The sequence below is a fragment of the Rothia nasimurium genome, from assembly GCF_928381415.1.
In the GTDB taxonomy this organism is placed as follows: domain Bacteria; phylum Actinomycetota; class Actinomycetes; order Actinomycetales; family Micrococcaceae; genus Rothia; species Rothia nasimurium_H.
Map to the genome: position 1 here is coordinate 115,344 of NZ_CAKMSF010000007.1, position 57,671 is coordinate 173,014.

Annotated in this window: 46 protein-coding genes and 5 tRNA genes (2 of these 51 cut by a window edge); 33 read left to right on the forward strand and 18 right to left on the reverse strand. The window is 61.7% G+C overall.

Annotated features, from left to right (window positions below; translation table 11 throughout):
- Nucleotides 1–636: the 5' portion of an ADP-ribosylglycohydrolase family protein gene (locus tag L7A20_RS09370; protein WP_237223213.1), read on the reverse strand. 510 nt of this gene lie to the left of the window's left edge; 636 of the gene's 1,146 nt are visible here — the first part of the coding sequence; it begins with the start codon at nucleotides 634–636; the stop codon falls past the left edge of the window.
- A 48-nt stretch (nucleotides 637–684) separates the two neighbouring features.
- Here L7A20_RS09370 and L7A20_RS09375 point away from each other — a divergent pair, with 48 nt between their 5' ends.
- From L7A20_RS09375 to L7A20_RS09385, 3 genes are read left to right on the forward strand one after another with little or no spacing between them, the layout of a single operon-like run.
- Nucleotides 685–1,830, forward strand: a complete 1,146-nt coding sequence (locus L7A20_RS09375) for an exonuclease SbcCD subunit D (RefSeq protein ID WP_237223215.1) — start codon at nucleotides 685–687, stop codon at nucleotides 1,828–1,830.
- Nucleotides 1,831–4,974, forward strand: a complete 3,144-nt coding sequence (locus L7A20_RS09380; protein WP_237223217.1) for an AAA family ATPase — start codon at nucleotides 1,831–1,833, stop codon at nucleotides 4,972–4,974.
- Entirely contained in the window at nucleotides 4,971–6,359 is a 1,389-nt protein-coding gene (locus L7A20_RS09385) for an MFS transporter (RefSeq protein WP_237223218.1), read from the forward strand. The genes L7A20_RS09380 and L7A20_RS09385 overlap by 4 nt, the downstream gene beginning before the upstream one ends.
- Before the next feature lie 93 nt (nucleotides 6,360–6,452).
- Here the strand turns inward: L7A20_RS09385 and L7A20_RS09390 are convergent, their stop codons facing one another.
- The 8 genes from L7A20_RS09390 to bcp form a co-directional block, all read right to left on the reverse strand.
- On the reverse strand, nucleotides 6,453–7,100 hold the full coding sequence (locus L7A20_RS09390) for an MBL fold metallo-hydrolase (RefSeq protein ID WP_237223220.1): 648 nt from the start codon (nucleotides 7,098–7,100) through the stop codon (nucleotides 6,453–6,455).
- Between the two features lie 11 nt (nucleotides 7,101–7,111).
- Nucleotides 7,112–8,203, reverse strand: coding sequence for an S-(hydroxymethyl)mycothiol dehydrogenase (locus L7A20_RS09395; RefSeq protein WP_237223222.1), 1,092 nt, complete (start codon nucleotides 8,201–8,203; stop codon nucleotides 7,112–7,114).
- A 61-nt stretch (nucleotides 8,204–8,264) separates the two neighbouring features.
- The gene (locus L7A20_RS09400) at nucleotides 8,265–9,098 is read right to left on the reverse strand and encodes an alpha/beta fold hydrolase (protein ID WP_237223223.1); all 834 of its coding nucleotides are present in this window, start codon (nucleotides 9,096–9,098) and stop codon (nucleotides 8,265–8,267) included.
- A 5-nt stretch (nucleotides 9,099–9,103) separates the two neighbouring features.
- Nucleotides 9,104–10,210, reverse strand: a complete 1,107-nt coding sequence (locus tag L7A20_RS09405; RefSeq protein ID WP_237223225.1) for a YihY/virulence factor BrkB family protein — start codon at nucleotides 10,208–10,210, stop codon at nucleotides 9,104–9,106.
- Nucleotides 10,211–10,387: 177 nt separating this feature from the next.
- A complete protein-coding gene (locus L7A20_RS09410; RefSeq protein WP_272879224.1) occupies nucleotides 10,388–11,866 on the reverse strand; it encodes a malate:quinone oxidoreductase in 1,479 nt (492 codons plus the stop codon).
- A 162-nt stretch (nucleotides 11,867–12,028) separates the two neighbouring features.
- Nucleotides 12,029–13,756, reverse strand: coding sequence for an ABC transporter substrate-binding protein (locus tag L7A20_RS09415; RefSeq protein ID WP_237223228.1), 1,728 nt, complete (start codon nucleotides 13,754–13,756; stop codon nucleotides 12,029–12,031).
- Between the two features lie 115 nt (nucleotides 13,757–13,871).
- A tRNA-Leu gene (locus L7A20_RS09420) sits at nucleotides 13,872–13,953 on the reverse strand.
- Between the two features lie 70 nt (nucleotides 13,954–14,023).
- Entirely contained in the window at nucleotides 14,024–14,494 is a 471-nt protein-coding gene (bcp, locus tag L7A20_RS09425; protein WP_237206371.1) for a thioredoxin-dependent thiol peroxidase, read from the reverse strand.
- Between the two features lie 199 nt (nucleotides 14,495–14,693).
- Here bcp and L7A20_RS09430 point away from each other — a divergent pair, with 199 nt between their 5' ends.
- Complete coding sequence (locus L7A20_RS09430; RefSeq protein WP_237198552.1) at nucleotides 14,694–15,308, forward strand: MarR family winged helix-turn-helix transcriptional regulator; 615 nt, start codon at nucleotides 14,694–14,696, stop codon at nucleotides 15,306–15,308.
- Between the two features lie 168 nt (nucleotides 15,309–15,476).
- A tRNA-Lys gene (locus L7A20_RS09435) sits at nucleotides 15,477–15,549 on the forward strand.
- 122 nt (nucleotides 15,550–15,671) lie between these two features.
- Here the strand turns inward: L7A20_RS09435 and L7A20_RS09440 are convergent.
- On the reverse strand, nucleotides 15,672–16,124 hold the full coding sequence (locus tag L7A20_RS09440; RefSeq protein WP_237185900.1) for a hypothetical protein: 453 nt from the start codon (nucleotides 16,122–16,124) through the stop codon (nucleotides 15,672–15,674).
- Nucleotides 16,125–16,553: 429 nt separating this feature from the next.
- Here L7A20_RS09440 and L7A20_RS09445 point away from each other — a divergent pair, with 429 nt between their 5' ends.
- The 5 genes from L7A20_RS09445 to metG all read left to right on the forward strand — a co-directional run bounded on the left by L7A20_RS09445 (nucleotide 16,554) and on the right by metG (nucleotide 23,543).
- A complete protein-coding gene (locus L7A20_RS09445; RefSeq protein WP_272879225.1) occupies nucleotides 16,554–18,392 on the forward strand; it encodes an acetolactate synthase large subunit in 1,839 nt (612 codons plus the stop codon).
- Entirely contained in the window at nucleotides 18,389–18,898 is a 510-nt protein-coding gene (gene ilvN, locus L7A20_RS09450; protein WP_185174490.1) for an acetolactate synthase small subunit, read from the forward strand. Before L7A20_RS09445 ends, ilvN begins: the two co-directional genes overlap by 4 nt.
- Nucleotides 18,899–19,046: 148 nt before the next feature.
- Nucleotides 19,047–20,075, forward strand: coding sequence for a ketol-acid reductoisomerase (ilvC, locus tag L7A20_RS09455; RefSeq protein ID WP_185174491.1), 1,029 nt, complete (start codon nucleotides 19,047–19,049; stop codon nucleotides 20,073–20,075).
- A 254-nt stretch (nucleotides 20,076–20,329) separates the two neighbouring features.
- Nucleotides 20,330–21,925 (forward strand): phosphoglycerate dehydrogenase, encoded by a 1,596-nt coding sequence (gene serA, locus L7A20_RS09460; RefSeq protein WP_237223230.1) that lies wholly within the window; start codon nucleotides 20,330–20,332, stop codon nucleotides 21,923–21,925.
- A gap of 76 nt (nucleotides 21,926–22,001) precedes the next feature.
- Nucleotides 22,002–23,543, forward strand: a complete 1,542-nt coding sequence (metG, locus tag L7A20_RS09465) for a methionine--tRNA ligase (RefSeq protein WP_237223232.1) — start codon at nucleotides 22,002–22,004, stop codon at nucleotides 23,541–23,543.
- 95 nt (nucleotides 23,544–23,638) lie between these two features.
- On the opposite strand, the gene L7A20_RS09470 is transcribed toward metG, so the two are convergent.
- Nucleotides 23,639–24,706, reverse strand: coding sequence for a hypothetical protein (locus tag L7A20_RS09470; RefSeq protein WP_237206385.1), 1,068 nt, complete (start codon nucleotides 24,704–24,706; stop codon nucleotides 23,639–23,641).
- A gap of 153 nt (nucleotides 24,707–24,859) precedes the next feature.
- On the opposite strand from L7A20_RS09470, the gene L7A20_RS09475 reads away from it, so the two are divergent.
- The gene (locus tag L7A20_RS09475) at nucleotides 24,860–25,741 is read left to right on the forward strand and encodes a hypothetical protein (RefSeq protein ID WP_237223234.1); all 882 of its coding nucleotides are present in this window, start codon (nucleotides 24,860–24,862) and stop codon (nucleotides 25,739–25,741) included.
- 52 nt (nucleotides 25,742–25,793) lie between these two features.
- Here the strand turns inward: L7A20_RS09475 and L7A20_RS09480 are convergent, their stop codons facing one another.
- From L7A20_RS09480 to L7A20_RS09495, 4 genes are all read right to left on the reverse strand, one after another.
- Nucleotides 25,794–28,388, reverse strand: coding sequence for an ABC transporter permease (locus tag L7A20_RS09480; RefSeq protein ID WP_237223236.1), 2,595 nt, complete (start codon nucleotides 28,386–28,388; stop codon nucleotides 25,794–25,796).
- 1 nt (nucleotide 28,389) lies between these two features.
- Nucleotides 28,390–29,139, reverse strand: coding sequence for an ABC transporter ATP-binding protein (locus tag L7A20_RS09485; protein ID WP_237223238.1), 750 nt, complete (start codon nucleotides 29,137–29,139; stop codon nucleotides 28,390–28,392).
- 250 nt (nucleotides 29,140–29,389) lie between these two features.
- Entirely contained in the window at nucleotides 29,390–30,016 is a 627-nt protein-coding gene (locus L7A20_RS09490; protein WP_237206649.1) for a response regulator transcription factor, read from the reverse strand.
- A gap of 106 nt (nucleotides 30,017–30,122) precedes the next feature.
- On the reverse strand, nucleotides 30,123–31,370 hold the full coding sequence (locus tag L7A20_RS09495; RefSeq protein ID WP_237198560.1) for a sensor histidine kinase: 1,248 nt from the start codon (nucleotides 31,368–31,370) through the stop codon (nucleotides 30,123–30,125).
- A gap of 123 nt (nucleotides 31,371–31,493) precedes the next feature.
- On the opposite strand from L7A20_RS09495, the gene thrC reads away from it, so the two are divergent.
- From thrC to L7A20_RS09520, 5 genes are all read left to right on the forward strand, one after another.
- Entirely contained in the window at nucleotides 31,494–32,921 is a 1,428-nt protein-coding gene (thrC, locus tag L7A20_RS09500) for a threonine synthase (RefSeq protein ID WP_237223239.1), read from the forward strand.
- Between the two features lie 188 nt (nucleotides 32,922–33,109).
- Complete coding sequence (locus tag L7A20_RS09505) at nucleotides 33,110–33,370, forward strand: type II toxin-antitoxin system RelB/DinJ family antitoxin (RefSeq protein WP_237204488.1); 261 nt, start codon at nucleotides 33,110–33,112, stop codon at nucleotides 33,368–33,370.
- A gap of 133 nt (nucleotides 33,371–33,503) precedes the next feature.
- Nucleotides 33,504–33,854 (forward strand): hypothetical protein, encoded by a 351-nt coding sequence (locus L7A20_RS09510; RefSeq protein ID WP_237223240.1) that lies wholly within the window; start codon nucleotides 33,504–33,506, stop codon nucleotides 33,852–33,854.
- A gap of 65 nt (nucleotides 33,855–33,919) precedes the next feature.
- Entirely contained in the window at nucleotides 33,920–34,978 is a 1,059-nt protein-coding gene (locus L7A20_RS09515) for a 3-isopropylmalate dehydrogenase (RefSeq protein WP_237223242.1), read from the forward strand.
- Between the two features lie 111 nt (nucleotides 34,979–35,089).
- Entirely contained in the window at nucleotides 35,090–36,187 is a 1,098-nt protein-coding gene (locus L7A20_RS09520) for a branched-chain amino acid aminotransferase (RefSeq protein ID WP_237223243.1), read from the forward strand.
- Between the two features lie 77 nt (nucleotides 36,188–36,264).
- On the opposite strand, the gene L7A20_RS09525 is transcribed toward L7A20_RS09520, so the two are convergent.
- A complete protein-coding gene (locus L7A20_RS09525; protein WP_237223245.1) occupies nucleotides 36,265–37,956 on the reverse strand; it encodes an ABC-F family ATP-binding cassette domain-containing protein in 1,692 nt (563 codons plus the stop codon).
- 307 nt (nucleotides 37,957–38,263) lie between these two features.
- Here L7A20_RS09525 and L7A20_RS09530 point away from each other — a divergent pair, with 307 nt between their 5' ends.
- The 7 genes from L7A20_RS09530 to L7A20_RS09560 all read left to right on the forward strand — a co-directional run bounded on the left by L7A20_RS09530 (nucleotide 38,264) and on the right by L7A20_RS09560 (nucleotide 45,032).
- Nucleotides 38,264–39,040 (forward strand): fumarylacetoacetate hydrolase family protein, encoded by a 777-nt coding sequence (locus L7A20_RS09530; RefSeq protein WP_237223247.1) that lies wholly within the window; start codon nucleotides 38,264–38,266, stop codon nucleotides 39,038–39,040.
- A gap of 49 nt (nucleotides 39,041–39,089) precedes the next feature.
- A complete protein-coding gene (gene gltX, locus L7A20_RS09535) occupies nucleotides 39,090–40,604 on the forward strand; it encodes a glutamate--tRNA ligase (protein WP_237223249.1) in 1,515 nt (504 codons plus the stop codon).
- Between the two features lie 309 nt (nucleotides 40,605–40,913).
- Nucleotides 40,914–40,985: transfer RNA gene (locus L7A20_RS09540), tRNA-Gln, on the forward strand.
- Between the two features lie 25 nt (nucleotides 40,986–41,010).
- Nucleotides 41,011–41,083 (forward strand) — tRNA-Glu (locus L7A20_RS09545).
- A gap of 244 nt (nucleotides 41,084–41,327) precedes the next feature.
- Nucleotides 41,328–41,400 (forward strand) — tRNA-Glu (locus tag L7A20_RS09550).
- A 107-nt stretch (nucleotides 41,401–41,507) separates the two neighbouring features.
- Nucleotides 41,508–43,301, forward strand: coding sequence for a dynamin family protein (locus L7A20_RS09555; protein ID WP_237223251.1), 1,794 nt, complete (start codon nucleotides 41,508–41,510; stop codon nucleotides 43,299–43,301).
- A 15-nt stretch (nucleotides 43,302–43,316) separates the two neighbouring features.
- Nucleotides 43,317–45,032 carry a dynamin family protein gene (locus L7A20_RS09560; protein ID WP_237223253.1) on the forward strand — a complete coding sequence of 572 codons (1,716 nt, stop codon included), beginning with the start codon at nucleotides 43,317–43,319 and terminating at the stop codon, nucleotides 45,030–45,032.
- A gap of 67 nt (nucleotides 45,033–45,099) precedes the next feature.
- Here the strand turns inward: L7A20_RS09560 and L7A20_RS09565 are convergent, their stop codons facing one another.
- Entirely contained in the window at nucleotides 45,100–45,816 is a 717-nt protein-coding gene (locus tag L7A20_RS09565; protein WP_135013841.1) for an IclR family transcriptional regulator, read from the reverse strand.
- Nucleotides 45,817–46,035: 219 nt separating this feature from the next.
- Here L7A20_RS09565 and leuC point away from each other — a divergent pair, with 219 nt between their 5' ends.
- From leuC to L7A20_RS09595, 6 genes are all read left to right on the forward strand, one after another.
- Nucleotides 46,036–47,457, forward strand: coding sequence for a 3-isopropylmalate dehydratase large subunit (gene leuC, locus L7A20_RS09570; protein WP_237223255.1), 1,422 nt, complete (start codon nucleotides 46,036–46,038; stop codon nucleotides 47,455–47,457).
- A gap of 46 nt (nucleotides 47,458–47,503) precedes the next feature.
- Nucleotides 47,504–48,097, forward strand: coding sequence for a 3-isopropylmalate dehydratase small subunit (gene leuD, locus L7A20_RS09575; protein WP_237223257.1), 594 nt, complete (start codon nucleotides 47,504–47,506; stop codon nucleotides 48,095–48,097).
- A 219-nt stretch (nucleotides 48,098–48,316) separates the two neighbouring features.
- Nucleotides 48,317–49,639 carry a UDP-N-acetylglucosamine 1-carboxyvinyltransferase gene (murA, locus tag L7A20_RS09580; RefSeq protein ID WP_237223259.1) on the forward strand — a complete coding sequence of 441 codons (1,323 nt, stop codon included), beginning with the start codon at nucleotides 48,317–48,319 and terminating at the stop codon, nucleotides 49,637–49,639.
- A gap of 1 nt (nucleotide 49,640) precedes the next feature.
- Nucleotides 49,641–50,414 (forward strand): lysophospholipid acyltransferase family protein, encoded by a 774-nt coding sequence (locus tag L7A20_RS09585; RefSeq protein WP_237223261.1) that lies wholly within the window; start codon nucleotides 49,641–49,643, stop codon nucleotides 50,412–50,414.
- A gap of 22 nt (nucleotides 50,415–50,436) precedes the next feature.
- Nucleotides 50,437–51,528 carry an NAD(P)H-dependent glycerol-3-phosphate dehydrogenase gene (locus tag L7A20_RS09590; RefSeq protein WP_237223263.1) on the forward strand — a complete coding sequence of 364 codons (1,092 nt, stop codon included), beginning with the start codon at nucleotides 50,437–50,439 and terminating at the stop codon, nucleotides 51,526–51,528.
- A gap of 40 nt (nucleotides 51,529–51,568) precedes the next feature.
- On the forward strand, nucleotides 51,569–52,696 hold the full coding sequence (locus tag L7A20_RS09595) for a D-alanine--D-alanine ligase family protein (RefSeq protein WP_237223264.1): 1,128 nt from the start codon (nucleotides 51,569–51,571) through the stop codon (nucleotides 52,694–52,696).
- A 102-nt stretch (nucleotides 52,697–52,798) separates the two neighbouring features.
- Here the strand turns inward: L7A20_RS09595 and L7A20_RS09600 are convergent, their stop codons facing one another.
- Nucleotides 52,799–53,326 (reverse strand): DUF3515 family protein, encoded by a 528-nt coding sequence (locus tag L7A20_RS09600; RefSeq protein ID WP_237223266.1) that lies wholly within the window; start codon nucleotides 53,324–53,326, stop codon nucleotides 52,799–52,801.
- 149 nt (nucleotides 53,327–53,475) lie between these two features.
- Between L7A20_RS09600 and L7A20_RS09605 the strand changes: the two genes are divergently transcribed.
- The 4 genes in view from L7A20_RS09605 to L7A20_RS09620 are tightly spaced (at most 7 nt apart) and all read left to right on the forward strand, a layout consistent with a single transcriptional unit that may run on beyond the window.
- Nucleotides 53,476–54,477, forward strand: coding sequence for a hypothetical protein (locus tag L7A20_RS09605; RefSeq protein ID WP_237223267.1), 1,002 nt, complete (start codon nucleotides 53,476–53,478; stop codon nucleotides 54,475–54,477).
- Between the two features lie 7 nt (nucleotides 54,478–54,484).
- Nucleotides 54,485–55,525, forward strand: coding sequence for a thiamine-phosphate kinase (gene thiL, locus L7A20_RS09610; RefSeq protein WP_237223270.1), 1,041 nt, complete (start codon nucleotides 54,485–54,487; stop codon nucleotides 55,523–55,525).
- Nucleotides 55,506–56,465, forward strand: coding sequence for a DAK2 domain-containing protein (locus L7A20_RS09615; protein WP_237223272.1), 960 nt, complete (start codon nucleotides 55,506–55,508; stop codon nucleotides 56,463–56,465). The genes thiL and L7A20_RS09615 overlap by 20 nt, the downstream gene beginning before the upstream one ends.
- A protein-coding gene (locus L7A20_RS09620; protein ID WP_237223273.1) for an ATP-dependent DNA helicase RecG crosses the window boundary here: on the forward strand, nucleotides 56,465–57,671 show its 5' end (the start). It continues 1,358 nt past the right edge of the window; the window shows 1,207 of its 2,565 coding nt (coding positions 1–1,207); the start codon lies at nucleotides 56,465–56,467; its stop codon lies beyond the right edge, outside the window. The genes L7A20_RS09615 and L7A20_RS09620 overlap by 1 nt, the downstream gene beginning before the upstream one ends.

Sequence of the window (57,671 nt, forward strand, 5' to 3'; positions counted from 1 at the left end):
CAGGGCATAGGCGCTTGCCGAGATGATGGCCTCGGGGTGGCCGTGGGTGAGGGCCGCGGCATGGGCGGATAGCTTGATGACGGTAGCGTCATCGGCCACCGGCAGGTAACCGAAGGGGGCAGAGCGCATGAGCGCCCCGGTACCCAGGGCCTGCGGGTTGATGTTTTTAGAGATAAACTGCATTTCCCCCGTGGCAAGGGCTGCCAGGGTTGCCTTGCCCGGGCCCCGCTGCTGGCGCATTACCTGGAGCGCATCGAGGGGGCGGGGAAGAGAGTAGGGGGCGGTCTCGGGTGCCGGGTGGCCGGTGCCGGTGTACCAGCGCAGGTAGGCTAGCCAGATGCAGGCCAGCTCATCGGCTGCCTGGCCCTCGTTGTTCCATTCCAGCACCTCAGTGAGCCCGTCGAGGGTTGCCAGGGTGAGCTGGGTGTCGTCTGAAACGAGCAGGGGTTCCCGGGCGATAGCCGCGATAAGGTCAGTTCCTGTATGCCCACCCCAGTGCTCGGCAATCTGTTCTACGGTGCTGGTCTCTAGGGGGTAGCCCAGAGCATCCCCCAGGGCGGTACCCAGTAGGGAGCCGCGCAGGGCCGACCGGTAGGCGGGGGAGAGGGCATCGGGGGCAGGAAAAACAGAAGTCATGCTCCCTATTCTAAAGCGGGGTAAGAGCGGGACCACTAAACTGGTGGTATGCGTATCTTGCACACCTCAGACTGGCACCTGGGCCGCACCTTTCACGGTACCTCCCTGCACTCCTATGCCGAGCAGCTGCTCGATGAGCTGGTGAACCTGGTTCAGGAACAGGGTATTGACGTGGTGCTGATCAGCGGGGACGTCTATGATCAGGCCCAGCCCCGCACCGAGACCGTGCAACTTTTTGACCGTACCCTGACCCGCCTGGTGCAGGCCGGGGCGCAGGTGGTAGCAACTAGTGGTAATCATGACTCGGCTATTCGCCTGGGCTTTGGCTCTTCTTTGCTGAGTGTTGCGGGTGTGCACCTGGTGACCTCGCAAACCCAGGTGGGCCAGCCCGTCCTGCTGTCCGCCGGGGGCGTTGAGGTGGCCTTTTACGGCATACCCTACCTAGAGCCGCGCCCGATTGCTGCCCGCTGGGGCACCGAGGCCAGCCACGCGAGCGTGCTGGCTGAAGCTATGAGGAGGGTAGAAGAGGACGCCGCCACCCGCCAGGTTGCCGCCACGGTGGTTCTTGCCCACTGCTTTGCCACGGGTTCAGAGCCTTCAGAGTCAGAACGCGATATTTCGGTAGGCGGGGTACAGCAGGTGCCGGTGAGCACTTTTGCCGCTGCCAGCTATACAGCCCTGGGGCATCTGCACGGGCGGCAGAAGGTTGCCGATACCGTCAGGTATTCCGGCTCTCTGTTGGCCTATTCTTTCAGCGAGCAAAACCACCGTAAGGGGGCCTGGATCATCGATGTAGCCCCTGACGGCGCTATTGAGGTGAACGAACATACCTGGCAGACCCACCTTGTGCTCAAAACCCTCAAAGGTACTCTCGACGAGGTGCTTGCCGAAAGCACCGTGGCGGCCTACGGCCGGGCTTTTGTCAGTATTACCCTGACCGACGCTGAGCGCCCAGCCGCTGCCCTCGATAGGCTCAAAGCCCACTACGAGCACGTCCAGGAACTTTTCTTCGCCCCCGAAGGCGCCGAAAGTCGCCCAGAGCACAGCTACCGCCGCACCCGCGAGAGCCAGAGCGTTCAGGCTATCTGCGAGTCCTTCTACGAGCACGTGCGCGGTCGTGCCCTCAACGAGGCTGAAGCCACCTATCTCACCGACGTCCTAGACCAGGCCCGCACCAGGGGAGCGAGCGACTAAATGCGAATTCACCGACTAGAACTGACCGCCTACGGCCCCTTCCCGGGAACCGTCACCATCGACTTTGACGACCTCAACCGAGAGGGCATCTTCCTGCTCAACGGCCCTACCGGTTCGGGCAAGTCATCTATTCTCGATGCCATCTGCTACGCCCTTTACGGCTCCACCTCATCGGGGCGCACCGACCTGAAATCCCGTTTCGCTGACCCCCATGTGCAGCCCCGGGTGCTGCTGGACTGCACCATCGGCACCGACCGCTACCGGATCGACCGTAGCCCGGCCTATGAGCGCCCCAAGAAACGCGGTGAGGGCACTACCACCGAGCAGGCCAAAACCCTGATTGAGAAGTTTGATACCGCCACCGGCAGCTGGGAACCAGACCCGGCCATCACCCGCCACAAAGACGCCGGTGATTTCATGCTCTCTGTACTGGGCCTCAACGCCCAACAGTTTAACCAGGTCATGCTGCTGCCCCAGGGGCAGTTCCAGCGTTTCCTGGTCGCTACCTCCGGGGAGCGGGAGCAGCTGCTCAAGCAACTCTTTGGCACCGAGGACTTCGAGAAGGTACAGGATCTGCTCCACAGATACGCCAAGGACGCCGCCGCGGCAGCCGAGGCAGCCCAGCAGGATCTGCGGGTGCTAGAGCAGCGGGCAGAACGTGCCGAGCAGGCAGCCCGGGCCGACCAGGCCCAACGGGCCCTGGGGCAAGAGGTAAACGGAAGCACCGAAAGCTCTTCCGCTCCCGAAGACACCGGGCCTAGCTCCGTAGCGGACCTACCCGAACACCTGCGCCAGCTACTCAGCCAGCTAGCAGATCTCATTCAGAATCTAGAAGAGCGGCGGGACAAAACCGCCCACGAGCTCGAAACACTGGCAAACGAGCACACCGAAACCGCCCAGCTGCAAAAAGACTGGGCGACCTTCCTCAAGCTCACCCAGGAACAGGAAACCCTGGCAAATGAAGAGAGCCAGATAGCTACCAGTCGCACCCGCCTCGAAGAGCACCGGGTAGCTGCCGAGATTCTGCCTCGGGTAACAGCGGCCGAACAGGCAGCAACCGCCTATCAGCAGGCAGCAGAGCGGGCAGAAACCCACCTGGGCAGCACCCGCAGGCTCCTGGCGTCCGCCCGGGAAAACCTCACCGAAACCGCCCTCGAATACGACCTACTCACGCAAGCCCAGGCCGCACTCGAAACCACCCTCACCGACGCGGCCAGTCAGCAGCTGAGCGAACTCGCCAGCGCCCACATTGACCAGCTCACCCGCTACCAGCAGGCAGAAAAAGACATCGCCAACCTGGCCGCTCAGGCACAGGCCAGTACCAGCAACCTCAAGGGCCTGATCGTCCGCCGCACCCAGCTCACCCAGGCCCTGGCAGAAGCCCAGCAGAGCCTCACCCAGCAGCGCCAGGACTACGAGAAAACCGAGCAGGCTACCGCCCGCGAAGAAGCCGCCCGCGCCCTGCTGGCCCAGGCCCGCGACCGGGTCACCGCCGCCGACCGCATGACCCAGGCCCGCACCAGTCTAGAAGCCGCCCAGCGGGCCTCCCAAGTAGCCGAAGAAAGCCGACGAAAGTCGTCCGCCCAGGCCGAAACCCTGCAGCGCCAGCGCTTTGACGCCGCCGCCCAGATCCTGGCCGAAACCCTCACCGACGGCCAACCCTGTAGCGTCTGTGGCTCCACAGACCACCCCGCCCCCGCCAGCTACGACCAAAACACCCCACCCGTCACCGAAGAAGCCCTCACCCGCGCCAAGCACCAGCGTGACGCAGCAGAAGCAGAAGCCCAGCAGGCGCTCGCCGCCCTGAGCGCAGCCCAGAGCACCCTCGACCAGTTGGTAGAGCAGGGCACCCCCGAACCCGAAGAAGCCCGGGCAGCCCTGACCTCTGCCCAGGAGAACCTCAACCAGGCCCAGGCTGAGGTAGCCCACCGCAAGGCCCTGGCTCAGCGCATCGCAACCGCCGAAGAAACCCTTGAGACCAGCCGGGCAGACCTGGCCGAAGCCGAACGCCAGCACACGAGCGAAGAAGCCAAACTGCAGCAGCTCACCGGCCAGCGAGAAAGTCTTGAAGCCGAGCTGGCCCCCCACCGACAGGGCCCAGGCCTAGCTGACCGTATCGCCACCCTTAACCGGCTAGCCAGACAGCTGCCCACCTTGCTCGCCGCCTACGCCGATCGGGAGCGGCAGGCCCAAGCCCAGGCGTCCGCCCAGGAAGAACTGAGAATCGCCCTACAAGAAGCCCAGCTCAAGGACGCCCAGCAGGTAAAAGCCCAGCTACTCACCAAGGCCCAGGCCAGCCAGCTAGAGCAGCAGATCACCACCCACCGCGATCGCACCCTGGCAGTCACAGCCCAGCTCACTAGCCCCGCCCTGGCAGCTATCGCCCAGCTCCAGGCGAACGGCGGCCAACCCCCTGCCCCCGAACAACTAGCCCAGCTCAAGGCAGCAATCGCCCAGCTCAGCGCCCAGCGCGATAGCTACATTAGCCATGCCACCCGCCTGACCGGTGCCCGCGAGGAGCTGCACGAGGTGCTGAGCCTGCTCGAAGCGACCCTAGAAAAGAGCCGCCTGCTACTGGAGGACGCCCACCTCAAACATGAACTCGCAGCGACCGCCACAGCAGCCCCCGGCAGCGATAACCGCCTGCACATGACGCTGACGTCCTACGTGCTGGCCTACCAGCTCGCTGAGGTCGCCGAGGCAGCCAGCGAGCACCTCGAAAAAATGACCCACGGTCGCTACCGCCTGGAACATACAGACCGGGCAGAGGGGCGCAACAAGAAATCCGGCCTGGCCATCGACATCTTCGATGCCTGGCACAACGCCAGCCGCCGCCCGGAAAGCCTCTCGGGAGGCGAAACCTTCATGGCCTCCCTGGCCCTGGCACTGGGTCTTGCCGACGTCGTGCAGCAGGCCAACGGCGGTATCGACATCGACACCCTCTTCGTTGACGAAGGCTTTGGCTCTCTCGATGATGAGACCCTCGAAGAGGTTATGACCACCATCGACTCCCTGCGCGAGCGCGGGCGGGTCATCGGCCTTATCTCGCATGTGGCCGAGATGAAGAACCGCATTAACAAGCACATCGTCCTTACAAGCTCGCCCCAGGGCTCATCCCTGGTCGCAGATGCAGGAGCAGCGTGAGCCCCCACCGTAACCCCAAGAATCGTAGCTCTTCTCCCCGCACGGGGCTGGGCTACCGGCGCGACCGCCAGTGGCCCAGTGGCTCCGACCTGCGGAATAACCTGCGAGAGAGCGTCACTCGCCTGCGCATTTCAACCGAGTATGCCCGCACCCGTATTCGCGACCTGCTGCTGGCCCACGGCCGGCGCTTCCTCTTCTTCTCCCTGCTCATGCGCCTGCCCGCGGCTATGGTGATGCTGGCGGTGATGATGATGCTGGCCGTGCAGAATAATGAGGCCACCCTCGGCGGGTACGCCGCCGGTACGGTGGGACTGAGTGCGGCTCTCATGGTGCCGGTCTATCGGTCGATTTCTGAGCGCTGGGGCCAGCGAAGAATATTCTTTGCCGTTACAGTGCTCAATATTCTGGCCCTGATGTGGCTGATGCTGGAGTCCCTGCACTTTGCTGAGACCAGTAGCGGGTCTATTGGCCGGTTCCTCGCAGCCTGCGCGGTGACGGGAGTGACAACCGTGCCGCTGGGGGCAGTGATGCGAAGCTACTGGAGCGCCGAGTACCTCACCACCAAGGACCGCCGTAAGCTCAACGCGTCCATTTCGCTTGAAACCATGTTCGACGTCATCGCCCTACCGGCCGGTGCCGTTATTGCCGGTATGACCACGGTCTTTTTGACGGCCCAGTCGGCCCTCTTCGCGGTGATTGTGCTCGATGTGCTGGGCCTGCTCATGCTACTGTGGCGCCCGGAAAACCTGCCGGTTGAGACCCGAGATGTCAGCGGGGGCAACCGCCGCAAGCCCCTGCGGGGTGTAAGCCGCTCCCTGCTCTGGATACCCCAGCTAGGCACCATCTGCTTGGGCCTATCCCTGGGCGCTACCCAGGCAGCTATCGTGGCCTACGCCATTTCAACCGACCAGATAGGCGTCACCGGTTTCCTGATCGCCCTGCTGGGTCTGTGCGCGGTTATCTCTGCCCTGTTTGTGCTCTTTGAACGCCTGCCCATGTTCGGGTGGGGGGCCTGGCTGGTGAGCGGGGTGTGCCTGACCCTCACCGCCATGACCCTGTCTCTGCCCACCTCTGCTATGGGTATGGTGATTCCTCTGATCAGCGTGGGTCTTGCCTACGGCATTTGCCTGGTCACCATGGACTCGGTGGCCACCAGCCTCTCGGTGCGTAAAAACCTGGACCTGGCTCTTTCTACCCTGCAGGCCTGTTCCTTGGGCGGTATTGCGGTGGGGTTCGTATGGGCCGCCGATTTGAGCGGCTCCTACAGCTACCAGGTGGCCCTGATTATTCCTCTCATCGCCGCTGCGATCTACTTCTGCCTGGGACATCTCTACGGGTTCTTGTGGCGTCGCACCTACGAGGAGCGCCTAGCCCTGCTGCCCTAGCGCGTCCTCTCATCACTCCAAGCACAAGGGGCCCTACCGTCAGCTGACGGTAGGGCCCCTTGGTATAGGTTGAGGGAGCGGACGCCCGCGCGGCTAGTGGCCGCGCTTGATCCAGTTTTCGAGTTCGGGGGCTTCTAGGCCGATGCCGGTGGAGTCCCCGTGGCCGGTGAGCACAGCGGTGGATTCGGGCAGGGTCAAGAGCTTGGTTGAGATTGACTCGATGATGGTTTCGAAGCTGGAGAAGGAGCGGCCGGTGGCGCCGGGCCCTCCGTTGAAGAGGGTGTCGCCCGAGAAGAGCACGCCCTCTGAGTTCTCCCAGGAGAGGGTGGGGGCGTAGAAGCAGACGGAGCCGGGGGAGTGGCCCGGGGTTGCCAGGACGTTCAGCTCGGTGGAGCCGATGGTAATGGTATCGCCCTCTGCCAGGTCTTGGTCGAAGTCCCAGGAGGGGTAGACCATCTCCCAGAGCGGACGGTCTGCCGGGTTGAGGTAGACCGGGGCCTCGAAGCGGTCGGCGGCTTCCTTGGCTGAGCGGATGTGGTCGTCGTGGGCGTGGGTCAGCAGGATTTTCTCGACGGTGCGCCCTGCAACCTTGGCTGAAATCTTATCGACGTCGTGGGCGGGGTCGATGATGACCACGGAAGTGTCGTTGCCGATAATCCAGACATTGTTATCGACCTCCCAGGTTCCCCCGTCCAGGGAGAAGGTGCCGGAGGTGACAACTCGTTCAATGCGTTCTGTCATGGTGATAACTCCTAGAGCTCAACGACCGAGCGTAGAACCTTGCCGGTCTTCATGGTTTCGAAAGCCTCGTTGACCTGGTCAAGGCTGATGCGTTCTGAGACGAAGCCGTCCAGGTCGAGGTTGCCCAGCTGGTAGTGCTGCACGAACATGGGGAAGTCGCGGGAGGGCAGGGTATCGCCGTACCAGGCTGACTTGATGGAGCCGCCGCGCCCGAAGACCTCATCGAGGGGAGCCTGCCAGGTGGTGCCGGGGGCGGGCACGCCTACCAGGACGACGCGTCCGGCCAGGTCGCGGGCCTCGAAGGCCTGCTTGAAGGTGGCTTCAACGCCCACAGCGTCAATGACCAGGTCGGCACCGAAGCCGTCGGTGAGCTCCTTGATAGCGGCTACCGGGTCCTGGTTTTTAGAGTTGATGACGTGGGTGGCGCCGTGCTCCTTGGCTCGGGCCAGCTTTTCGTCGTCGATATCAACGGCGATGATGGTGGTTGCCCCGCCCAGCTTTGCGCCGGCAACAGCGGCGGTACCTACACCGCCACAGCCGATGACGGCAACGGACTCGCCGCGGGCTACTTCACCGGTGTTGAGCACAGCACCCAGACCGGCGGTGACGCCGCAGCCCAGCAGACCGATAGCGGCGTACTGGTCTTCGGTCAGCTCAGCATCAATCTTGGTGCACTGGCCGGCTGCTACCAGGGTCTTCTCGGCAAAGGAGCCGATACCAAGGGCGGGGGAGAGCTCGGTGCCATCTTCCAGGGTCATCTTCTGGGTGGCATTGTGGGTGGCGAAGCAGTACTGGGGCTTGCCCTTCTTACAGGCTCGGCACTCGCCGCAGACAGCTCGCCAGTTGAGAATGACCAGGTCGCCGGGGGCAACGTTGGTGACGCCCTCGCCTACCGCCTCGACGATGCCGGCTGACTCGTGGCCCAGCAGGTAGGGGTAGTCGTTGCCGACCCCGCCCTGGACGTAGTGGTGGTCGGTCTGGCAGACACCGCAGGTGAGCACCTTGACCAGGGCCTCGCCCTTGATGGGGTTGGGCACATCGATGGTAACAACTTCAACGGGCTGATCCTTGGCCAGAGAGACGACGGCCTTGACCTTGTGCATGGGGCTCCTTCGATAGCGGGAGGGGAAAAAATATCGGCAGGTAGCTACCTGCTACTACCCTCTACGCTACCGTGTGGTCCGGCTCGCTGCCAGCTCGTGAGACCGCATGACGGGCCATGAAGTCAGCGGACGCCCGGCGGGCTTGCCCGCTGGTCAGGGCACTAATATGGTCGCGGCCAGCTAGCTCCAGATGGGCGGACGCCGGGTGCGGCAGGGCCGCGGCAAGGGCAGGGAGCCCGGTGGCTAGGGTATCGTCGCTGCCGGCAAAGAGGAGGGTGGGGCAGATAGGTAGTTTGTTCGGTATGAAAGGCTCAACTGGCTGGGCTGTAAAAGCGGCCAGCGCAGCGCGGGGCAGGGGGCTGGCATCGAGGACGGCCTGGAGTCCCTCTGGTAGGGAGGTGCCGGGGGTGGAGGGAGACTCCGACAGATAAGACTGCACCTCGTCGAGGTGGGTTGCTAGGGGCAGGCCTCCGAGCGTCAGGCTCTGCACCAGGTGCGGGGAGCTGAGCGCTACCTGCCAGCAGATGCGGGCGCCCAGGGAATAGCCCAGCAGATGAACCGGTGTATCTACATCTGCCAGAGCCCGGGCAAGGGCTGTGCCCAGGGAGGCCATGAGCCCTTCTTGCTGCCAGGTGACGGCTATCTGCCCGCCAGACCTTTCTGCCCCTTCGTGCCCTGCTTCTTCGAGCCGGTGGTAGGGCAAGGTGACCAGATGGACATCTGCCCCTGCTCGCTGGAACTGCCGAACCCAACCGGTCCGTTCCCAGGTCACCTCGGGGGTGGCGGCAAAACCGTGCACCGCCACCACCTGCTGGCCCTCAAGAAGCCGGGGCGGAGCGTCCGCCCCAGCAACGGGGGCACAGTAAATCTCGACCGAAAGACAGGGCTCGCACATAGGGCCTACTCGGAGTCCTTCTTCTCCTGCTTCTCGGCCATCTGCTGGAAATCAACACCGTTATGGGCCAGGCGAATCTTGCGGCCCTCTTCGATGAGGTTTTCCTTCTTCTCCTGCTGTTTGATCGCCATGGTGTCATCGCGAGGGGGCAGCTGAAGCTCGTCCTCGGCCTTGATGCCTGCCTGCAGCTCGCGACCGCGCTGAATCTCAGCGTCAATCTGGGCGCCGAGCAGCAGCACATTGTTCATGATCCAGATGAACAGCAGCATCACGATAACGCCACCGATCAGGCCGTAAGTGGCATTGTAGGAGCCGAAGTTGGAGACGTAGAAGGTGAAGCCCAGAGCAGCAATAGCCATCACGACCAGGGCAATAGCGGCGCCGGGGGTGAGGAAGCGGAACTTGGGCTGCTTGACGTTGGGGGTGGCGAAGTAGAGCAGGCTAATGAGCACAACGGCCAGAACCAGCATGATGGGGTAGCGCAGCCACATCCATACGCCGATGAAGCCGCCGAGTTCGATAGCGGGCACGGCGTTCTGCAGGGTGGTCAGCACGTCCTCGGAGGACAGCAGTACCAGCATCATGGCAACAACAATCAGTACCATGGCAGCGGTGACCAGCAGGTTGAAGGGGCGCAGCTTCCAGATGGGGCGACCCTCTACTACACCGTAGATCTTGTTCATGGCACGGCCAAAGGCGCCGATATAGCCTGAGGCAGTCCAGAGGGCGCCGACCACACCGGTGACCAGGGCCAGACCTGCGGCGTTTGAGCTGGTGAGCTGGGTGATGGGCTCTTCCAGCAGGGTCAGCATTTCAGCCGGGGCGTAGTCTTCAAGGAAGTTGAGAATCGCGTTGGTGGTCTGCTGGCCCTGCCCAAAGACACCCAGCAGGGAGACCACAGCCAGTAGGCCTGGGAAGATAGAGAGCACCGTGAAGTAGGTCAGGGCGGCGGCCAGATCGGTGCAGCCGTCGTTGGTGAATTCGCTCAGGGCGCGCTTGAAGATGTACTTCCAGCTAGAGCCGCTCATATCTGAGAGCTTGGCGGGCTTGGGAGCCTCTTTGTGGGCCTCCTCTGTAACCGCCCGGCTAATGGTTTGTTCTTTGAGAGCCATAGTGTCGTCCTTTGGGCATGCGGTGATTTAATCAGTAAACATCTTATCAGTAGCATGATAAACCTTTGAGCTGGCTGAGCGTCTGCTTCGTGATAAAACAGTAGCTGCCCCGGCGCATGATGCCGGGGCAGCTATGAGACAGGGTAGCCCACACGGTAGTGGGCGGACGCCGGTGGGCTAGTTATCGATACCCAGCACCTTGGCGGTGTGGGCAAAGAGCTCGTCAGCCAGGTCGTGGTTGTCGTTGAGCTTGATGCCGTAGCCGGGTACCAGTTCCTTGATGCGAGGCTCCCACTGGTTCATCTTGGAGGGGAAGCAACGGGCCAGCAGGGTCAGCATAATGGGGGCGGCAGTTGAGGCGCCGGGGGAGGCGCCGAGCAGGGCCGCGATAGATCCGTCGCCCGAAGCGATGAGTTCGGTGCCGAACTGCAGCACGCCGCCCTTCTTGGCGTCCTTCTTAATAACCTGTACGCGCTGACCGGCGGTGATGAGCTCCCACTCATCCGCTACCGCGGTGGGGTAGTACTCACGCAGAGAAGCTACACGCTCGTCGCGGTTCTTGAGAAGTTCACCGATGAGGTATTTGGTGAGATCTACGTTGTCCAGGCCTGCGCGAATCATGGGGACCAGGTTGTCCGGACGCAGGGAGAGGGGCAGGTCGAGCAGGGAGCCCTGCTTGAGGAAGTTGGTCTTAAAGCCAGCGTAGGGGCCAAAGAGCAGGGAGCGTTTGCCGTTCACGTAGCGGGTGTCGAGGTGGGGCACAGACATGGGCGGGGCACCCACCGAAGCCTGACCGTAGACCTTGGCATTGTGCTTGAGAGCGGTTTCTTCGTTGGTGTTGCGGAAGAAGAGGCCCGAGACGGGGAAGCCGCCGAAGCCCTTGCCTTCCTTAATACCTGACTTCTGCAGCAGGTTGAGGGCACCGCCACCGGCACCCAGGAAGACAAACTTGGCACGAATGGTCTGGCTGTGCTCGGAGTTCAGGCGGTTCTTGACCTTGACCAGCCAGCTGCCGTCACTCTGCTGCTCGAGGTTGGTGACCTGCTGGCCGTACTGGACGGTGACGCCCTGCTCTACCAGGTAGTCCACCATCTGCTGGGTGAGGTTGCCGAAGTCTACGTCGGTGCCCTCGGGTGACCAGGTGGCGGCAATCTTCTGGTTGGGGTCGCGGCCCTCAACGGCCAGGGGAGCCCACTGGCGAATCTGGTCAAAATCGGTTGAGAACTTCATGCGCTCAAAGAGCTTCTGGTTCTCGAAGGCCTCAAAACGCTTGCCCAGGTAGCGCACATGGTCTTCACCGAAGACCAGGGACATGTGGGGTACGGGGTTGATGAAGCTGGCGTCCTTGATCTTGCCCTCTTCAACCAGGGAGGCCCAGAGCTGGCGGGAAACCTGGAACTGCTCGTTAATACCCAGTGCCTTAGCCGGGTCTACGGTGCCGTCGGGGCCTGCCGGGGCGTAGTTGAGTTCGCAGAGCGCTGAGTGGCCGGTACCAGCATTGTTCCAGGGGTTAGATGACTCCTGGGCTACCTGATCCAGACGCTCCAGCAGGGTGATATTCCAGGTGGGCTCTACTTCCTTGAGTAGGACGCCCAGGGTTGCGCTCATAATACCGCCGCCCACTAGGACGACATCGGTCTGTACTTCGTTTGCCACGTGATTGACACTCCGTCACTCTAAGACTGTGGTGCCCGACGCTGGACACCGGCTGGGGTGGAGCCGCTCGGCCCCGTTCTCATCTTTAGCGTAGTACAGATAGGGCGACCTACCTAACACGCGCAGTTCTTTGACGCTCTTTTGCGGGTACCAGGTAGGGGTTTAGTCGTCGATGTGCACGGTAGAGAAATCGTCGATGCAGGTGGCGCTCACCGTGTAGGTGCGCACCCGCTGGCCCTGGGTGACGCCCGAGACAGGGTAGGCCAGAGGGATGGCTGAAAGTAGGTTGGCTACCTGGTTATTGATGTCCTTGTAGGCTTCCCGCCATTCGGCGATATCGGTATGGGTATCGGCTTCGTCGATAGCCTGGCGGATACTGGCGTAGCTGGCAGTAGCCTTGGTCGGTTCGTTGGCTGCTGCCGTGGAGGTGGGGGAGGGGCTGGCGCTGGCACTGGCGCTCGGGCTGGCTTGGCTGATGGTGGTGGGGGCGGACGCCGCCGGGGTGAGCACATGCCCCAGAAAGGCGGTGGGGTCGCGGAAGGCCCCGATAAAGCCGGTCAGTTCGAGCCCGTAGTCGGGGTGGGCGGTAGGTACGTCCTCGGTGCCGGCGTCTGACCAGCGGTAGGGTTTGGGCACGATGTTGAAGCCTGCCTCAACCAGGTTTGCCGAAATCAGCGAGTAGATACCTTCGGGCGAGGGCAGGGAAGGCAGAGAGAGATTGACCGGGTAGTAGAAATCAATGGCCTGGTTGGCGTAGGTGCTGGCGCGCAGGAGTTCCTGGGCGCGGGTGAGGTTATAGGTATAGACCTGCGCCATGTCCTCTTTCTTCATCTGGAAGAGGGCGGGGACGAAGTCGGGCGCGGTATTGGTGCCCTGGGGGTAGTAGGCCTCGACGATAGCGGCCCTGTCGATGGCGCGGGCCAGGGCCTGGCGCACCCGGGCGTCGTCGAAGGCCGGGTGGGAGAGGTTAATACCGATATAGGCAATTGCGTAGGGGTCGCGGGACTGCACCGCATACCCGTCCAGGGCCAGGGGGACGTAGTCCTTGAGGGCCACCTGGTCGTAGGCATCGATGCTGCCTTCGAGCAGGTTGTAGTAGCGCTTTTCGGCATCGGGGATAGTGAGGAATTCGATGATGCCAAGGTCGGGGGCCTGGCCCCGGTAGGAGCTATTGCGGGTGAGGACGGCAGTGCTGCCATCCCAGGAACTCAGCGTAAAGGCACCGGTGCCTACGGGGGAGCCGGTGAGGTAGCCGTCCGCCCCGATAGTGCTGGGTAAGACCAGCCCGTAGGCCGGCTGGGTGAGTGCCTTGAGGAAGCTGCGGGAGGGACGGGTTAGCACAATGGTAATGCTTGTATCGCTGGGGGCTGACCAGCTGCTGACCAGGGAGCCTAGCTGGCTGCCATCGGTTGCCTGGGCTGTTCCAAAGAGCTGGTGGAAGGGCTGGGTCATTCGGGTCAGCGGAGCCTTCCCCAGGCGAGACCAGCGCTCGATGTTGGCAAGGACGCTATCCGCTGTCAGCTGGCTACCGTCGCTAAAGGTAGCGTTCTCAACCAGAGTGAAGGTGTAGGTGAGGCCATCCTCGCTAATCTCCCAGCTCTTGGCAAGAGAGGGGGCAGGCTCGCCGGTGTTGACGTCGGCCCGCACCAGGGGTTCTAGAATCTGGGCGCTGATGCGGTGGCTTTCTACCCGGTAGGTAGCTGCCGGGTCAAGGGTGAGTACCTGGGCGCCCTGGGCAAAACGGAAGGTGGGGCCTGCACTCTCGGTGGCGGACGCGGACGCTGCGGGGTCGGCTTCAGTCGGGCTCGAACAGGCTGAAAGGGCTAGCCCAGCGGTAAGTATGGAACCATAGTGAAGCAGAGTGCGGCGAGACAGGGCTGATACTGCCATAAGAGAATCCCCTTCGTTCTGAGGCACGTTGACCTAGACCTTACCGTCAGGTTTTAGCTATCAAAAAACCCGTCCAACCGTGGATAAACCGGGCTGAACGGGTGTTTCGTCAGTGTGCGCGAGGAGGGACTTGAACCCTCACGCCGTAAGGCACAGGAACCTAAATCCTGCGTGTCTGCCAATTTCACCACTCGCGCATGCGGTGCTGTCAGCACAACAGTGTCTATGCTACAACACCTTGAGAGGTTTTGCTAAATGCGGCCGCCCCTAGGAGTCGATACCTAGGTCTCGGCGGAGCTTGGCAACATGGCCCTTAGCGCGGACGTTGTACTGGGCGACCTCAATCATTCCCTTCTCGTCGATGACGAGGGTGGAACGGATCAGGCCCACATAGGTCTTGCCGTAGTTTTTCTTTTCGCCCCAGGCCCCGTAGGCTTCCGCAACCGCGTGGTCTTCATCGGAGAGCAGGGGGAAGGTAAGCTCCTGGTTCTCGGTGAAAGTATCGAGGGCCTTGACGCTGTCGGGCGAGATACCCAGGACGGCGTAGCCGTGCGAGGTAAGCGAGGCCAGGTTGTCTCTAAAATCGCAGGCCTGTGTGGTGCAGCCGGGGGTAGATGCCTTGGGGTAGAAGTAGACGATGACCTTCTGCCCTGCGTAGTCGGCCAGGGAGACGGTGCCACCTCCTGCAGCGGGCAGGGTGAACTGGGGTGCGGGGGTTCCCGGAGTAAGTCGTTCCACGGGCGTCCTTTCACATGGTGAACAGAAAAGGGGTGCAGCCTACCGGGCTGCGGCCTTGCTACCAGCTTATCAGGGGCAAGGAACCCTGATTTTTAGCGGAAAAACAGGGTTGTTCAACAATTACTCAGTGTACAGTTGGTTATGTCAAGCACCTGTCATGTCTAGGCATATAAGTGCTGAGTATGCTTATAATGGTGCTATGCCAGAAATTCGTAATTGGTCGATTAATCGACTCCTCTCAACTGCAGCGCGCATGCTGGAATACAGCTGGAATGATCAGCTGAAGTCACTTGGGCTTACCCATGCTGGCGTAACAGCTCTTGGCGTCATTGCCCGCGAAGGCATGATTTCACAGGTGAAAGTTGCCTCCCTTGTGGGTGTGCAGGCCCAGACCATGGGCAAGACCCTTGCGCGACTCGAAGCGCACGGGCATGTTTTCCGCACCCGTAACACTATTGACCGCCGCAGCTACCTTCTAGGTATCACCGAAGAGGGGCGGCGCGTGCTGGCCGAAGCAGAGAACATTGACCGCAAGCTTGGATCTGCCGGCGAGCTCTCAAACCCTGAATTTCGCGAAATGCTCATTCATATTATTGAAGGCCTGAGCGAGCACCATGCTGGTAGCGAGGTGCTCGATGATGTTGCCGGTGAGCACACCGCCCAGATTGGGGCTATCACTAAATCTTTAGCAGAGGCTCCGTCGGCAGAAGCCGACGTACCCGAGGCTAATGTCACGGAGCCTATCGTTGAGCGCGTCAATACCGCTGTTATGGACGTTATTACGCCAGAGATGATTGCTGAGTACCGTAAATAGTGCTTCTGGGCCTCCTGCTGATAGGGCGGGAGGCCTTCTGTATGGGCTGTACACATACGCTTTTTATGAAGGTGCTCACAAACACCCTTTTCAGCTTGCGCGCCTCAAAAAAGCTGCGTATAGTAGAACCCGTTGCTGAGACAGGTTCTCGGTCTGACAAGTAAATATGCGCCTCTAGCTCAATTGGCAGAGCAATTGACTCTTAATCAATGGGTTCTGGGTTCGAGTCCCAGGGGGCGCACAGCGTAAGAAGCCCGACCGGCTAGCCGGTCGGGCTTCTTTTTATTTATCCTGGTTTGTCTGTGTCTATTTTTCAGGCGATGCCCAGTCTTTTGTATGCGGGCTTCACCATGGGGAGAAAGGTTAGAGCTCCCAAGCCTCAATGATGACACGCTTGAAATCTTCGATATCAAGTGCCTGGTCGAGCACGCCGCTACCTTCTGAGGTCTGTACAGTCATCTGAGGCTCGAAGGTGAGGGAAAATGAGGTGCCGTTTGTGGACTCTAGGCCAAACGAAAACTCTGAAAGAGTGAAGGTACGTGCGGCGTTGGTGTTGTCGATCGAGGTGGGCGTGCCGGTACCGCGAACTTCGGGTAGAGAGAGCGGGGCAATGACGGCCTCTCGTGGGGTATCCCTGTAGCCAATGAGGAAATGGCTTTGACCCTCTTCCTGGCGGGATGCTACATCGGGGTTTCGGTAGATAGATGAACCTGTAGCAAAAACCAGGTTGTAGGCCCCATAGTTAATAATCTGACTATCGAAGACAGTATGCAGGGCCTTGGCGATTTCACTACTGGTGAGCTGGGGTTCAGTCATGTCATCAGTCTACGTGCTATAAGTGTTATCTTGCCCAGAAAAGTACTGCTGATTGCCTAAAAGTCTTTAAATGACAATGTGCAAGTTTGTGTCGACTCGCCGAGAGTGGGGCGCAGAGGCTTCCTTGTAGTGTCTTGATGTGTGAAAGTGTTGTGTCACATTCTAAGACCGGTTTGACCGGTGTGCCCTTGAGCACCAAGAATAAAGGGTATGACAACACGCCAGCAGTCACAGATTATTCTTGTGGTGCGACTCGTGAACGAGTGCGCAGCATAAGTCTTTGATGTGTCTTACGGCGTGCGCACCCTTCGCTCAACCAAGCGGAGGGTTTTTTTCTAGGTTTATCCGCAACCCGGCACTACCTACACCCAACGGGCGCACCCACCGCTCACACACAAGATCATCTTCAGACCATCGCGAGGATCACCAATGACAGCGGGAAATCCCATCAACCCTGCAGATCTAGCTAAAAACCTGGGCAACCGTAGCAGCTCAGAAACCTCACCGGTAGAGCGCATGACCGGCTCTCAAGCCATCGTCCGCTCCCTCGAAGAACTGGGTGTAACCGATATCTTCGGCCTGCCCGGCGGCGCGATTCTGCCCACCTACGACCCCCTCTTTGACTCTGAAAAGCTCAACCACATTCTGGTGCGCCACGAACAGGGGGCAGGGCACGCAGCAGAAGGCTACGCGATTGCCAGCGGTAAGGTCGGCGTAGCTATCGCCACCTCGGGCCCCGGCGCCACCAACCTGCTCACCGCCATCGCAGACGCCAATATGGATTCTGTGCCTCTGGTGTGCATCACCGGCCAGGTCTCTTCAAAGGTGATTGGCACCGACGCCTTCCAGGAAGCCGACATCGTGGGTATGACCATGCCCATCACCAAGCACTCCTTTATGGTGCGCGATGCCCAGGAGATTCCCCGCTGCATCGCCACCGCCTTCAAAATTGCCGCAACCGGTCGCCCCGGCCCCGTCCTCGTTGACATCACCAAGGACGCCCAGCAGGGCATGATGGACTTCTCCTGGCCGCCCGCTAACACCGACCCCCGCGGCTACAACCCCGTGACCCGCGGCCACTCCAAGCAGATTCGCGAAGCGGCCAAGCTTATTACCGAGTCCCGGCGCCCCGTCCTCTACGTGGGCGGCGGTGTCGTCCGCGCTGAAGCGTCCGACGAGCTGCTGAAGCTTGCTAAAACCACTGGTGCCCCCGTCGTCACCACCCTGACCGCCCGCGGCGCCTACCCCGACTCAGACCCCCAGAACCTGGGTATGCCGGGCATGCACGGCACGGTTCCTGCTGTAACCGCCATGCAGAAGTCCGACCTGCTCATTGCCCTGGGCGCCCGTTTTGACGACCGCGTCACCGGCGTCGTCTCAGAATTCGCTCCGCACGCTAAGGTCATCCATGTCGATGTAGACCCCGCAGAAATCTCAAAGATTCGTATTGCCGACGTACCCATCGTGGGCGACCTACGCTACGTGCTGCCCGAACTCAACGAGATTCTCGAAGGTGAGTTCGCCTCTGAACTTCCAGACCTTTCGGACTGGTGGACGCTGGTCAACCGCTTCAAGGAAACCTACCCCCTGGGCTACACCAAGACTGACGATGGCCTGGGCTCCCCCCAGTACGTCATCCAAAAGCTGAGCGAGCTCACCGGCCCCGATGCCTACTACGTCACCGGCGTGGGACAGCACCAGATGTGGTCGGCCCAGTTTATTCAGAGTGAAAACCCCCGCCACTTCATTAACTCAGCCGGTCTGGGTACCATGGGCTTCTCCGTCCCCGCCGCTATGGGCGTCAAGGTTGCCTTCCCCGACTCGGTTGTGTGGGCTATTGACGGTGACGGCTGCTTCCAGATGACCAACCAGGAACTGGCCACCTGCGTGCAGAACAACATCCCCATCAAGGTTGCCATTATCAACAACTCGTCCTTGGGTATGGTGCGCCAGTGGCAGAACCTCTTCTACGATGGCCGCTACTCCAACACCCACCTCAAGACCGGCATGGGTACCGAGCGCGTGCCTGACTTCGTCAAACTGGCTGAAGCCTACGGTTGCGCCGCCCTGCGCTGCGAGAGCGATGCAGACGTAGAAGAAACCATCAAGCAGGCCCTGGCGATCAACGACCGCCCCGTCGTCGTAGACTTCAACGTCAGCCCCGACGCCCTGGTCTGGCCCATGGTGCCCGCCGGTGTATCGAACGACCAGATTCAGATTGCTAAAGATATCTCACCCTCCTGGGGCGAAGATGAGGAGATGCTATGAGCCGCCACACCCTCTCGGTTCTTGTAGAAGATAAGCCCGGCGTGCTGGCCAGAGTCTCAGGTCTCTTTGCCCGCCGCATGTTCAACATTGATTCCCTAGCCGTTGGCCCCACCGAAGTTCCCGGTATCTCCCGCATCACCGTGGTGGTCGACGCCGAGGGCGTGCTGCTTGAGCAGGTCACCAAACAGCTCAACAAGCTGATCCACGTGCTCAAGATTGTGGAACTGCCCGACGAACAGTCGGCCCAGCGAGACCACATTCTCATCAAGGTCAAGGCGGACGCGGCAGCCCGCATCCAGGTCACCCAGGCCGCCGACCTCTTCCGCGCCAAGATTGTAGACGTCTCTACCGAGTCCGTCATTATCGAGGCCACCGGCTCGGCCAATAAGATTAACGCCCTGCTCGAAGTGTTAGAACCCTTCGGTGTGCGTGAGATTGTTCGTGCTGGCACTATCGGGCTCTCTCGTGGGCCTCGGTCAATGAGCGAGAAGGCCCTGCGCGGCTAGACCAAGGGCCACCACAAAACACCATTCCAAAATATGAAACCCGTGTCTCAAAAATAGCCGAAGCTATTAGGCTAGAGACTGACGGTTCATGACAACCAAGGTTTGGCAGCCACTGCTGCCCCACAAGCGATCAAGGAGATCGAACACCATGGCAAAGATCTACTACAACGACGACGCAGATCTGGCGAACATCGCAGAACGCTCCGTCGCCATCATCGGCTACGGTTCCCAGGGCCACGCCCACGCCCTCAACCTGCGTGACTCCGGCGTAGACGTCCGCGTCGGTCTTGCAGAAGGCTCAAAGTCACGCGCCAAGGCAGAAGCAGAAGGCCTGCGCGTCCTCACCGTTGCAGAAGCAGCAGCAGAAGCAGACGTCATCATGATCCTCACCCCCGACCAGGTTCAGGCAGAGGTCTACAAGAACGACATCGCCCCCAACCTCAACGAAGGTGACGCCCTCTTCTTCGCCCACGGCTTCAACATCGTCTTCGGCTACATCGAAGCCCCCGAGGGCGTCGACGTTGCCATGGTTGCCCCCAAGGGCCCCGGCCACACCGTCCGCCGCGAATTTGAGGCAGGACGCGCCGTGCCCGCCCTCGTCGCCGTTGAAAAGGACGCCTCAGGTAAGGCCCTCGACCTGGCCCTGGCTTACGCCAAGGCTATGGGCGCAACCCGCGCAGGCGTCATTGAAACCACCTTCAAGGAAGAAGCCGAATCAGACCTCTTCGGCGAGCAGGCAGTTCTCTGCGGTGGCGCTTCCCAGCTGATCCAGTACGGCTTCGAAACCCTGACCGAAGCTGGCTACCAGCCCGAAATCGCCTACTTCGAGGTGCTGCACGAGCTCAAGCTGATTGTTGACCTCATGATTGAGGGCGGCATCGCCAAGCAGCGCTGGTCCATCTCAGACACCGCCGAATACGGCGACTACGTCTCAGGCCCCCGCGTGATCACCCCCGAGGTCAAGGAAAACATGAAGGCTGTTCTGGCCGACATCCAGGACGGCACCTTCGCCAAGCGCTTCATGGAAGACCAGGCAGCCGGCGGCCCCGAGTTCAAGGAACTGCGTGCCAAGGGTGAAGCCCACCCCATCGAAGCAACCGGTCGCGAACTGCGCAAGCTCTTTGCCTGGAACAACTCCGTTGACTCAGACTACGTCGACGGCTCAGTTGCCCGCTAAGCCAAGCTACTCTCACCTGCACCAGCAGTGAACTCTCAAGAGCCGGCTACCTCACCCACCCAGGGCAAGGTAGCCGGCTCTTGCCAACCCCCAGTAAACTGGGGGAGCGGTCTCGCTACAGCCGTACGGTGAACTGTAGCCTAACCACCGCACTCCTGCTCTCACCAGAGCACCCCTACCAGCGGCGTCCTTAGGGTCCGAAGCGCCAGCTGCCCCCTCCTCCAACCGTCACCCGCTATCTAAGGAAACCACCTGTGACTGCAAAACCCGTCGTTCTGCTCGCTGAAGAACTCTCACCTGCCACCGTTGAAGCCCTGGGCCCTGACTATGAAATCCGCTCCTGCGACGGAGCCAATCGCGACGAACTCATCCCCGCCATCGCCGACGTCGATGCCATTCTGGTTCGCTCAGCCACCCAGGTCGATGCCGAAGCCATCGCAGCTGCCAAGAAACTCAAGGTCATTGCCCGTGCAGGTGTAGGCCTCGATAACGTAGACATCAAGGCAGCCACCAAGGCCGGCGTCATGGTGGTCAATGCCCCCACCTCGAACGTCATCTCAGCAGCAGAGCTCACCGTGGGCCACATTCTGGGCCTGGCCCGAAACATTGCCGCAGCCGATGCCTCCATGAAGGCTGGCCAGTGGAAGCGCTCCGCTTTCTCTGGTGTTGAACTCTTTGAAAAGACCATCGGTATCATCGGCCTGGGCCGAATTGGTGGTCTGGTGGCCGAACGCCTCAAGGCTTTTGGCACCGAGATTATCGCCTACGACCCCTTCGTCACCTCCGCCCGCGCAGCAGCCCTGGGGGCAGAACTGGTTGAACTCGATGAGCTGGTAGAGCGCTCCGACTTCATCACCATCCACATGCCCCGTACCCCCGAAACCCTGGGTATGATCAACGCTGAGAGCTTCAAGAAGATGAAGAAGACCGCCTACGTTGTCAACGTAGCCCGCGGTGGCCTCATCGACGAAGCTGACCTCGATGCTGCCCTGCGGTCCGGTGAAATTGCCGGTGCTGCCATCGACGTCTACGTCAAAGAACCGGCCAAGAACGTGCCCTTCGTTGAGCTACCTAACGTCGTTGCCACCCCCCACCTGGGTGCTTCCACCTTCGAGGCCCAGGAAAAGGCCGGTATCTCGGTGGCAAAGTCGGTTCGCCTGGCCCTTGAAGGCGACCTGGTGCCCGATGCCGTGAATGTTGCAGGTGGCGCCATTGATAAGGACGTCCGCCCCGGCGTGCCCCTGGCCGAAAAGGTTGGCCGCATCCTTACTGCCATTGGCGGTGACGAGGCCCTGACCCGTGTTGAAGTCAAGATCGCAGGCGAAATCGCCACCAAGGACGTCACCTCCCTCAAGCTCTCAGCCCTCAAGGGTGTCTTCACCGACGTCGTCTCAGACAAGGTGTCTTACGTCAACGCCCCCGTGCTGGCAGAACAGCGCGGCGTTGAGGTTGAACTGGTCACCACCACCGAAACCGAGTACTTCCGCAACGAAACCGTGCTCACCGGCGCCCTGGCCAACGGCGAGGTGGTTTCTGTAGCCGGTACCGTCACCGGCCCCAAACTGATTGAGAAGCTGACCAACGTCAACGGCTTCGACGTAGAAATCCCCATCACCGACCACATGCTGGTGCTGGAGTACGTCGACCGCCCCGGCGTCATTGCCGCTATCGGCACCCTGCTGGGCACGGCTTCCATCAACATTGCCGGCATGCAGGTCTCCCGCAACGAGAAGAACGCTGAAGCCCTCTGCGTCCTTGCCCTGGACTCAGCCCTCTCCCTTGAAGTACTCGAATCCATCAAGCGGGTAGTCAACGCTTCTCGCGCAGCAGTTATCAATCTGGCTGACTAGTAAGAAGCGCGGGTGGGCTTTTTCCCGTGTGAAATAGCGTTCGCAGTGGTTGGTGTAAACGGGTAAAGTGGTAGCTATGACTTCTACCCCGTACTACATCACCACTGCGATTTCTTACCCCAACGGTGCTCCCCATATCGGGCACGCCTACGAGGTTATTGCCGCCGACACCATGGCCCGCTTCAAGAAGCTTGACGGCTTCGACGTGCGCTTCATGACCGGTACCGATGAGCACGGGCAGAAGATGCAGACCACCGCTGCCAAACAGGGCAAGACCCCCAAGGAACTGGCCGACGAGAACTCAGCCCGCTTCCGCGCTATGGCTGATCTGGTAGGTGCCGACTACGACCGCTTCATCCGTACCACCGATGCCGACCACTACGCTGCCTCTCAGGCCATCTGGAAGAAGATGGAAGAGAACGGCGACATCTACCTCGATAAGTACGCCGGCTGGTACTCTGTGCGCGACGAGGCCTACTACACCGAGGAAGAAACCGAGGTGCGCGACGGCGTCCGCTACGCCATCTCAACCGGCACCGAGGTTGAGTGGACCGAAGAGGAATCCTACTTCTTCCGTCTCTCCAAGTACGGCGACCGCCTGCTGGAGCTCTACTCCACCGAAGGCTTCGTCTACCCCGAATCCCGCCGCAACGAGCTGGCCGCCTTCATCAAGAACGGCCTGACCGACCTCTCCATCTCCCGCACCACCTTCGACTGGGGCGTACCTGTACCCGGCAACGAAAAGCACGTCATGTACGTCTGGGTGGACGCCCTGACCAACTACATCACCGGCCTGGGCTACCCCGATACCGAGGGCGAACTCTTCACCAAGTTCTGGCCCGCTGATCTTCACCTGATTGGTAAGGATATCACCCGCTTCCACGCCATCTACTGGCCCGCCTTCCTCTGGTCAGCCGGCCTTGAAATCCCCAAGCGGGTCTTCGGTCACGGCTTCCTGCTGGTTGACGGCGAGAAGATGAGCAAGTCTATCGGCAACGTGGTTGACCCTGCCGATCTGGTCGCCAGCTTCGGCCTGGACCAGCTGCGCTTCTTCCTGCTGCGCGATGTCTCCTTTGGCCAGGACGGCTCCTACTCAGCCGAAGGCATCAAGAACCGCATTAACTCCGACCTAGCCAACGACCTGGGTAACCTGGCCCAGCGCTCCCTCTCCATGGTCGCCAAGAACTGCGACGGCAAGGTTCCGACTCACGGTACCTTCACCGCAGAAGACACCGCCATGCTTGAGATGGCAGCGGCCCTGTACGAGCCCGTCCGCGCTGACTTCGATGAGCAGGCCTTCCACCGCGCCCTGGAGCGCATCTGGCAGGTTGTGGGTGAAGCTAACCGCTACTTCACCGCCCAGGAGCCCTGGAAGCTGCGCAAGACCGACCTGGAGCGTATGAACACCGTGCTCTACGTGACCGCCGAGGTACTCCGCATCGTCGCTACCCTCACCCAGCCGGTTATGCCCACTTCCATGGGGAAGATGCTCGACCTGCTGGCGGTAGCTCCCGAGAACCGCCTCTTCGCAGCGCTTGACCGGGCTCTGGAACCCGGCACCGAGCTGCCCGCCCCGGCCCCCATCTTCCCCCGCTACGAGGAACCCAAGAACGTCTAGGCTACGAGCAGGGTATCCAGCAAACGCATAAGGACGCGGCCCCCACCTTTCGCGCGAAAGGCGGGGGCCGCGTCCTTATGCTTACACCCGAGAGGCTAGAACCAGCCGAGCTCAGTGACCTTGTAGTAGACCATCTGAGACAGGGCAATGTAACCCCAGCCGTTCAGGTGCAGGCCGTCGGAGGAATACAGGGACGGGGGAATCTGCCCGGCCTCGTAGGCCTTACGGTCTTCGTCTGAAGACCAGACACCTGAGCCAGAAAGGGCACCGTAGCGCAGCCAGGACTCCTGGGTAGTCTCGCGCAGGTAGGTCTCGGGGTTCATGAACTTAGCCCCGTAGGTGCTTGCCGCCCACTCATTGTAGGCCTTGACCTTCTTGACGCGGTCAGAGTCGAGAGTATCGCCCCTCGATGCAAAGTGGCCCATCACGATGGTGCGTTCGGGCGCAAGATCGTAGCATCGCTGGGTGTCCTGGGTGATGCGGTCGTAATCGCTGATATTGTTACGGCCAATCTGCAGCACATGGTAAGAAGAGCGGCTAATCATTTCCTGGTAGGAGTAGAACCAGGCTGCCTCAGTATTGGCGGGGGCGTAGATTTCTTCCCCGGGCACGACGCGGGTAAATGTGTAGGTGCCTTCGGTGCTACCCGCTTCGAGGACGCCCGCTACGCCACCTACATAACCGGGTACGTAAGCGCTGACACCCCAGGCAACATATGTAGAGTCTGACAGGGTGATGTTGACGCTTCCGCTGGCCGGGATACGGTCGTTGGGGAAGGAGAGCTTATAGATGTTGGTTGCTACGCCTCGGCGGGCTGCGATCATGGTGGAGGTTTCGCCACCGCGGCCGAATTCTAGAATCGGTGCTGAAAGGTAGCTGCTGAGCAGGGCTTCCATGCTTGCATTGAACCCCGCAGGCACGCCTTGGTCGGCTTGGGCACCTTCGAAGGAGGAGCTACCCCACAGGGCCAGGGAGGGGCCGGTGACGGTGGGGTAGGTGAAATCTGAGGGGAAGACGCTGGCGGTTGCGTCTGCTGCGTGGGCGGTAGCGTTGATGGCTACGGTTCCTGCTGCGGTGGCAACACCGGCCACACCTGTGAGTGCGGCAAAGCGCATGAGGCCACGGCGGCTGGTCTGAAGTCCTTGCTGGTCAAGGGAGGTCATGGCGTTTGTAGTCTGCTTTCTGTGACGAGGTCGTCGTGGATTCATTCGATGATTGTGGTGATGCTGCTTCTTCATAGTAGTTAGAATTGAGGCTGATTATCTAGGGAGGACGCCGTGTCATTACTTACGAACCGCTGTGTAAAAGGGCTCGCTGTGCTTGGTTGTTTCACAGCTTTAGGGCTGGCCGGGTGTTCTTCGCAGCCTCAGAACTTTGATGAGCTGACTGCTGAGACCGCTAAGACTGAGCATCTTGAGGCTCTGCAGTCCTGGATTTTCCCGCCTGCTGAGGCTGAGTCTGCCCGCCGGGCTTTTGTGGAGCGCTGTGTGGCTGAGGCCGGCGGTAGCTACAAGGAGCCCGAGGTTGGGCTGACCCTGGATTCGGCTGTCTACACGGGTCGCACCACTGAGGAACTGAAGACCTCTGGTTACGGTCAGCTGCCTGCCGCTGAGGGGCGGGCGACCGCCAGCTTTGACGAGGCGGGACTGGATGCCTACCTGGGTAAGGACGGCGAAACCTTCACCGTGACTTTCATGGAGTACTCCAGCGGCGAGCTAAACTCGGCTGGCTGCATGGCCCAGAGCTATGAGTACATCTACGGCTCTGTAGAGAGCGGTGTGAAGGCGGCCCTGCTGGCCCCCGAGTTCGCCCAGGCTATTGAGACCAGCCTGCGGGCCGATGAGAACTACCTGGCCCTGCAGGAGTCGTGGGCTACCTGCATGAAGGACGCGGGGTTCGGCCAGGCCTCGAGCACCGACCAGGCAGCCTATAGCGCTAGCCTGCTGGGGGCTGATAGCGCCGAGAAGATGCTGCAGGCCGATATCTCCTGCCGTGAGAGCATTTCCTTTGACTCTTCTATCACTGATCTGAAGAACTCCTACTATGAGGCTGTCTACCAGCGTCTTGAGCAGTTCTCTGAAGAATTAGAAGCTACTCACGCAACCGCCCTTGAACGGGTTGAAACCGATAAAGCCGACCCCAAGAATACTTCACCGGTGACCGTCCCAACCCCCACCGCTAGCCCCAGCGCTAGCTAAGGCGGGGCGGGCGTCCGGCCCCTGAGAGAAGCGGACGCCCCGCCCCACCCTGCTAGCTCACTTCCTGAAGGGCGGCAACTGGCGGTATGCGGGAGGCTGATCGGGCCGGGAAGAAGACCGTGGCCCAGGCCAGGAACAGGCCACCTGCAAGAATTGCTAGGTAGTGCCAGGGCTGTAGACCATAGACTAGATCAAGCCCCAGTATCGGGAAGACCTGCATCAAAAGTAGGGCCGTGACTGCTCCAGCGGCCGTGCCCCAGATCAGGGCAAAAATAGCCAGAATCAGGGTCTCGTAGCTGACCGCTGCCTGTAGTTGACGGCTGGAGAGGCCGTTAATACGGAGCAGGGCGTAGGAGCGGCGGCGCTGCTGGGTGGTCAGTAGCTGGGTGTTGGCCAGCCCCACGAGTGAGACGAGCAGTGAAGCTGAGAGTAGCCCCAGAATTACCCAGAGAACGGCGCGCATATCCTCCTGGAGCCGGGTTTTCTCAAAGGTTACGCCTGAGAGCTCGCCTGCCTCCTGGCCGATAAGGTCAGCGATAGGGCTGAGTACCGAGGAAGAGTTATTCCAGCTGATATCGGGCGTGAAGTTGACCTGTAGTAGGCCGGTATCTGTTTCTAGACCGGTCGGAGGCATGAGCTCTGAGCCGCTGATGAGCTGGCCATTCTGCGTGGTGATGAGGATACCGCGCAGGGTTGCCGGGGTGATACTGACGGCAAGTTCCACAGAACCCTGAGTACCTTCGATATAGAGCTCTTGGCCTTCGTCAATACCGAGAACATCTGCATCGAACTGGCTCAGAAGCACCGTCCCTTCGGTGAGCTTCTGGCCGACGTCTTCACCCTGTAGACGGGTGAGGGTCTCTGGGCCTGCGGAGTAGACCGTTGTGTCTAGCCAGCTATCGGTTACGGTGATGAGCCTGCCCTGAGGCAGGGCGATGAGGGCGGCGTCCACTCCCTCTATCTGAGCGATCTGGCGCTCTATCTCGTGCAGGCGGGCGGTATCTGGCTCGGTCAGTATCGCTTCAACGTCGTAGGGGTAGTTACGGTCAAGCTCTGCCAGCATACTGTGCTGCATGGTGGAGTAGCCGGTGAGGGCTGCGCTGACAAAGGCTGCACAGATAAAGACCATACGCACGGTCACCGAGGCGGACGCCCTCGATTGGGCGATATTGCTGTGGGCCAGGGCCGCGGTGGAATAGGGCTTGGCACAGCGCCGCAGCAGGGCCAGACCCGGGGCTGCAAGTAGGGGAGCGGCTAGCACAAAGGTGAAGGCTGCAAGCACGGTAGCTACTACAATCAGGGCTGAGTACTGGCCAGCCAACCCCGAAACCGCGCAGAGGACCGTGATGCCTGCAAGGAACAGGCAGAGTAGCATCAAGGGCCAGGTGCGGCGTGTGCGCTGAGCTACCGGTGCCTCATGCTGGCTATTGAGTGCTGCCACCGGTGGAATCTTTCGGGTGTTCCAGACCGGCTTGAGCACAGCCAGCAGGGTCACCACGGTGCAAATCAGCAGAGCGATGATACCTGCTAGTGGGTTGTAGGTGACCCGACCCGTGGTATCGAGAGCAAAGGCTGCTAGGTAGGCTGTGAGGACACCGGCCAGGGCTGAAAGGGCCCCCAGGGCGGCAGCCTCAAGCAGCAGCATACGCACCACCGTCTGACGGGTGGCACCGAGGGTGCGCAGCAGGGCCAGCTCGCGGGAGCGGGCCGCTGCATGCACCTTATAGGTGCTGGTGATAATGAAAGCGCTCATCAGCAGGGAGAGAGCCCCAAAGCCAAAGAGGATAGAGAGCAGAGCGGTGTAGCTGCCAACGGCCATACTCACGTCGTTCCTGATTTGCTCTTCAGTCGATGAGACGGTAAAGGCAGGGGAGTTGGAGAGTGCCTGTTTGACTTCTTCCAGAGAGGCAGAAACGGGTTCTTTGAGCTTTAGAAGTACCTGCTCATAAATGCCGTTAGTAGTATTACCCCAGTGTTTTCGGCTGTGTTCTATGTAGGTAGCTACCCCGGTGCCCGGTGTAAAGACCATATCTGCCCCTGCGTTGTAGCCGACGGGGCGTTCGTAGATACCGGTGACGGTGTAGGCCACCTGGGGGAGGGGCTCTGTCAGGTCGGTTTGCTCGGTTACGGTAGAAAGATCATCGAGGACGACCGTCCCGCCCACCCCTACAGAGAGAGCTTCTGCTGCCCGGTCGGTAATCACTATCTGATGGGCGGACGTCGGAAGGCTGCCCTCTTTCATGGGATAGGGGAAGAAGGCCTCAGCGGGCATATCGGCTTGAACGATGCTGTAGGTGCTCTCTGCCTGCTCTCCTTCAGCCGGTGTATGGATAACGGAGTAGGTAGCGGCCACTGCCCAGGCCGATTCAACTGCGGGAAGACTCATTACCCGGTCGGCCTGCTCCTTGCTGAGAAGGAAGTCGGTGGCGTCCCCTTCAGAGAACCTATCGGTGGTTTCAACAACGGCATCGGCGGTGGAGTACTTCTGGCCTGCTGCCTGCCTCACCTCGTCATAGAAGGAGGTATTGATGAGCAGAACGGACGTGAGAAAGAAGGCTGAAATCGCGATGCCGATGGAGGTCAGCGCAAAGCGCAGGCGGTGCTTGCCCAGGTTAGAAAAGGCAACGGTAGCTAAGGTGGTAGCCATCTTAATCACCCAGCCTTGCCAGGGCTGAGAGCACACTGGTCTGGGTGGGAGCTTCGAGACCACCGGCTAGCTGGCCGTCCTTGAGCAAGAGCACCCGGTCAGCGTAAGAGGCCGCGAGCGGGTCATGGGTCACCATCAAAATGGTCTGCCCCTGTTCCCGGCTGGCCTGCTGCAGGAGCCCCAGCACCTCGGTACTGGTCGCCGAGTCGAGGGCGCCGGTGGGTTCGTCCGCAAAAATGACGGCCGGGCGCGGGAGTAGGGCCCGGGCGATAGCCACCCGCTGCTGCTGCCCACCGGAGAGCTGCGAAGGCAGGTGCTTGAGACGGTCCTCAAGGCCCAGGGTACGTACTAGCTCATCGCGCCAGATGGTATCAACCGCCACCTTAGCCAGCCCCAGGGGAAGCTCCATGTTCTGGGCCGCTGTGAGCGTGGGAATCAGATTGAAGGCCTGAAAAATAAAGCCGATATTACGGGCCCGGAACTCAGCTAGGGCGGCATCCTTGAGCCCCGTCAGCTCCACGCCCTTGACCTGTACGGACGTCTGTTCCCCGGGGTCGGGGGCATCGAGAGTTGCCAGGGTGTGCAGCAGGGTTGACTTGCCGGAGCCAGAGGGGCCCATGATGGCCGTGAACTTGCCCCGCTCAAAATCAATGGAAATGTTGCGCAGGGCGTGCACGGGGGACTCGCCCGCGTAGGTTTTAGAAAGATGCCGGGCAGAAACAGCGATAGGAATAGTGTGTGAGGTGCTCATATACCCAGTATGGCAAGGCAGTGGGGCAGGGCACATCGCACTATGGAGTGAAGCGAAAGGGGCGGGCCTCATACCTAGGTATGAAATAGGCTCGTATGAAATAGGCTCGTATGAAATAGGTTCCGCAGACTCACGCTCGCTGCCGACCCTCTCGCCCGATTCGCTTCGCTCATACGGCGATTCACGCCAGCCGCCGAGCCAGCAGCTTCGCTGTGAGTCTGCGGAACCTAATAATTTTCAGTATTGAAGGTTAAACCAGCCCCGCCTCGTAGGCAATAATCACTGCCTGCACGCGGTCGCGGGCCTCAAGCTTAGCCAGAATATGCGAGACATGGGTTTTGACGGTCGCCTCAGAAACAAAGAGCTGCTGGGCCATCTCACCATTCGACAGGCCCTGGGCAATGAGCAAGAAGAGCTCGCGCTCGCGGTTGGTCAGGCTGGCAATCTTTTCAGCGTGTTTCTGGGGCGCCTGCTGGGTGGGTGCGCCCCCTGCCAGGTGGGGAATCATCTGTTCAAGCAGCCGCTTGGTGGCGCTGGGGGCGATGACGGCGTCCCCGCGCTGCACCGTCCGAATGGCCCCGAGAAGCTGCTCGGGTGGGGCGTCCTTGAGCAGGAAGCCGCTGGCCCCGCGCTGAACCGCGGCGTATACGTAGTCGTCGATATCGAAGGTGGTCAGCATGACCACCTTGACCTCGGGGTGGGCGGCGATGATAGCTCCGGTTGCTTCGATGCCATCGAGCACCGGCATGCGCACGTCCATGAGCACCACATCAGGCCCCAGCCCCGCGGCCTGCAGCTCGGCGACCAGCTCGATAGCCTGCTGACCGTCCCCGGCCTGGGCCACCACCTGCATATCGGCCTGCGAACCAATCAGCATAGCCAGGCCAGAACGTACAAGCTGCTGGTCATCTACAAGAAGAACTCTAATCACGGTTTTACTCTATCGCTCCTGGTCATCATGGGGGGGGCTGGTGAAAACGGGTCTAGGGCACGAAGGGAATCTGGGCAAAAACCCTAAAAGACCCGTCGGCTAGGCGGCCGTAGTGCAGGGTGCCGTGGTACATATCGACACGTTCGCGCATGCCCAGCAGCCCGCGGCGGGCACCGGGCAGGGGCTGGGTGGGCTCGGCCTGGGGTAGGTTGGTGATGTCGATATCCAGGGTCTGCTTACCCTCGCTAATGGTGACGGTCACCAGGGGAGTGCCCGGGCAGTGCTTGGCCACGTTGGTCAGGGCCTCTTGCACAATACGGTAGATGGTCAGGTCGGCACCCTGCGGCAGTTTCTCTTCAACCCCCGATACCGTGCTAAAGCGCACCGGTATGCCCAGCTTCTGGGTTTGCTCAATGAGCTGGGGGACGTTGTGCAGGGCCGGGAGGGGCTCAACGGTAGTGCCCTCATCGGTGCGCAGGACCCCCAGCAGGGTACGCATCTGTTGCAGGGACGACCGCGCCGCCTCAGAAATCGTGCCCAGGGCGGCTAGCTCCACGGGTTCATTCTGCGCGGACGCCCCCGCCCCGCTCCCAGCCTGCTGGGCAGCGGCAGCGTAGCGGGCGCCGTCCGCCTGGGCAATGATGACAGACAGCGAATGAGCCACAATATCGTGCATTTCCCGGGCAATGCGGGCCCGCTCATCGAGGGCGGCAAGGGCTCGCTCCTGCTCCCGCTCGTGTTCCAGCTGGCGGTTGCGCTCAATCAGGGCCCGGTGGCGGTTCTCGCGAAGCCGCCGGGAGTCGCCAAAGAACCAGGCAATCGTGACAATCGCCGCGCAGATAAAAGCAGCGGTCAGGGCGGTGGCGTAGAACTCGAAGGAACTGGGGTTATAGACCAGAAAGGGGCGGGCGAAAACAAACCCACCGACGACTGAAGCTAAGAGAGCTGCGACAAAAATTCCAATACGCACCGGCTTCGAAAAATACCGCACCAGGTGGTAAACCATCACCGGGGCAGCCCACCAGGAACCCACCGCCGGGTACTGGGCGGGTATGGTAACCAGCAGCGATACCACCACCAGAACCACCACCAGAACCGGCCGGGAATACCTGAAATAGAGACTCGACGTAGCAACCAGCCAGGCCGCTATATAAACCAGCGCCCAGGTGCCCTCCACCATGGCAAGACCAAAGGCAAGCGTTATCACCAGGGTCAGTATCTGCCCCAGGGCAACAGCAAGCGCATTGACCAGCTTCTTCCGGCGCTGGGTAGTAGCCAGTTCTATCTGTAGGGTATCCACCCTCCTAAGTCTAAAAGCCGCCCCGGCCCCGGGAAGGCGGCGGCGGGCGTCCGCACCCCAAATTCATACCGCAGTATGAGCGCCTAGCACCACCGGCCGGGCAGTTTCGGTAGGCTTATACCCATGCAGTACATCTCAACCCGCGACACCACCCGCACCCCAGCTAAGTTCACCGATATTCTGCTCGGTGGCCTTGCCCCCGACGGCGGCCTCTACCTGCCCGAAACCTACCCCACCCTCGACGATGCCACTCTGACCCGCTGGCGTGCTGTGCTTGCTGAGGAAGGCTACGCAGCCCTGGCCGCAGAAGTACTGCAGCTCTTCATCGACGATATTCCGGCTGAAGACATCAAGGCTATGACCGCCCGGGCCTACTCCTACCCCAAGTTCGCCTCAGAAGAGATCGTTCCGGTGACCGAACTGGAACCCGGCATCCTGATCGGCCACCTGTCTGAGGGCCCCACCGCCGCCTTCAAGGACATGGCCATGCAGCTGCTGGGTGAGCTCTTCGAATACGAGCTGGGCCGCCGCGGCGAAACCCTCAACATTGTGGGCGCCACCTCGGGCGATACCGGCTCATCTGCCGAATACGCTATGCGCGGCCGCCCCGGCATCAAGGTTTTCATGCTCACCCCCGCTGGCCGTATGACCCCCTTCCAGCAGGCCCAGATGTTCGGCCTGGACGACGAAAACATCTTCAACGTGGCACTTGACGGTGTCTTCGATGACTGCCAGGACGTTGTCAAAGCCATCTCAGCTGACGCCGTCTTTAAGGCTGATAAGCGCATTGGTGCGGTGAACTCCATTAACTGGGCCCGCCTGATGGCTCAGATTGTGTACTATGTTTCATCCTGGATTCGCGCTACCGAAAGCAACGACCAGCAGGTGTCCTTCTGCGTGCCCACCGGTAACTTCGGTGATATCTGCGCCGGCCATATCGCCCGCCAGATGGGCCTGCCCATTGACCGCCTGATTGTTGCCACCAACGAGAACGACGTGCTCGACGAATTCTTCCGCACCGGCGACTACCGGGTGCGTTCCTCGGCTGATACCTACGAGACCTCCAGCCCTTCCATGGATATCTCCCGTGCCTCTAACTTTGAGCGCTTCATCTACGACCTGCTAGGTCGTGACGCTGAGCGTACCGCCGATCTCTTTGGTCTCAAGGTGCGTCAGGGCGGGTTCTCTCTGACCGATGACCCTGCCTTTGCAGAGGCGGCTGAGCGCTACGGCTTTGCCTCGGGCCGCTCAACCCACGCTGACCGCGTCGCCACCATCCGCGATGCCAACGAGCGCCTGGGCGTGCTGCTTGACCCCCACACCGCGGACGGCGTTAAGGTCGCCCGCGACTGGGCAGAGAAGGTGGATACCCCCATTATCTGCCTGGAAACCGCCCTGCCGGTTAAGTTCGCTGAAACCATCCTTGAAGCTACCGGCGCCGAGCCCGCTATCCCTGAGCGTTTTGCCGGCATTATGGACGCCGACCGCCACGTGATTGACCTGCCCAACGAGGTTGAGGCGGTCAAGGAGCTGATTGAGAAGAACGTCTAACCGTTCTCACCACCTATAGAACCACATGCCTTGTTACTCCCCAGCTGAATTCTGGGGCTGGTGACAGGGCATGTGGTTTCTTGTTACTGGGATGCTTGAACGCATGAGTTTCTCGGTAAAAGTCTTGAAAAGATAGATTCACGCGAGTAGGGTGCAACTGTAATGACACTGTAATAACAGGAGCACTCATGACTGATGCAACAATTTCCTTCCGCACCGATAGCGCCACAAAAGAAGAGGTACGAAAACTCTACAGTGACCTCGGCCTTGACCTCAGCACTGCACTGAATATGTTCCTTAAGCAGTCGCTCGTTGATAACGGTCTACCTTTTACTCCGCACCGCGAGAACCCTCTCAATGTACGAGCGCGCCAGGAAGCTGAGCAGCGGCACGGGAAAACCTTCACATCGGTTGAGGCTCTCATGGCTGATTTGACCGATGCTGACTAGAATCCACCGAACCAGCCAGTTCAAAAGAGATGCCAAAGCACCGCAAAACCCTCCTTCGTTTCTATGTCAGTCACTTGTATAAATCGTGAGACTAGCTAGCGGGGGGGGGTAATTTGATTGTTATAGTTTCCCTATGATAAGCGAAAAAGAGTTCTTTGCGGCGGTATTGCGCCTGGCCAAGCCCCTCACCCCGAGCGACCGTGAGTTGAGCGCCGCTGAACGGGAGACCGCAATTGCAGCCCTCGCTGAAGCACAAGCACAACCGACCTGCGACTGCGGCACCTGCCTGACCTACGACCTGCTTTACCCGGGCGAGCCCGTCAATCAGGACCTGCCCCGCACCTACCTGGCTGCAAACACCAAGGACGGGGACGCGCTCGTCCTCGCCCATCTGGTAGGGGATAAACTAGCTACCCTCGAAGTAGCCCCCACCGGCAATAAGCCGGTAGAGGTACTGCCGGCTACCGACAACCTCACACCCTAGATCAATATATGAAACCACCAGTCAAAATATGGGCAAAGCTGCGCTCGCAGGACTAGCCTTAAACCATGACTGAAAACAGCTCCATCAACCTGGCCGTCATCCCCGGCGACGGCATCGGCCCCGAAGTAGTAGCCCAAGCCCACCGCGTCCTTACCCGCGCAGCCGAACTCGATAACATCACTGTCACCTCCACCGAATACCCCCTCGGTGCAGAGCACTGGCTCTCCACCGGTCAGACCCTCACCGAAGAGACCAAGACCGCGCTCGCCCAGCACGATGCCATCCTCTTTGGCGCTGTGGGCGCCGACCCGCGCTCGTCTGCTGTGCCCAGCGGCCTGATCGAACGAGAAATCCTGCTCAACCTGCGCTTCTCCTTCGACCACTACATCAACCTGCGCCCCTCCCGCCTCTTCCCCGGTGCTGTTTCACCCCTGAGCAACCCCGGCGACATCGACTTCGTCGTCGTGCGTGAAGGTACCGAAGGCCCCTACGCAGGCAACGGCGGTGTGCTCCGCGCCGGAACCGACGCCGAAATCGCCACCGAAGTCTCGGTCAATACCGCCTACGGCATCGAGCGCCTGGTGCGCTACGCTTTCGAGCTGGCAGCTAGCCGCGAGAAGAAAAAGCTGACCCTAATTCACAAGACCAACGTGCTGGTCAACGCTGGTGCCCTCTACAACCGCATCTTCAACAAGGTCGCCGAAGAATACCCCCAGGTCAGCACCGACTATCTGCACATCGACGCAGCCACCATCTTCTTCACCACCGACCCCGCCCGCTTCGACGTGATCGTCACCGATAACCTCTTCGGCGACATCCTTACCGACCAGGCCGGGGCTATCACCGGCGGTATCGGCTACGCAGCCTGCGGCAATATCAACGCCGACGGCACCTACCCCTCCATGTTTGAGCCCGTACACGGCTCAGCCCCCGACATTGCCGGGCAGAACAAGGCCAACCCGACTGCGACCGTCCTGGCCGCTGCCATGCTCCTGCGCCACCTGGGTCACGAGACCAGCGCCGCCCGCATCGAACAGGCAGTAGAAGCAGACCTCGCAGCCAACCCCGGCGCAACCCGCGCCACCGACGAAATTGGCGACGCAATCCTCGCCCAGCTGGGTTAAGCCCCTGACCCCACCGAAACCCGGTGGGGTCTTGCGTAAGCTAGCTAACAGAGCGAAAGACCCTGGGGTACCCTAGATAAGAGACCCCACGACACAGTTTGAAGGATGAGCATGTCACTCGAATTCACCATCAACCGCAACCCCAACCCCGCCAGCGCCGAACGACGCGCCGAGATTCTCGCCAACCCCGGCTTCGGCAACTACTTCACCGACCACATGGTGCGTATTGACTGGCGCGGCACCCACACCGACGGCGGCGAATGGACCAATGCCCAGGTCCTGCCCTACGGCCCTCTGAGCCTGGACCCGGCGGCTTCCGTTTTCCACTACGGCCAGGAAATCTTTGAGGGCATCAAGGCTTACCGCCAGGCGGACGGATCTATCACCACCTTCCGCCCCGAAGAGAATGCTTCTCGACTGAACAAGTCAGCTGACCGCCTGGTTCTGCCTAACCTGCCCGAAGAGCTCTTCGTTGAAGCCATCCGCCAGCTGGTGACTATCGACGCTGACTGGGTTCCCTCCGGTGAGGGCGAATCCCTTTACCTGCGCCCCTTCATGATTGCCACCGAGGCTTTCTTGGGCATTCGCCCGGCGCACGAGGTCTCCTTCTTCATCATTGCGTCCCCCGCCGGTAACTACTTCGGCACCCCCAAGCCCGTCGATATCTGGCTTTCGACCACCTACGCCCGCGCTGGCGTGGGCGGCACCGGCGAGGCAAAGTGCGGCGGCAACTATGCAGCCTCCCTGGCAGCCCAGCTGGAGGGCGAGGCCAACGGTTGCAAGCAGGTCATCTTCAAGGACCCCAACCGCGATGACGCCATCGAAGAGCTCGGCGGCATGAACGTCTTCTTCGTTTACAAGGACGGACGCATCGTCACCCCCGAGCTGACCGGCACTATTCTGCGCGGTGTGACCCGTAAGTCCATCATCAAGCTGGCTGAGGACCGCGGCCACACCGTTGAGGAACGCAAGATTACCCTGAGCGAGTGGCGCGAGGGTGTAGCAAACGGTGAGATTACCGAGATTTTCGCCTGCGGTACTGCTGCTGTGATTACCCCCGTGGGTAAGCTCAAGGCCGCTGACTTTGAGGTCCCCTCGGCTTCTGGCGCTGACGGCGGCGAGGTCACCATGGCTCTGCGTCAAGAGCTGGTTGGCATTCAGACCGGCAAGGTTGAGGACCGTCTGGGCTGGAACGTCAAGCTGGTCTAGTCTCTCTTCTGGTAGGTACCACCTAAATCAGAAAAACCCACCAACCAGGTGGGTTTTTCTGATTTAAATGGTCTTTTCTAGTTGTTCTTGGGCAGCGTCAGGACGCCCGTCAGGCCCAGTTGCGAACAGAAGGCTTCGTCGTGGCTGACCACCAACAGGGCACCCTCATAGGAGGCTAGCGCCTGGATTAGCCAGTCCACCGAGGCCATATCGAGGTTGTTGGTGGGCTCGTCCAGAATCAGCAGCTGCGGTGCCGGGCTGGCCAAAAGGACGGTTGCCAGGGCCACGCGGAATCGCTCCCCGCCGGAGAGAACACCCACGGGGAGGTGCACCCGTTCCCGGCGGAAGAGCAGCCGGGCCAGGTCATCGCGGACCTGCTGTTCGGTCAGCGTCGGGTTGGCTGCCATAACCAGCTGCAGCATGCTCTGGTCCTGGGGAAGGGCCAGTCGCTGGGGCAGGTAACCGGTGTTCGCTACCCGGTAGTTGCAGGAGTAGCGGGCGGTTTCAGCAGCCTGAGAATCACCCATGATGGCCCTCAGCAGGGTGCTCTTACCTGACCCGTTAGACCCGGCTAGCCGTAGGCGCTCTGGGCCCTGGACAATCAGCCGCTCAGGCAGGGGAGTAGCCGCTGCCGCCCCGTCATCCGCCTGCTCCTGCTCACCCTGGTAGGGGCTGGCGTCCGCACCGGTACCCTGCCGTAGGGTTAGCTCCAGTACCCGCTTACCTGCTGGCACCCGGGTGCCGGGCAGGTCAAGATAGATGGCCTGGTCCTCGCGGATATCCCGTTCCCGGGCCTTCCGGGTTGCAGTAGCAGCGTCAAGTCTGCCCTGGTGGGTCTGCCGAACCTTAGCGGCTGACCGCTGGGCTGAGGAAGCCGCCAGCCCCATCGACATACGCGATCCCCGCCGGTTAGCCTGGGCGGTCGCCCCAGCCCGGGCTGCGCGGGCCAGCTTGGTTTCTGCCTCGATGCGCTCCCGGTTTTCCTGCCGCTCAACCTGCTTGGCCTCGCGCAGGTGGCGAGCGGCAGCGTCCTGCTCAATGTCAATAGCCTGCCGGTAGGCGCTGTAGTTACCGGCGAAAGAGCGCAGGGCCCCCTGCCTGAGTTCCAGCACTTCATCGACCCGCTCGAGCAGGTCGCGGTCGTGACTGACCACGAGCACGGGGCAGGGCAGAGTATCTAGGAGCCGGTAGAGAGTAGCGCGGGCGTCGGCGTCGAGGTTGTTGGTGGGCTCATCCAATAGTAGGACGCCGGGGCGGGTGGCAACTAGGGCTGTGAGGGCTGCGGTGACGGCCTCGCCACCTGAGAGCGTGCCGACGGTACGCCGCATGAGGGCGTGGGCGTCGGTAGCGGCTAGGGCGGGGGAGAAGCCGGACGCGGCCAGGGCAGCCTGGGCTTGCTCGGCGGCATCCCAGTTATCACCGATCCGGTCGTAGAGCTCTTCTGAGTAGTCGCCGGCTTCTAGCGCGGTGAGAGCATCGAGGACGTCGGTGATAGCGAAGAGGTCGGCGATGGTGGTCTGCGGGGTGAGTCCTAAATCCTGGGGCAGGTAGGCGACGGTACCGGGCCGGCTGATGCTGCCGCTCGTTGGTTCTAGGGTGCCTGCCAGAATCTTGAGCAGGGTTGATTTACCGGAGCCGTTATCGCCAATGAGGGCTGTGACCGGGGCACTGACAGCGCCGGTGAGGTTTTCAAAACAGGGTGTGCCGTCGGGCCAGATCAGGCTGAGGTTGTTAAAAGAAAGGTGGGGTTCAGATACGGAAGTAGGCATGTGGGTGCGATCCATTCAGCGTCAAAGAGGTGAGGTGCTGAAAACCGCGGTGAGGGGTTTCAGCGTGGTCTAGAGAGCCGATGAAAAATCCACTGGGGTGCCTTCCGTAGGGAACAAGAACTGGTGATTACTGTAGGGGAGCGGGGCGGACGCTGTCAACGACTTCTGAAATTTATCCGGTGCTGCCGCTTTTTGCGAATGGACCACAAAAGTGACGGTTGTATGTATTGAGATGAAGGAATTTGAGAGGAATCTGGTCCCTACAAAAAGCGGTTAACCTTGTGCTCAAGTCCGGTAGTCTAGAACCATGCGCATTGCCCGATTTACTGTAGACGATACCCTGCACTTTGGCCTGGTTGAAGGTGAGCCCGGCGAGGAGACCATCACGGTCCTCTCCGGCGACCCCTTTTACACCGGCATTAACCCCACCGACAAGCGATACCCCCTAGCGGACGTCCGCCTGCTTGCCCCCATCATTCCCCGCTCCAAAGTCATTGGTGTGGCCCGCAACTGGCGCGACCACGCCTCCGAGCTGGGCAACGAAACCCCCACCACCCCCCAGTTCTTCTTCAAGCCCAACACCTCCGTCATCGGCCCCGGCGACCCCATCGCCCTGCCCGAATGGTCAGACAACGTCTCCTTTGAGGGTGAGCTCGCCGTCGTCATCGGCCGTATCGCCAAGTCCGTGCCCCTGGACCGCGTTCCCGAAGTTATCTACGGCTACACCGTCGCCAACGACCTGACCGCCCGTGACGCCCAAAAAACCGATATCCAGTGGGCCCGGGCTAAGGGCTTCGACGGCGCCTGCCCTCTCGGCCCCTGGATCGAAACCGACCTGGACACCGACGACCTGACTATCCAAACCTGGGTCGACGGCGACCTCAAACAGGACGGCACCACCGCCGACATGGTCTTCTCCGTGGCCGAACTCGTCGCCGCAGCCAGTGAATACTTCACCCTACTGCCCGGCGACGTGATCCTCACCGGTACCCCCGCAGGGGTAGGACGCCTGAGCGCAGGTAACGAGGTTGAGATTGAGGTTGAGGGTATCGGCTCCCTCATCAACACCGTCCGCGCCGAGTAAACTAGAACCTACGAACAGCTTTCAACTAGAAAGGGATGTGCCCGCATCCATGAGTGATTACGCTCTGAAACTCAACGACCCCAGCGAGACCCGCGTCCGCTTCTGCCCCTCACCCACCGGCACCCCGCACGTGGGTATGGTGCGAACCGCCCTCTTCAACTGGGCCTACGCCAAGCACACCGGCGGCACCATGGTCTTCCGTATTGAAGACACCGACGCTGCCCGCGACTCCGAAGAATCCTTCAACCAGGTGCTCGAATCCCTGCAGTGGCTGGGCATCAACTGGGACGAAGGCGTCGGCGTCGGCGGCCCCCACGAGCCCTACCGCCAGTCAGAACGTATGGACATCTACGCTGAGGTAGTAGAGAAGCTCAAGGCCGGCGGCTTCATCTACGAAGACTTCTCCACCCCTGAAGAAGTTGAAGAGCGCCACAAGGCCAAGGGCGAAGACCCCAAGCTGGGCTATGACAACTTTGACCGCGACCTGACCGAAGAGCAGAAGGCCGCCTACCGGGCCGAGGGCCGCCAGCCCGTCCTGCGCCTGCGCATGCCCGATGAAGACATCACCTTCCACGACCTGGTGCGCGGCGACATCACCTTCAAAGCCGGATCCGTACCCGACTTCGTGGTCGTCCGCGCCAACGGCAAGCCCCTCTACACCCTGGTCAACCCCGTGGACGACGCCCTGATGGGCATCACCCACGTGCTGCGCGGTGAAGACCTGCTGTCCTCCACCCCCCGCCAGATTGCCCTCTACCGGGCCCTGGTTGAGGTGGGCGTCACCAGCTTCATCCCCGAATTCGGTCACCTGCCCTACGTCATGGGCCAGGGCAACAAGAAGCTCTCCAAGCGCGACCCCGAATCTAGCCTCTACAACCTGCTGGATGCCGGCTTCATCAAGGAGGGCCTGCTCAACTACCTCTCCCTGCTGGGCTGGTCCCTCTCCCACGACGAAGACATCTTCACCATGGACCAGATGGTTGCCGCCTTCGACATCAAGGACGTGCTGGCTAACCCCGCCCGCTTTGACGTCAAGAAGGCTGAGGCCATCAACGGCACCCACATCCGCCTGCTGGAAGCAGAGGACTTCCGTAACCGCCTGGTTCCCTTCCTCTACAAGGCCGAGTTGGTCTCAGCCGAGAGCTTTGAGCAGCTGACCGAGCGCGAGCAGGCTATTCTGACTGAGGCTGCGCCCCTGGTGCAGGAGCGCATGCAGCTTCTGGGCGAGGCCCCCGGCCTGCTGGGCTTCCTCTTCACCGCCGATGAGAAGATCGAGGTTGCTGAGGACGCCGCCAAGCAGCTCAAGGAGTCAGCACCGGCAGTTTTGGATGCGGCGATCACCGCCGTTGAGGGCCTGACCGATTTCACTGCCGCAACCATTGAAGCTGCCCTGCGCGAAGCTATCGTCGACGGTCTTGAGATCAAGCCCCGCCTGGCCTTCGGCCCGGTGCGCACCGCTATGAGCGGCCAGCGCATCTCACCGCCTCTCTTTGAGTCCATGGAGATTCTGGGCAAGGATTCCTCCCTTGCCCGCCTAAAGAAGCTGCGCGCTTCCCTGGCCTAAAAAATATCGAGGTTTAGCTCACGCCCCGCCCCGTTTCCCTGTCTTCAGCAGGGGAGCGGGGCGGGGCTTTCTTCCTACCAGATGCGGGTAAAAGGGGTGAGCGAGGACGCCCGCAGCAGCTTTTTCAGGAATTTTTACAAAAATTTTGGGGCCAAAAACCGCTAGAAATAAGGGTAAACACGGGGTGAACTACTTGAATGTGAGCCAGCTCTACAGATTTCGAGTTGCATGCCCTCAAAAGCTCGTATAGAGTTATTACTCGTTGCGGCGATGAGTTCCGAAAGGAAAACGAGCCGGAGCAAATAATAATGGGATATGGTGTAATTGGCAACACTACGGTTTCTGGTACCGTCATTCTAGGTTCGAGTCCTGGTATCCCAGCGAACATCTTGGTTCAAGATGTTACGGCCCCATCGTATAGCGGCCTAGTACTCCGCCCTCTCACGGCGGCAACACCGGTTCAAATCCGGTTGGGGTCACAGGCTAAAATCCCTCGCTTCATTCGAAGCGGGGGATTTTTTCGTGTGTCTGAATGCAACATGTTGCGGTGGCCACCAAATGTGGCAGCGCCATCGCCACATATGGCGGTAGGCGCCACATGTGCCCCGTGCGCCTGTGTTCTTAGAAATGGCACAGATTACACCCTTTCAGCTTGCGCACAGGTAAACGGTGTGTGTATAGTTTTATCTGTTGCCGGAAACGGTAGCGACTCGAAAGAGTTTCGGCCCCATCGTATAGCGGCCTAGTACTCCGCCCTCTCACGGCGGCAACACCGGTTCAAATCCGGTTGGGGTCACAGGCTAAAAGCTCCACATCCAGTAGGGTGTGGAGCTTTTCTTTTGCCCACAGTGTCATTAGCTGCCAAACCCCGCGCGCTTCGCTAAACATGCGAGAATAGGGTACGTGCACAACGAATCAATCACTCCCGCTCTCACCGCAGTTCGCGATGCCCGCAATACCCTCGCTGCGGCGTCCTTCCCCCTGGTCACCGGCTCAGCCGACGCAGCGCGCAAGGAGGCGCGTACCGCCGTCACCCAGCTCGATGACTACATCTTGCCTAAGCTGGCTACCCTCGATGCCCCGCTGACCGTCGTGGTGGGTGGCTCTACCGGTGCCGGCAAGTCCACCCTGGTCAACACCCTGATGGGGGAGCCCGTCACCCGCTCCGGCGCGATCCGACCCACCACCCGCCAGCCCGTCCTTCTGCACCGCCCCGAAGACGCTGACGCCTTCACCCCGGAGCGTATGCTGCCCCACCTGGTGCGAGTGCCGGTAGCCCCCGGCGAAGCCCTGCCCGGTGCTAACCCCCACAAGGGCCAGGATGAGCTGGTCACCGTACCCGTCGACTCCCTACCCGCCGGGATCGCCCTGATTGACGCCCCCGACTTTGACTCGGTCTCAGACGAGAACCGCCGCCTGGCTCAGCAGCTTTTGCGCGCTGCCGACCTCTGGCTCTTTGTCACCACCGCCAACCGCTACGCCGACGCCGTGCCCTGGGAGATTCTGCGCCAGGCCGCTGCCCGCGATATCACCATCGCCGTGGTGCTCAACCGCGTGCCTGAGGGCGCCGAAGACGAAATTGAAGCCGACCTCACCCGCATGCTGACCGAAGCGGGCATCACCCCCGCCCTGATTCACTCTGTGACCGAACAGGAACGCGACGAACGCGGCCTGCTGCCCTCCGTCGCCCTTACCCCCCTGATTTTCTGGCTGCGCTCCCTGGGCGCTGACGTGGACGCCCGCTCCGATATCGCCCGCCGCACCCTAGAAGGCGCGGTGCGGGCGGTAGGGCAGCAGGCAGCTATTCTCGCCCAAGCTGCCGGTGAACAGCAGGACGCCGAAGCCCGCCTGCGTGCGGACGTCACCTCAGTCTTTGAACGAGCCCTGGCCAACCTGAACGAGGCCACCCAGGACGGGCAGATGCTCCGCGGCGAAGTTCTGACCCGCTGGCAGGACTTTGTGGGTACCGGCGAATTCTTCCGCCAGGTAGAAACCACTATCGGTAAGGTGCGCGACCGCGTCGCCGGCTTCTTCAGAGGTACCCCGCCCACCCGTGCCGTAGAGGTGGAACAGGCCCTTGAAGTGGGTCTGCACTCGGTCATTATGGAAGAGGCTGCTGCCGCTGCCGAAACCGCCCAGCGCCGCTGGCTCGAAGACCGAGCCGGGCGCGCCCTTCTGGCCGGGGACGACCTGGCAGCCCTGGGCGAGAACTTCTCCGAAGAGGTTGCCGAGTCGATTCGAGCCTGGCAGCAGGACGTAATGGACATCATCTCCGCCGAAGGCGCAGGTAAGCGCCAGCGGGCCCGTTTCATGTCGCTGGGCGTCAACGTCACCGCCGTGATTCTGATGGTGGCGGTCTTCTCTATGACCGGCGGCCTAACCGGCCTGGAGGTTGGCATCGCTGGCGGCTCAGGCGTCGTTGGCCAGAAGCTGTTGGAAGCAATTTTCGGTGAGGACGCCGTGCGCCGCATGGCAGCCGGTGCCCGCACCCGCCTCGAAGAGCGTATGCGAGAGCTCCTTGTCAGCCAGCAGGAACGCTTTACCCAACGCCTGGATGAGGCAAGCGGCAGCACCGATCCCGAAACCCCCTCAGCTGCCGACCTGACCGAAGCGGCCCAGATTCTGGCCCACGCGGGGGAGCAGCTGGCGTCCGCCTCCACCGCAGCCAACCCCGCACCCACTGCCGAGACCAAGTAAGCGAGAGTACCCACAGTGACCACCACAGATACAGCTTTCGCCACCACCGCCCTGGCCACCCGTCTGGACGCCCTCACCGAGGCGCTTGACCTGGGCGAAGGACGAGTAGCCCCCGAAACCCTTGAAGCCGCCCGCGCAACCCTGGGCCGGGCAGCAACCCGCCGGGAACTGTCTGCCGAACACACCGTCATCGGTTTCTTCGGGGCTACTGGCTCGGGCAAGTCCACCCTCTTCAACGCGGTGGTCGGTAAAGACATCGCCAAGAGCGCAGCCCGCCGCCCCACCACCTCCACCGCCCAGGCCGCCATCTGGGGTAAGGACGGGGCAGAACCCCTGCTGGACTGGCTAGGCGTCACCAACCGTACCTACATGGACGAAGACCCAGCCCTGGCCGCAGAAGCCCTCAACCGCGCCGACGTACCGGTCACCGTGGGCATGTGGAACAAAATCCGCCGTTCGGTGGGAGCTGGCAAGACCGAACAGGCCACTGGCGGGCTGGTGCTTCTTGACCTGCCCGACTTCGATTCGGTAGAGGCCTCCAACCGGGCGATTGTGGAGAAAATGGCCCAGTGCGTGGACGTACTGGTCTGGGTCATGGACCCCCAAAAATACGCCGATGCTGTGATTCACCAGGACTTCATCCGGCCCTTAGCCGCCCACGGGGCAGTGACCCTGGCCGTGCTCAACCAGGTCGACCGCCTAGACGACACCGAAGTCCCGGCAGTTCTGGACTCCCTCAAGCTCCTACTGGCCCAGGACGGGCTCACCTCCACCCTGCTTGCTGATCCGTTGGGGGTTTCTGCCCGCACCGGTTACCAGATACCCCGCCTGCGCGAGATTCTCGGCCAGGTGGCCGTCGCCAAGAACGCTGCGGTGGCCCGCATCGAAGCTGACCTGGCGGGCGTCCGCTCAGACCTTGCTGCCCAGGACGGCGGGGGAGAGCCCGCCGGCATCACCGCCGCAGCAACCACCCGGCTCGAGGACGACTTCTACACTGCCTCGGGTGCAGAAGCCCTGGTCAAAGCCGCAGCGGACTCCTACAAGCTGCACGCGGCCTCGTCCACCGGCTGGATTGCAACCCGCTGGCTACTCAAAATCAAACGCGACCCCCTCAAACGCCTGGGCCTGCACAAGGACCACGACGGAGCGCCTATCTCTAAGTCCTCCCTGCCACCGCTAGGAGCTCCCCAGAAAGCGGCCCTCTCAACCTCCCTGCGCACCTTCGCCACGAGCGTCTCAGACGGCGTTGAAGAGCCCTGGAGCCACTCCATCAGGGCAGCAGCCAGAACCTTCGAAGGCCAGCTCCCCGGCGAAATCGAGCGGGCCGCAGCCACCGTGCACTACGACGCCCAGAAGAAGCGCTGGTGGTGGCACCTGCTCAACGCCCTGCAATGGATCGGGCTGGCAACAGCTCTTGTGGGCCTGCTCTGGCTCACCGGCCTGGCAGTGGCAGGCTACTTCCAGATTGTGCTGCCCGATCCACCCACCATCGAGGGCTTCCCCCTGCCCGTGCCCACCCTGTTCGTAGCCACCGGCATTTTACTGGGCATACTCACCGCGGCCCTAGGTCGAGGGCTAGCAGCAGTGGGACACCGCATCTACGCCAAGAACATCCGCCGCCAGCTCGAAACAAACCTGGCAGATGTGGCAGCCCGCTGCGTCACCGCCTCTGTACAGGATGAGCTAGCCCGCCTAGAGGGCTACCGCCAGGCCCTACACGAGGCCCGATAAAACGAAAACTCCCCGCCCACCGAAACCGGTGAGCGGGGATTTTCTGTATTTCAGCCTCTTAGCAGTTCTAGCTACGCAGCGCCTCAGTCAGCGCAGCAGCAGCCTCGCACACTACTTCGGCGTGCAGGCGGCCGGGCTGGCGGGTTAGGCGCTCGATGGGGCCCGAGATGGAAACCGCCGCAATGACCTTGCCAGAGGGAGAGCGCACCGGCGCTGAAACGGACGCGGTACCGCGCTCGCGCTCGCCGACAGACTGGGCCCAGCCGCGGCGGCGGACGGCTGCCAGCATGGTGGCTGAGAAACGGGCGTTGTGTAGGCCCTCGACCAGGCGGGCGTGGTCTTCCCAGGCGGTGAGGATCTGGGCGGCAGAACCGGCTTTCATGGAGAGCTGGGTGCCCACGGGGATGGTGTCGCGCAGGCCGATAGGACGCTCTGCGGAGGCCACACAGACGCGCCAGTCGCCCTGGCGGCGGAAGACCTGGGAGGACTCACCGGTGACGTTGCGCAGGTTGTTGAGCACGGGGCCGGCAGCTGCGATTAGGCGGTCTTCACCGGCGGCGCTGGATAGTTCGCCCAGGCGGGGGCCGAGCATGAAGCGGCCCTGAACGTCGCGGGCTACCAGGCGGTGGTGGGTGAGGGCAACAGCCAGTCGGTGGGCCGTGGGGCGGGCAAGCCCGGTGGCTTCAACGAGCTGGGACAGGGTGGCGGGGCCTGCTTCGAGGCAGTCAAGAATGTGGGCGGCTTTGTCGAGGACGCCGACGCCTGAGCTGCGGTTATCTTGCATGGTGGTAACTTTCGCCTGTGGTCGTGGGCCGGGCAGTGGCCCAGATGAATGGTGCGGTGGGGAGCCTTTCGGGTGTGAAAGATTGAGAGCTAAAGGATTGTGTCCGTATAACCTATCATGACTTCTCATATGGTGATATGCAAGTTCATTTATTGGAAAGATTTTCTTCGGCGGGTCACACTTGTTAAAGCACCACGAGAAAACTTTATGGAGGACTCCATGGCTGGTATTACCGACCATACCCCGCGAACTTTGGCTGAAAAGGTTTGGGACGCGCACACTGTAGTGCCCGGCAAAAACGGCAAGCCCGACCTGCTCTACATCGACCTGCACCTGGTCCACGAAGTCACCTCACCTCAGGCCTTTGAGGGTCTGCGTCTGGAAGGACGCCCCCTGCGTCGTCTCGACCTCACCATCGCAACTGAGGATCACAACACCCCCACCGAGAACATTTTCTCCACCATCGCTGATCTGACCTCCCGCACCCAGATCGAAACCCTGCGCAAGAACGCCGAGGAATTCGGCGTCCGTATCCACTCCCTGGGCGATAAAGAACAGGGCATCGTGCATGTGGTGGGCCCCCAGCTGGGGTTGACCATGCCCGGTATGACCGTGGTCTGCGGTGACTCCCACACCTCAACCCACGGCGCCTTCGGTGCTCTAGCCTTTGGCATCGGCACTTCTGAGGTAGAGCACGTGATGGCTACCCAGACCCTGCCCCTGGCTCCCTTTAAGACCATGGCTATTAACGTAGAGGGCACCCTCAAGCCCGGCGTGACCGCCAAGGACATCATTCTGGCTGTTATCGCGGAGATTGGTACCGGCGGCGGCCAGGGCTATGTGCTGGAATACCGTGGCTCAGCCATCCGTGCCCTCTCCATGGAGGGCCGCATGACTATCTGCAACATGTCCATTGAAGCAGGTGCCCGCGCCGGTATGGTGGCCCCCGACCAAACCACTTTTGACTACGTCAAGGGCCGCCCCCACGCGCCCACCGGCGAAAACTGGGACGTCGCCGTTGAATACTGGAAGACCCTGCCCACCGACGAGGGAGCAACCTTCGACCGCGAAGTCTTCATCAACGCCGACGAGCTAGAACCCTTCGTTACCTGGGGTACCAACCCGGGGCAGGGCGTCCCCCTCTCCCAGGCTGTGCCCTTCCCCGAGGACTTCGAGGACGAAAACGAGCAGAAGGCTGCTGCCCGCGCCCTGGAATACATGGACCTGACCGCAGGTACCCCCATGAAGGATATCCCCGTGGACGTGGTATTCCTGGGCTCCTGCACCAACTCCCGCATCGAGGATCTGCGCGCTGCCGCCGAAATCGTCAAGGGCCAGAAGCTGGCTGAGGGCGTGCGCATGATGGTTGTCCCCGGCTCCCAGAAGGTACGAGCCCAGGCCGAAGAAGAGGGCCTGGATCAGATTTTCAAGGACTTCGGCGCCGACTGGCGTTTTGCCGGTTGCTCCATGTGCCTGGGCATGAACCCCGACCAGCTGGCCCCCGGCGAACGCTGCGCTTCGACCTCCAACCGCAACTTTGAAGGACGCCAGGGTAAGGGCGGACGCACCCACCTGGTTTCCCCTCTGGTCGCCGCCGCTACCGCCATCCGTGGCACTCTCTCATCACCGGCAGACCTGTAGGCCCTCTTTGAATGAACCCGGTAAGCCCGGGTGGAACGGATTTTTCATGGAACCCATTAAGAAGCACACCGGCGTTGGCGTGCCCCTGCGTGCCTCTAACGTCGACACCGACCAGATTATCCCCGCCGTCTACCTCAAGCGCGTGACCAAGACCGGTTTCGACGACGCCCTGTTCGCTGGCTGGCGCAAGGACGAGAACTTTATCCTCAACCAGGAGCCCTACAGGCACGGTACAGTGCTGGTTGCCGGCCCCGATTTTGGCACCGGCTCATCCCGCGAGCACGCGGTCTGGGCGCTCAAGGACTACGGTTTCCGCGTGGTCATCTCAGCTCGTTTCGCTGATATCTTCCGCGGTAACTCCGGCAAGCAGGGGTTGGTCGCTGCCCAGGTGGACCAGGACAACATCGAACTGATCTGGAAGCAGCTAGAGGCCGAACCCGGCACCGAAGTCACCGTTGACCTGGAAGAAAAGACCGTCACTGTCGGTGCTTTGACCGTGCCCTTCCAGATTGACGACTACGTGCGCTGGCGCCTGATGGAGGGCCTGGACGACATCGGCCTAACCCTGCAGCACGAGGACGCTATCACCGCCTACGAGGCCAAGCGCCCCGCCTGGCTGCCCCGCACCCAGCAGCTGTAAAACCCGCCCACAGCTTAACCCAAAGGACGCCGTGCCCCGAGCACCGGCGTCCTTTTGGTGTTCTGCCTGGCCCGTCTAGATAAGTAAAAGCTGTGGTATGGCTAAGAACACCGCCTGTACAACAACCAGTGCACCTAAGTGGGGTAAAGTTGGTAAACGAGAATTGACGCGTAAAGTAACGCGAATCAACACCCTAGTAGTTTTGACGATTGGACATACATGGTCAGCGCACTGCGTATTGAAGGTGGCACCCCTCTGAAGGGCGAGGTAAACGTCCGCGGTGCTAAGAACCTGGTCCCCAAGGCCATGGTTGCCGCCCTGCTGGGTTCCACCCCCTCGGTGCTCCGCAACGTTCCCGAAATCAAGGACGTACAGGTCGTTACCGACCTGGTTGAGCTGCACGGCGTTTCGGTGGACTACAACGTGCAGGCCGGTGAGCTGCGCATGGACCCTTCGAAGGTCTCTGTAGCCAACCACACCGACATTGAGGTGCACGCAGGCGACTCCCGCATCCCGATTCTGCTCTGTGGCCCCCTGCTGCACACTATCGGTGAGGCCTTCATTCCCGACCTGGGTGGCTGCAAGATTGGTGACCGCCCCATCAACTGGCACCTGCGCGTGCTCGAAAAGTTCGGCGCCAAGATTGAGAAGCTGCCCACCGGTATCTCTATGAAGGCCCCCGTAGACGGCCTCAAGGGCGCCCAGATTAACCTAGAGTACCCCTCAGTTGGTGCTACCGAGCAGGTTCTGCTGGCCGCTTCCCGTGCCAAGGGCAAGACCGAGCTGACCGGCGCTGCTATTGAGCCCGAGATTATGGACCTCATCGCTATCCTGCAGAAGATGGGCGCCATCATCACCGTCGAAACCGACCGCCAGATTATCATCGAGGGTGTTGACGAACTCACCGGCTTCAACCACGTGGCTATGCCCGACCGCAACGAATCAGCCTCCTGGGCTTCAGCAGCCCTGGCTACCGGCGGCGATATCTTCGTGCGCAACGCCAACCAGAAGGACCTCTCCACCTTCATCAACGTCTACCGCAAGCTGGGCGGCGGCCTGGACATCACCGACGAGGGCATCCGCTTCTTCCACCAGGGCGGCGACCTGAACCCCCTCTTCGTTGAAACCAACGTGCACCCCGGCTTCATGACCGACTGGCAGCAGCCCCTGGTCGTAGCCATGACCCAGGCTAAGGGTGTCTCCGTTGTTCACGAGACCGTCTACGAGAACCGCTTCGGCTTCACCGACGCCCTGGTTCGCATGGGCGCTACCGTGCAGCTGCACAAGGACTGCCTGGGCCCCACCCCCTGCCGCTTCGGCCACCAGAACTTCAAGCACTCAGCCATCATCACCGGTAAGACCCCCCTGCATGGGGCTGACATCAACGTGCCCGACCTGCGCGGTGGCTTCTCCCACGTGATTGCTGCCCTGACCGCTGAAGGCACCTCAAACGTCACCGGTGTTTCTGTGATCTCCCGCGGTTACGAGCACTTCGTTGATAAGCTCACCGCCCTGGGCGCTAACTTCGAGGTCACTGCCTAAGATGAGCAAGAACAGCGCTTCTTTGAGTGATATCAAGCCCACCAAGATGGGGGACACGGTTTACACCGTAGCCGGTACGCTCCTGCGACCCCTCTACAACCTGCCCATGAAGGCGCAGATTGAGGGGCGGGAGAAACTACCCAAGACCGGCGGGTTTATCGTGGTCTCAAACCACCTGACTGTGATAGACCCGATTACCGCAGCCTACCCCCTCTTCCTTGAGGGCGTGCTGCCCCGGTTCTTGGCCAAAGAAGCGCTGTTTAGGGTGCCGGTGCTGGGCTGGCTCATGCGCCAGTGCGCCCATATCCCGGTTGCCCGCGGCTCAGCCCGGGCCGGACAGTCTCTTGAAGTTGCCCAGAATGTTCTGGACGCCGGGGGAGCGGTCATTATCTTCCCCGAGGGCACCCTGACCAAGGACCCCGACATGTGGCCCATGACCGGTAAATCGGGGGCAGCCCGCCTGGCCCTGGCCACCGGCGCCCCGGTCTACCCGGTAGCCCACTGGGGCGACCAGGACTTCTGGCCCCGCCGCGGCAAGCCCCGCTTCAGCTGGCCCCGTAAGAAGGTCAAGATTGTGGTGGGCGACCCGGTCGATTTCAGCGACCTGGTCCAGCGCCGCGAAGACGGTGCCCGCTACACCCACGACGAGCTGGCCGCCGTCACCAACCGCATGCTCGACGACGTCACCGCCCTGCTTGAGGGCCTGCGCGGCGAGAAAGCCCCTGCCGGGCGCTGGAACGCCGTTTTGGACGTCCGCCAGTCACCTGACCAGTAACCGCTAGGGGAGGCACGCACCCATGACCGATGTGAAGCACCAGAAAATCGCTGTTCTTGGAGCGGGTAGCTGGGGCACCGCTTTTGCCAAGGTTCTTGCGGACGCCGCCGCCAGCTCAGGCGTCGACCGGCAGGTCGTGCTGTGGGGGCGTAACCCCACCACGATGGAAGCTATGCAGCAGAGCCGCACTAACGAGGGCTACTTCCCCGGGGTCAAGCTCCCCGATAGCATGGTCATGACGGCCGATGCCGCTGAAGCCCTGACCGGGGCCAGCATTGTGGTGCTGGCTATTCCGGCCCAGGTGCTGCGCTCCCAGCTTGAGGTCTTTGCCCCCCTGATGGAAGAGGACGCCCTGCTGGTGTCTCTGGCCAAGGGCCTAGAAATGGGCACGGGCCTGCGCATGAGCGAGGTCATGATTGAGGTGCTCCAGGGGCACCTGATTGCCAGCGGTGCAGCCCCCGAAACAGTTGAGGCTGTGCCGGGGCGGGTGACCGTGCTCTCTGGCCCCAACCTGGCCAAGGAGATTATCGCGGAGCAGCCCACTACCAGCGTGGTTGCCGCTCAAAGCGAGGAAACCGCCCGGCAGATTGCCGCTATCTGCGCCGCCGACTATTTCCGCCCCTACACCAACACCGATATCGTTGGCGTTGAAATTGGTGGCCTGGTCAAAAACGTGATTGCCCTGTGCGTAGGCATGTGCGAGGGCAAGCAGTACGGCGATAACTCTAAGGCCTCGGTCATGACCCGTGGTCTTGCTGAGACCACCCGCCTCGCTCTGGCCCTCGGAGGTAAGAGCGAGACCATGAGTGGCCTGGCAGGTATGGGCGACCTTATTGCCACCTGCGCCTCACCGCTTTCCCGCAACCATACCGCCGGTCGATTACTGGCCGAAGGCGTGGCCCCTGACCAGCTGCACACCGTGATGACCCAGACCGCCGAGTCTATTAAATCTGCCCCTGTTGTGGCAGAACTCGCGCGAAAAGTGGGGGTAGAAATGCCCATTACCGAAGCGGTCACCGCTGTGCTCGACCGTAGAATATCTGTTGAAGAATTAGCCCCCGCCCTGCTGGGCCGCACCCTTAAATCTGAGGAAAGCACCCCGGCAGCCAGCTAGGGCAGACGGGGCTGAGCCCCGCACGATACCAAAGGACGTTATGACCGAAACCAGGACCAAACCTACCGTCGCCCTGCTGTGCGGTGGGCGCTCGTCGGAGCACTCCATCTCACTGATTACCGCCCGAGGCGTTCTCGGGGCTATCGACCATAACAAGTACGATGTGGTCACCATCGGTATTACCAAGGACGGCCGCTGGTACCTGACCGATGAAGCTGCCCTGATTGAGCTCACCGAGGCTACCGCCCTGGCAGAGTTCCCAGCTGCGGGCAAGCAGGTCTTTTTGCCTCTAGGTGGCGGTGATAATCGTCTGCGCCTGATCGACTCCGCCGATGCTACCAACGTTGAGCTGGGCCCGGCTATCGACGTGGTCTTCCCTCTGCTCCACGGCCCCTTTGGTGAGGACGGCACCGTGCAGGGCCTGCTGGAAATGGCAGATTTGAAGTACGTAGGCTGTGGCGTTGCCTCGTCCGCGGTTGGTATGGACAAGCATTTCATGAAGGTGGCCTTTGAGGCCGCTGGCCTGGAAGTTGGCCCCTACGAGGTTGTAACCCACCGCCAGTGGGTGCTTGACCAGGCCGGTGCCCGCGAGCGCATTGAGAAACTGGGCTACCCGGTCTTCGTTAAGCCTGCTCGGGCGGGGTCCTCCTTTGGTATTACCAAGGTTGATTCGGCTGACCAGCTTGATGCTGCTATTGCCGAGGCCCAGGCCCACGACCCCAAGCTGGTAATTGAGGCTGGCATTGTGGGCCGGGAGATTGAGTGTGCTGTGCTCGATGGGCACCGCTCTGAGCTGCCCCGGGCGTCCTACCCCGGTGAAATTGTTGTGGTGGATGAGCAGCACGGTTTCTATGATTTTGAGGCCAAGTACGTGTCGAAGACTTCGGCTGAGACCCGCTGCCCGGCTGATCTGCCCGCTGAGGTTTCTGAGCGGATGCGCCAGCTGGCTGTTGAGGCCTTCCTGGCCGTTGACGGTGAGGGCCTGTGCCGCGCTGACTTCTTCTACACCGAGGACGGCCGCCTGGTGATTAACGAGGTCAATACCATGCCCGGCTTTACCCCGATTTCTATGTATAAGACCATGTGGGAGAACACCGGCCTGGCCTATGGTGATTTGATCGACGAGCTGATTTCTCTGGCCCTGGAGCGCCCCCTGGGCCTGCGTTAGGAGCCCCCGACGGCACCGGGGTAAGCCCCCTGCCTCTAGATGCCAACGAAACCCCCGCTACCTGAGACGGTAACGGGGGTTTTCGCTTACACGGTTTCTCGTTTAGCTGCCGGTGCCGCTGTCGACACCGGTGAGGGTGTCATCGACACTGGTGCACTGCATCTGCTGGGGTATCTGGGCAACGGCCGATGATACTTCTGCAAGGACGGTGGAGGACGAGACCCGGTCAGCGTCGAAGGTTACCTGCACGGCGGGGTCGCGGCCGAAGGTTTCGGCAACCCAGGTGCCTGTGGCAGTTTGCTCGGCGGCAGTAGCGAGTTCTTCGTCGGCGGGCTTAACGATCCAGTCAACGCCGTTGACCGAGACACAGGTATCCGACACGGGGGCTGTGCCGAGTTCGACCCCGCACTTGAGGATGACGGCGCTGGGGTCGCCCCAGGCGGTGGTGGCCTGGGCGGTGGTTTCGCGCTGCGCCAGGCCGCTCACGGTATCGGGCATAGCAACCAGGGCGTAGGCGCAGGTGGGGTTAGCGGCGTCTGGGGCCGGTTCGAGGTTGACGGCACCTGCCCCGCAGCCGGTCAGGCCTAGAGTGGTCAGGACGAGGACGAGGGGTTTGCGCGGTGTTCTCACCTGGCTATTGTATAACTTTCGCTGTGGCAGGACGCCGGTGGTGAGGGGCGCTAGCCGGGGGAGAGCAGATTCGGTAGGGTAGGGATAGAGTTAGCCGGGGCAGGTAGCCGAACAAGACTACCTGGATATGAGCGATGGAAGGAGGGGCTGTGAAGCAGAAGACCTATTATGCGGCGGGGACGGCTCTTGCCGTGACGGTAGCCCCCCTTGCCCTGCTCGCCGGGCAGGTTTTCACCGGCCCCCAGAGCGCTTTTGCCGCTGACCCGACAGAAAGCCCCGCCCCGACAAGTTCCATACCCACCGGCATTCCGTCGGTGGGTGAGAGCCCGAGCGAGAGCCCTAGCCTGGAGGTCACAGTTGCCCCTAGCGCTACTGAATCACCCAGCCCCGAAACACCAACACCTGGGACTCCCACACCGGAGGCTCCTAGCCCCGAGCCTACGAGTGCGGAGCCGACAAGCCCCGCGCCTGAACCTAGCTCGCCCGCGCCATCTAGCCCGGCACCAGAACCCACCAGCGACCCGCTGCCTTCGGCCGACCCTGAGCCGGTTCCTGCCCCCAGCGAGTCGGTCATCGTGCTTCCGGTACCGCCGGGGGAGACATCCGCCCCTGATGTGACCGGCGGAGCTGCCGGGCTGCCCAGCCTGCCCGCCGCCGACCCCTCGGCCCAGCCGTCCGCCGGTACGGGCCAAAGCGAGGGCAGCCAAGTTGCGGCACCTGGCCAGGGGGCCTTCGTGCCCTCAACCCTGGGCAACAGCGTCGCCGGGGCCCAGGATCCGACCCGGATGGACGCCGATACCAGCCAGCTGGAAACCTCACCGGTAGATGGAACCGTGCTGGGTATTTTCTCAAGTAGCCAGCAGAACCCCGGGTACGCAGGGGCACCTGAGTGGGTGGAGGGCTTCTTGAACGTGTCGGGGGCCCAGGGGAACAGATCTTCATCTGCCGACCCCAACCAGGCTGCCGGTGTTGCCGGGGCAGAGGCCCAGGGGCACCAGGCTGGGGCGGTGACCGGGGGGAGTATCTTCCAGCGCGGCAACACCATTATGAACGGTGCCCGCCCCCTGCTGATTTTTACGGGTATTGCCACGGCGGGCCTGGCCCTGGTGGTCTTTAACTTTGTGTGGCGTAACCGTGCGCCCAGGAACTAGGAGCCCTATGCAGACCGTTGCCCAGGTGAGTGAGGGCCAGCTTCTTGCCCTGTTTATGCCTGTTCTGGCTGAGCACAATGAGCGGGCGGCGGACGTCCGCGCCGAGCTGGATGCCCCCGGCGCCCTGGTATTGGGACCGGGGGACGACTCCGCTGCCCTCGATCTGCGGGGCGGGCTGACCGTCATGAGCACTGACACCCAAACCGAAAACCAGGACTTCCGACGCAGTTGGCCCTCGGGCTACACAACCGGCGGGTATGAGGTGGGCTGGAAGGCCGCCACCCAGAACCTGGCCGATATCGCAGCTATGGGGGCTACCCCGGTCACCCTGCTGGTGTCCCTTACCCTGACCCCCGATACCCCCGCGAGCTGGGTACAGGATTTTGCCCGGGGGCTTACCGAATCCTGTACTGCCCAGGGGGCTACCACCTGCACAATTGCCGGCGGCGATATGGGCTCCGGCAGCGAAATCTCGGTAACTGTTACCGCCGTGGGCCTGACCGACCGGCCCATCACCCGAAGCAGGGCCCGCCCCGGGGACGCCGTGGTCTTTGCCGGTGCCCTGGGCACCGCAGCTGCCGGTCTAGCCCTGCTCGACTCAGCCCCATTCACCGCCACCGAAGAGCTGACCGCCTGCGTCCGCGCCCAGCAGTGCCCCCGCTCACCCCTTCACCTGGGGCCGGAGGGCGTCCCCTACCTGACCTCCCTCATGGATGTCTCCGACGGGCTGGTGCGTGACGGCGGCCGTATTGCAGCGGCCTCCGGTGTGGCCCTTGACCTTGACTCCTCGGCCCTAGCCCCCTGGGCCAACAGGGTAGGCCCTGCAGCCCTGCTTACCGCGGGCACCCCCGAACAGGCGGACGCCCAAGCCCTACGCTGGGTACTGACCGGCGGGGAAGACCACGGCCTACTAGGCACCTGCCCACCCGCACAGATACCGCCCGGATTTACTAGAATTGGTACGGTACAGGCAGGCGACGGAATCACCGTCGACGGCCGCACCTACACCGCGAAAGGATGGGATCACTTTGAGGCAGGTTCCCGCTGACTGGTGGCTGAACTGGCTACTGCGCGCTCGCACCCAGCTGGTGGAGCACCGATCCCTTCTCAACCGTATTAACGTCTTCCCCGTGGCCGATGCCGACACCGGGGCCAACATGGTCGCCACCATCGGGCGGGCCGCCGATACCGCAGGTATGGCGGACGACCCCACCCTCGCCCTTGCCGCCCGGGCAGCCCTGCGCGGGGCCAGGGGAAACTCTGGAACCCTGTTAGCTGTCTGGCTCCTGGGTCTAGCTGAGGAACTGGGGGAGGCCGGGCAGCTGCCGCCTTCTACTGTTCAAGCTCTGACCCCGCAGGCGCTCGCCGCTGCCTGGGAACGGGGGGCCCAGCAGGCGTCCGCCGCTCTGAGCCAGCCCGCCGACGGCACCATGCTCACCCTCATGCAGGCTCTTGCTACCTGCCCGATGCCAGATCCTACCGATGAAGAGGACCCCTGGCAGGTCTACCTCACGAAGCTACTGGCCGTCTCAGAGGCTGCCCTGCGAGCTACCGCCGAAGCAGACCACGCCCGTAACGGCTGGGTTGATTCCGGAGCCCTGGGCCTGCACCTGGTCTTAGTGGCCCTGGCAACAGAGCTGCTGGGAGCCGCCCCGCAGGCTACCTACCGCGACCTGCTCCAGGTGGGGGCGGCGTCCTTACCGCCCCGAAGCGCTCGGCAGCGCTCGGCGGCAGAAGCCCGCGTTGAGGTTATGTGCGAGATTTATCTGCCGGTGCTCGAAGTAACCCAGCTGCGCAGCGCCTTAGAGACGGTCGGAGACTCGGTCTCCATTGCCCAGGTCGAAGCCGGGAACGAGGCCCTGTGGGCTATCCACGTGCACGTCCCCGAGGCCGAGGACGCCCTGGCCCTCATCCGCGCTGCGGGCAAGCCCCTCAACGTGCGAACCACCTCCCTGGATGACCCCGCCCACCAGGAGCCTACCTCCTAATGGCAGCCCGTAAACGAAAGACCCCGGAATTGAGCGAGCAGGCAAAGGACGCCCTGGCCCGGTACGCCGCAGAAGACCGCCTCGATAACGCCCCCCTGACCGACTACCTGGGGGCGACCCTGGCCAAGTCCTTTAAGACCCATCTGGGGCTAGAAACCGTGGGGCAGGCCCTGGACTACTACCCCCGCAAGTACCTGCCACGCGGGGAACTCACCCCCTTCTCATCCCTGGTCGAAGGCGCCGAAGCTACCATCGTCGCCAGGGTAGTGCGGGTGACAACCCGCCAGATGGCATCGCGCCGCGGATCCATCACAGAAATCACCATCACCGACCAGCTAGATCAGGTTGGCCAGCCCGAGCCCACCTGGCAACCCCCTAACCCCAACGCCTACCGGGGAGCGGCCCCACCGGCGTCCTACACCCGGGGCTACACCAACCCCCGTCTGCACGGCAGCGCAGGGGGCTCCACCGACACCCAGCTACCGGGCACCCAGCCCAGCTACCGGCTGGGAGACATCTTTGGTGGCTACGCCCCCGAACCCTACTCGCTGACAGCCAGCGGCACCATGACCCTAAGCTTCTTCAACGCCTGGACAGCAGCCCGCGACATTCACGAGGGTGACCATGTCATGTTCTCGGGCAAAGTGGGCTCCTACCGGGGCGAAATCACCCTGACCAACCCCCACTACGCTGTCATTGCCGGAAAAGAACTGGCCGCCGCCCCCGGCGCCAGCGCCGAAGCGATTGAACGGGCCGCCGCGCGGGCGTCCGCCCCCATACCGGTCTATAAGGCCAGCCCCAAGTTCCCCACCGATAAGGTGGCCGCAGCCATCGAGACCCTGATCGAGCGCATCAATCTCAAGGAGCTCGAAGACCCCGTCCCCTTTACCGTGCGTAAGAGCCGCAAAATCCCCTCCCTCGAGTGGACCTACCGGGCCGTGCACACCCCCGATACCGAAGAAACCTGGCGGGCAGCCCACCACTCCCTGCGCTACCGCGAGGCCTTCGTGCTACAGGCCGCTCTTGCCCGTATTCGTGCAGCCCGCGCCGCCCACCAGACCGTTGCCCGCCCCTATGTAGAGGGCGGTTTCGCGGACGCCCTGCTGGAAGCCCTGCCCTATCAGCTGACCGAGGGCCAGCAGGCCGTTGGCGAAGAAATCCGCTCTGACCTGGCCAGCTCTTCCCCTATGAACCGCCTGCTCCAGG

Coding starts and splice junctions, on each gene's coding strand:
- L7A20_RS09375 (WP_237223215.1), top strand. CDS start 685: ATGCGTATCTTGCACACCTCAGACTGGCACCTGGGCCGCACCTTTCAC.
- L7A20_RS09380 (WP_237223217.1), top strand. CDS start 1,831: ATGCGAATTCACCGACTAGAACTGACCGCCTACGGCCCCTTCCCGGGA.
- L7A20_RS09390 (WP_237223220.1), bottom strand. CDS start 7,100: ATGACAGAACGCATTGAACGAGTTGTCACCTCCGGCACCTTCTCCCTG.
- L7A20_RS09395 (WP_237223222.1), bottom strand. CDS start 8,203: ATGCACAAGGTCAAGGCCGTCGTCTCTCTGGCCAAGGATCAGCCCGTT.
- L7A20_RS09400 (WP_237223223.1), bottom strand. CDS start 9,098: ATGTGCGAGCCCTGTCTTTCGGTCGAGATTTACTGTGCCCCCGTTGCT.
- L7A20_RS09405 (WP_237223225.1), bottom strand. CDS start 10,210: ATGGCTCTCAAAGAACAAACCATTAGCCGGGCGGTTACAGAGGAGGCC.
- L7A20_RS09415 (WP_237223228.1), bottom strand. CDS start 13,756: ATGGCAGTATCAGCCCTGTCTCGCCGCACTCTGCTTCACTATGGTTCC.
- L7A20_RS09430 (WP_237198552.1), top strand. CDS start 14,694: ATGCCAGAAATTCGTAATTGGTCGATTAATCGACTCCTCTCAACTGCA.
- L7A20_RS09440 (WP_237185900.1), bottom strand. CDS start 16,124: ATGACTGAACCCCAGCTCACCAGTAGTGAAATCGCCAAGGCCCTGCAT.
- L7A20_RS09445 (WP_272879225.1), top strand. CDS start 16,554: ATGACAGCGGGAAATCCCATCAACCCTGCAGATCTAGCTAAAAACCTG.
- ilvN (WP_185174490.1), top strand. CDS start 18,389: ATGAGCCGCCACACCCTCTCGGTTCTTGTAGAAGATAAGCCCGGCGTG.
- ilvC (WP_185174491.1), top strand. CDS start 19,047: ATGGCAAAGATCTACTACAACGACGACGCAGATCTGGCGAACATCGCA.
- metG (WP_237223232.1), top strand. CDS start 22,002: ATGACTTCTACCCCGTACTACATCACCACTGCGATTTCTTACCCCAAC.
- L7A20_RS09470 (WP_237206385.1), bottom strand. CDS start 24,706: ATGACCTCCCTTGACCAGCAAGGACTTCAGACCAGCCGCCGTGGCCTC.
- L7A20_RS09480 (WP_237223236.1), bottom strand. CDS start 28,388: ATGGCTACCACCTTAGCTACCGTTGCCTTTTCTAACCTGGGCAAGCAC.
- L7A20_RS09485 (WP_237223238.1), bottom strand. CDS start 29,139: ATGAGCACCTCACACACTATTCCTATCGCTGTTTCTGCCCGGCATCTT.
- L7A20_RS09490 (WP_237206649.1), bottom strand. CDS start 30,016: ATGCTGATTGGTTCGCAGGCCGATATGCAGGTGGTGGCCCAGGCCGGG.
- thrC (WP_237223239.1), top strand. CDS start 31,494: ATGCAGTACATCTCAACCCGCGACACCACCCGCACCCCAGCTAAGTTC.
- L7A20_RS09505 (WP_237204488.1), top strand. CDS start 33,110: ATGACTGATGCAACAATTTCCTTCCGCACCGATAGCGCCACAAAAGAA.
- L7A20_RS09510 (WP_237223240.1), top strand. CDS start 33,504: ATGATAAGCGAAAAAGAGTTCTTTGCGGCGGTATTGCGCCTGGCCAAG.
- L7A20_RS09515 (WP_237223242.1), top strand. CDS start 33,920: ATGACTGAAAACAGCTCCATCAACCTGGCCGTCATCCCCGGCGACGGC.
- L7A20_RS09520 (WP_237223243.1), top strand. CDS start 35,090: ATGTCACTCGAATTCACCATCAACCGCAACCCCAACCCCGCCAGCGCC.
- L7A20_RS09525 (WP_237223245.1), bottom strand. CDS start 37,956: ATGCCTACTTCCGTATCTGAACCCCACCTTTCTTTTAACAACCTCAGC.
- L7A20_RS09530 (WP_237223247.1), top strand. CDS start 38,264: ATGCGCATTGCCCGATTTACTGTAGACGATACCCTGCACTTTGGCCTG.
- gltX (WP_237223249.1), top strand. CDS start 39,090: ATGAGTGATTACGCTCTGAAACTCAACGACCCCAGCGAGACCCGCGTC.
- L7A20_RS09565 (WP_135013841.1), bottom strand. CDS start 45,816: ATGCAAGATAACCGCAGCTCAGGCGTCGGCGTCCTCGACAAAGCCGCC.
- leuC (WP_237223255.1), top strand. CDS start 46,036: ATGGCTGGTATTACCGACCATACCCCGCGAACTTTGGCTGAAAAGGTT.
- leuD (WP_237223257.1), top strand. CDS start 47,504: ATGGAACCCATTAAGAAGCACACCGGCGTTGGCGTGCCCCTGCGTGCC.
- murA (WP_237223259.1), top strand. CDS start 48,317: ATGGTCAGCGCACTGCGTATTGAAGGTGGCACCCCTCTGAAGGGCGAG.
- L7A20_RS09585 (WP_237223261.1), top strand. CDS start 49,641: ATGAGCAAGAACAGCGCTTCTTTGAGTGATATCAAGCCCACCAAGATG.
- L7A20_RS09590 (WP_237223263.1), top strand. CDS start 50,437: ATGACCGATGTGAAGCACCAGAAAATCGCTGTTCTTGGAGCGGGTAGC.
- L7A20_RS09595 (WP_237223264.1), top strand. CDS start 51,569: ATGACCGAAACCAGGACCAAACCTACCGTCGCCCTGCTGTGCGGTGGG.
- thiL (WP_237223270.1), top strand. CDS start 54,485: ATGCAGACCGTTGCCCAGGTGAGTGAGGGCCAGCTTCTTGCCCTGTTT.